Below are 57,671 nucleotides of genomic sequence, written 5' to 3'. Positions count from 1 at the left end.
AAAAGGTTTTGCGCATCGTTAAGCACCACGCCAATACCACCAGCGCCCACCAAACCCAATACCGCAGATTCACGAACGTTGATGTCCCAACGGAATAACACGATTGAGTAGAACGCTGGCATCACTTGTGGCCAATACCCTTTCAACAAGATACTCATCCACGAAGCACCCGTTGCGCGTAAGGCTTCAATAGGCCCCATGTTCACTTCGGCAATGGCTTCCGCTAACAGCTTCCCTACAAAGCCGATACTACGAATTGCAATTGCCATGATGCCGGCGAGAACACCGGGGCCAAACAGTGCGATAAACAGTAATGCCCATACCAGTGAGTTCACCGAACGTGAAGACACAAGGAAAAATTGAGCAAACCAGTTCAACGCCTTATTGGGAGTAATGTTTGGTGCATTCAACAACGCTAAAGGAATCGCGAACACCAAAGTAAACAGCGTACCCAAGGTCGCGATGTGCAACGTTTCAATCATCGCGGCATGGATCGTTTGTGGGTAAAAAGCGTAATCCATTGGCACCATACGCTGAAACATATCAGCGAACTGAGCAGGCGCGTCATAAAGAAATTCAGGAATCACTTCCACCGTCTGCCAAGACCAAACAATGGCACACACTAGGCTAAGGTAAACGGCGAATCGAGCCACACGTTCATTAGGTGTAAAACGCTGCCACTCTCTATCGATAGATGCAGTTGTCATTAGAAGATTCTCCTAACAATGTTGGAAAGGAATTCACCGACAAGAATCAGTGCGATAATGGTGAGCAAGATAGCGGCAACGAAGTCATAATCGAAACGTTGGAATGCAGAGAAAAGTGTTCCGCCAAGGCCGCCTGCCCCCACAATGCCCACCATAGTCGAATTACGCAGATTAGAATCCAACTGATAGCTTGCAAAGCCAATAAATCGCGTGAAAACCTGCGGCATCACGGCATACAGAATGACACTTACAAAGCTAGCGCCAGTCGCTTTAATTGCTTCAACCGGTTTAAAAGAGATCTCTTCAATCGCTTCAGCGAAAAGCTTAGCGATGAAGCCTATCGACGCAAACACTAAGGTCAAGATGCCAGCTAGCGCCCCAAAGCCCACCGCTTTTACAAATAAGATGGCGATGATCACTGGATGAAAAGAGCGACATAAGGCGATAAAAGCACGGACCGGCGTTGAGACGATCGCTGGCATCATATTTCTTGCAGCAAGTAGACCAAGGAATAATGAAATCACAATGCCAAAGAAGCTCGAAATAATCGCAATCTGCAAGCTCTCTGCGAGACCACTCAATAGCAAACTGGTACGTGAAAAGTCAGGCGGGAACATTCGAGATAGTAATCGTTCACTTTCACCAAAGCCGATGATCAAACGCTCAAACGTCAGCCCCAAAGTCGAAAAGCTATAGAACAAATAAGCGATAACACCGGCGATGATCGCACGGTTCGTCCACGACGCTTTAAACGGGTTTTCACGGTTAGCTTGCGAAAGACTTGGCGACGAACTTGGGTTTAATCCAACCATGACTCACCTCCGTAGATGATTTTCAGATCTTCCTCTGAGATGCCTTCTGGGCTGCCATCGTAATGCACCTTGCCATTACACATACCAATGATACGTTTGGCATAACGCTTGGCTAAGTTCACATCGTGGATATTCACCAACACCGGGATGTTTTTCTGTTCGGCAAAGGTTTCCATCAACTCCATGATCTCAACCGCGGTTTTCGGGTCAAGTGATGAGGTTGGTTCATCAGCAAGAAGGATATAAGGGTCTTGCATTACTGCACGAGCAATACCAACACGCTGCCTTTGACCGCCAGATAAGCTGTCGGCACGTTGGTTTGCAAAATCTTGCAGACCAACAAATTCCAGTAACTCAAACGCTTTTGCTAAGTCTTGTGCTGAGTAGTTACGGCGCCACGCATTCCAAGCGGTCATGTAACCTAAACGCCCACTCAACACGTTTTCGATAACCGTTAAACGCTCTACCAAGTTGTACTCTTGAAAGACCATGCCGATATGACGGCGCTGTTTACGAAGTGCTTGGCCTTTTAGTTGAGTCAGGTCGGCACCATCAAAAATGATCTCCCCTTGGCTAGGGTCATTAAGACGGTTAATACAACGTAGAAGCGTGCTTTTACCGGTACCTGACGGTCCGATAATCGCGATGATACCAGGCTCGTCGATATCAATATTAATGCCTTTAAGGATTGGCTTGCCTGCCACATATTCATGAAATAGGTTGTTGATCTTTATTCCGTCATAGCTTGCTACGGCCATACTGCATTTCCTTGTGCGAATTTTAGAATGATCTATGCCCTACCCGCGAGGGCATAGATACTGGTACCAATCGTAGTAAGTAACTGGTATTGGTTGAGGTAAGTGTTCTGAAAACTAAGGGTTAGCCGTTGTTTGCTTGTTTCGCTAACTCAGCGGCTTTTTTCTTTGCGCGTTTAGCAGCGTCTTTTTCAGCCAGCTTTTTCAAACCTGCTTTGGTGTAAGCCGTGCCTGTCGCATGAGCGATATCACGAATTACGCCCCACTCTTCCTTATAGCTGATTGGCGAGAAACGGTCTGCACCTTTGAATGATGCACTCATCTCCGGTGTGAAGCGGTAGCTGAAGAAGGCTTCGTTGATCTTCTCAACTAGCTCTGGTTTTAGGTTGTAAGCGTAACCGAAAGCAGACGTTGGGAATCGTGGGCTGCGGTAGATGATCTTAAGCTCAGAATCATCAACACGACCTGCTGCTACCATACGATCGTACACGTCAGATGCCACAGGTGCTGCATCATAGTCTCCATTGAAGACACCTAGGATAGATTGGTCGTGTTTACCTGAGTACAGCACTTTGTAGTCTTCATCTGGCACTAACCCTTTAGCTGGGAATAACGCACGAGGAGCTAGGTTGCCAGAGTTTGATGATGCAGAAGTGTGTGCAACCTTTTTACCTTTAAGATCAGCCATGGTGTTGATGCCACTGTCTTTGCGCACAATGGTGATCAGATTGTAACCTTGGAAACCAGACTCATCGCCTTTCACTGCAATTGGAACGTAACCCGCTAGGTTAACCGCGTAACCAGTTGGCCCCGTAGAGAAACCAGCAACGTGCAAACGACCAGAACGCATCGCTTCTACTTGTGCAGAGTTCGAGTGCACCGTATAGTAGATCACTCGCTTACCTGTGATTTTACTTAGGTGAGCTTGGAAGTCGGCAAACGCATCTTTGTATAGCGCTGGGTCTTCTACTGGTGTGTAGGTAAACACAAGCGTACTTGGGTCATTCCACTCGTCTGGATTCTTTGGTGAATCTGCCACCAAATCTTGGTTTTCATCACAGTATCGATCGTCTAACACACCACGGCTAGAGCAGTCGCTTGCCATAGCCATTGAAGGAAGTAGTAATGAGCTAGCGATTAACAGTCCTTTAACACTGATTTTCATATTCAAACCTTACTTTTACTTATTGTTGAAAGTCGCCTTCACTATTGCAGCCTTTATGCCATGTTTTTATTTATTTAAATTCAACAACTTACTAAAAAACTCAAATTCAACAATCTATTTTGAGTCATTCATGTCCACCCCAAAAGCTTACATTTGGGTCATTTATGTCCCATCAATTTTAACGGTAAAAAAAGAGCCCGAAGGCTCTTTGGTTCACTGCTTTTTCTTTTATTATTCTTCAATAATCCAGATAACTTAGGCGTCGCTGTCCATGCAGTTTGCGTAGTAAGTTACCGTTGCAGGCCAGTCACTGAACACGCCCATCACACCTACATCTTGTGCCAACACATCGAGCATTTTCATCATGTCGCCATCATTGTTGATGCCATCTTTCACGCTCTTGTAGTACCAACCGCCGCCTTGCGCTAGTGGGCCTGAACGCTCCAGAGTCCATGCGATAATCTCGAGGTCTGCATCTTTAGCGAGTTTGGCGTAGTTAGACGCAACCAGTTCATTGTTCTCATCTAAATCAACCAGAGCAAACAGGGGTGGCGCGATGATGTTTACACCCGCATCGTGCAGCTCTTTCATGTTCTCAACAGAAGCGACAAAGTCCGCTTGCTCGTAAACACGGTCATCAAGATAAACGGCTTGTTTACCGAATTTTGGTGCTGCTTTGATCCAGTACTTCACATCATCTAGGTTGAACGATTGCAAGTAAGTCTCTGAAGGTGCAAAGCCCGCATCTTTTAGTTCATCCACCAGCTTTTGCGCGTACATCTCTTGGCTGAAGCCATTGAAAGGCATCTCAACCGCTGCCGATTTCAATTCAGGTGTCACCTTCACACCGTGTTCTTTAAACAGCGCCGCACTTTCTGCGTGTGTCATCAACGTCCCGCTCTGGCTGTATAGATCCGTTCGCCAACCCGGAGTGCCGTTCATGTACTCTTCGACTGTGGTTGCTTTCGGGTTCGCCCCATTCATTTTTCCTTTTAACGTCTTAAACTCCGCCAGCGTGAAATCGGAAGTACGACACTCAACCTGAGCATCTTCGCCTGTCGCAGGGTTCGCCGGTTTAAATGGAACTGAACACTTCTTAGCAAGCTCTGGGTGAGCCAATACATCGGTTGTGGTGTGCAGGTCACTTTGAGAATGTCGACACACCAATTCCTTATCTTTAGTGAAAGTAACATCACACTCTACGACACCGGCTCCCATCTGAATCGCCGCTAAGTAAGATTCTTTAGTGTGCTCGGGAAACTGCATTGCAGCTCCACGATGCCCAATAGAAAAATCACTACGATGAAAAGGCCCTTCGCTACAGCTGAGCAGCTTGGTTTTCAAAGGGCTCTCGTCCATATTGTTGACTAAAAAGAGGGGACGAGGTCCTAGGTTTGCTGACTCTGTCGCCGCCCATGCTGTCATTGAGCTAACGCCGAGTATCAGAGCAATCGAACCTTTCAGTATTTGCTTCATGTTTGTATCTCCTTGCAACAAGCAATTATTTTTCTAATTTCCTTAATCCGGCCATTTCTACTTTCTGTGAGATGACCTCATTTGGGCTGATGCCACAATGTTGGGGTTGCACGCTTTGTGCCAAATGTTAAAACTCTTTTATTACAATCACTTGAAAAGGTTAGTCATTCGACTAAATGATAAATGGGTCATTGTTGTCTTGTGCTTTTTCTTCCGCTTTGTCTTTTGGTTTATGTTTGCTCTTTGCTCCTCAAGAACCAAGTTAATGAGTTAGGCTTTAAAGCTCTCTTTATCCAACTGGTGTTTCTTCATTTTTCGATAAAGCGTTTTTCGGGGCAGATTCAGCTTGCTTGATACCTCATTGATATTGCCTGCGCTCTCTATCAAGGCTTCGGTTAATACATTTCTCTCGTACTGCTCCATCTGCTTTTCAAAGGCGAAATCTTCCCCAGTCGATTCACAAATTGGCGATTGCAGATCAAAGCCATCGCCGACAATACCGAGTACAAATCGGTCGGCAACATTACGTAACTCACGCACGTTTCCGGGCCATTCATGTCGGCACAACTGTTGTATCTGTTCTGGATAAATCGTCGAAGGACGCGTCTTGTATTTGTGGCTTGCTTGAATCACAAAGTGACGGAACAACACCTGAATGTCCTCTTTGCGTTGGCGCAGTGCCGGAAGATTTAAGCTGGCAATATTTAAGCGATAGAAGAGATCGGCTCTAAATTCACCGGATTCACTGAGGCTTGCGAGGTCAGCTTTACTGGCAGCGACGACTACAATATCGACAGGTATCAATTCATTGCCACCAACACGCTCGATCACTCGTTCTTGAATCACACGTAGCAACTTAATCTGCACTGCAATCGGCATGCTTTCAATTTCATCAAGGAAAAGAGTGCCACCATTGGCTTGTTCTATTTTGCCGATGCGTTTCTTATTGGCGCTGGTAAACGAGCCCGCTTCATGACCAAACAGCTCACTCTCAATAATGCTCTCTGTCATGCCACCACAGTTTATTGCGACAAACGGCTTTGCCTTACGACGACTAAATTGATGCAAGGCGCGAGCAATTACCTCTTTGCCTGTGCCTGTCTCACCATTAATGATGGTGTCGACGCCAGTATGAGATAGAGCAAGCACTTGCTTACGTATGGTGTCCATCGCTTTGGATTGCCCGATAACCACAGATTCAATCGGTAGTTCTGTATCCTGTTCGTCGTCTAACGTTGCAGGGCTGTTGTGCTGACACTGTGCCAACGCCAAGTCGAGCTTTTCTACCAACTCACTGGCATTGAGGGGCTTTTCCAGAAAATCGAACGCACCCAACTTCATCGCCTCTATCGCCATCGGAATATCACCATGCCCGCTCATCAGTAATACCGGAACATTGGCTGCGCGATGTTGGATTGAGCTCAACAACGTAAGCCCGTCGACTTGTGGCATTCGCACATCACACAACACCACCGACTGACTATTTGCTTTGAGGGATTTTAGGCCAAGGTTTGGGTCGGTAAAGCTCGTGACACGGAAACCCTCGAGTTCCAACATTTCACTCACGGCTTCAACAACGTCGGTTTCATCGTCGATAAGAACTATATGTTTTTCTGAAGTCATGAGTTTGTGCCTTTTGGTAGAGTGACGATAAAGGTGGTGCCTTGGTGTTCAATCGATTCGACGTGAATCGAGCCGCCAAAGTCTTTAATTATGTTGTATGCGATAGACAAACCGAGCCCGAGCCCCTTACCGGTTGTCTTACGGGTATAAAATGGGTCGAACAGATAAGGAATGTCCTCTTCGGGTATTCCTAATCCATTGTCCTTAACTGCAATTTGAATAGTGTTCGGATACTCTTGAGTGGAGATGCTGAGCTGGGGCCGCTCCCTGTGTTCAACGGCATCCAACGCATTGCTGATTAAATTCACCAGCACCTGCTCTAAGCGAATGCTGTTGGCTCGCACCATTTGATCGCTTTGTAGGAAATACTGAATTGACACCCTACTCTGCCGAGTTTCAAAGAGGTCGATCGCATCGCCAATCACCTTATCCACCTCGACGTTATCAATTTTGCCGTCACTCTTGCGTGAGAAGGCTTTCAAGTGACGTGTAATCGCAGCCACTTTGTCTAATAAGATCTCGATCTTTTTCAGGTTCTCTTCTGCTCTGTCTGGCCTTTGCTTACCTAACCATAATTGAGCACTTCGAACGTGACTGTTTACTGCGGTCAGAGGTTGATTGATCTCGTGAGTAATGCCGACACTTAACTGCCCCAACGCGGCCAGTTTTCCAGCTTGAATGAGCTCATCCTGAGTAACACGCAGCTTGGCCTCGGCTAAGGTACGTTCTTCCACCTCTGCCTCCAATTTACGGTTGGTTTGCTTGACGACTTTGGCGGTGGTTTGAAATACCTTTAAGTACTTAGCCATTTGCGTCACTTCGTCTTTGCCACGAATCGCGACTTCGGTATCTAAATGGCCCGTAGAAATCGCGAACATGTTGTCTTTAAGCTGTAATAGCCTTTCCAAAATACTCTTGCGCACATAGAACCATGAGATAGCCGCGGCAGCTAACACACTAAAAAGGGAGAGAAAAAGTGACAAACGTTGGTTCGATTGCAAAGAGTGTTGCGCCTGCTGAATCGACTGATCAATATTGCGGTTCACTTGGCTAGTGTTACGTTCGATTTGTACCGTTAACTGATTCAAATGCTCACGGCTGTTTTGTAAGAAATATTGCTCTTGATAGAGATGGTCGAGCGCTTTGTTTTTCAGCCCATACAAGCTGCTATCACTTGAGGCTAGGTTGTAAATCACGGTAAGTTGATTGTCCAATGTTGGAAAATCACTTCTTAGATCGCCACTTACCCATAGCTGCCACCATTCTTCTCCAACCTGCTCAAGTCGTAAACTGGTGTAATCCAGCTCATTAAAACTGGCGTCGTTATACAGTTTTTCTACCAAGCCTAATTGGTAGTACAGCAGGGACTTTAATTGCGTGAATTGAACCTGCTCTTTGGCTGAATCAGGCAAGCTATCGAGTGAATCACTGGCTTGCTGCAATAGCGGGTAAAAGCCTTCGAGTAGATTTCGAAGTTCTTGGTTGAGCTGTTCAGATTCAATCTCACTTTGGTACAACAGACTGAGGCTATTGTTAACTTGAGCAATAAGATCTTTAAAATAGGAGTGATAATCCGGAAATTGCACCATAACGCTATTCATAACTGAAATAGCATCTTCAATTTTAAGCATCGCTTGTTTACGCTCTAAATTGGATTCCGCATCACTGAGTTGAGATGAGGTTGTGATAATGACACGCACCATGTCATTTAAGCGAGCTGCGTTATCTAAAGCGGGGATTTCACTCTCTTTTAGCTCAACAAGGCGTTGATTTAGGTTATCAAAGGTGAAACTGGAGACTACCGAGAGGAAGATGGTAGTCATCGATAACATGGCTAACGCCAGCACCAAACGTAGCTCTATGCCTTTCCAGCCAAACCACTTACGACGCGGAATCTTTATCGGAAATGGACGTTCAAAACGGTCCTTGTTGTCTATCACCTCTGAGACACGACTACTCACTCGCCCCACCTTCTTCTCATCAAAAACCAACAGTAAAGGTCAATGATTCAATCAGTTAGGTGGTTAGCCCGACTTAAAGCCACTTCAAATAGTTTTAGTGAAACTATGAAAACAAGAGTAATCATTAACATTTCACATAAAACACCATAACAATTATTTTATAAACCCCAGACTGTCTGTTTTGAGAGAGAAGAAGGTGACTTCACCGACAGAAACGTGATTACTCTATCAATATAAAAAAAATCGCATAAGCTTTCACCTATGCGATTTCATCAATATCACGTCAATTTAATAGCCGAGACTCAACGAGTTAAAGAATGATCATCCCATCTCGATAAGTCAGTGCTGGCGACACGTCTTGACCAAGTAATACAGGGCCGTCGAGGTCGACAATTTCAGATTGCACAGCGATTGGCAGCGCTGCACGCATTGCCAATGAAGTGCCAAGCATACAGCCCGACATAAGAGTGAAGCCAAGCCTTTGCGCTTCTTCGGCAAGGGCTAACGCTTCTGTCAGACCACCGGTTTTATCAAGCTTGATGTTGACCATTTCATACTTGCCCAATAGCGACGAAAGCTGCGACGTGGTGTGGCAGCTTTCATCAGCACACAGTGGGATAGGATGCTTGATGTGTGCCAACGAGGCATCATGCTGCTGTGGTAGCGGCTGTTCTATCATCGCGATATCAAACTCAGCCAACTGATTGAACAGCTCTTCGAGATTCAATCCAGTCCAAGCTTCATTAGCATCCAGTACAATTTTAACCCCAGGAGCCGCTTCTCGGACAGCGCGCACACGCTCTACTACTTGCTCACCATCAAGCTTCACTTTTAGAAGTTTCGCACCGTTCGCCACATAATCTCGAGCTTGTGTTGCCATCGCTTCTGGTGTGCCAATCGAAACTGTCATTGCGGTAACAATCTGCTTAGGTAACTCGAACAAGCTATTCGGAAAGATCTGGTCGTTCTGCTGCGATTGATAATCCCAAAGCGCACAATCGATAGCATTACGTGCAGCCCCTCCAGTCAATAAAGATTGGAGATGATCTCGTAATTCTTCAGGATCGGTCATACCACGCTCAAAAGCCGTTTCAAGAGAGCTAGCAGCTTGTTGAATTTGCGCCAACACTGACTCGGATGACTCACCATAACGTGGATAAGGCGTGCACTCGCCTTGCGCTTGTTTACCATTATGTTCGATGTAGACGCGAACAACATGACACTCTGTTCGGCTGCCTCGAGAGATGCGAAAAGGCGTTTGCATCGCGATAGTAATTGGTTCTGCTGTAATCTTCATAATTTCACTCGGTTGATGTTCGCTTTAACAAATGGAAACGTAGAAATGATGAAATCGTTAAAGTGAATGTCGCAAATGATCAGTAATGTGTTGTACACCAAATCGCACCGGATCCGTCACTGGTACTCGATAAAGTGTGGTCCATTCTTGGCACAATGTCTCAGCCTCTTCAATGCTAATCGCAGATGTGTTCAGGCAGATACCCACTAGCTTCACGTCTGGATTTGTTAATTTCGCGGCTTGTAAATTTGCATCAATAGTTTGTTCTATTGTCGGCAATTTGGCATGCGGAAGGTTACGAATATGTGGGCGCCCTACTTCATGACATAGCACTAAAGCATCAGCTTGCGCACCATGCAATAAACCCAAACTCACGCCTGCAAAAGAAGGGTTAAATAAAGAGCCCTGCCCTTCAATGATGTCCCATTGATGGTCGGTAAATTCAGGGCTGATCGCTTCAACCGCGCCAGAAATGAAATCCGCAACCACTGCATCAATCGAAATACCGCTGCCTTCAATCAAGATGCCAGTCTGCCCTGTCGCTTTGAATTGAGCAGATATTCCCGCTTCTTTAAGCGATTTTTCTATCGCCAATGCAGAAAACATCTTGCCTACCGAGCAATCGGTTCCGACAGTGAGCAGACGCTTGCCTTGGCGAAGCTTGCCATTACCCACGTTGAGGACACCATCAAAATGGCGCACATCATGAAGCTTAGTCAATCCTCGCTGCTGCATGTCAGCAAGCGGTGAAAATTCACTCAAGCGCTGGTGCATGCCCGATGCAATCTCAAATCCCATTTCTGCAGCAGCTAGTATCGTAGGTTGCCATGAGTCAGGGATCACGCCGCCTGGATTGGCTGTACCAATAACTAGCGTTTTCGCTCCCTGCGCTTGTGCCTCTTGCAAGGTCATATCCGTCAAACCAAGAGAAACTGTCTCTTCTGTTAAACGTAATTGGCCGAGGCAGATTTCAGGGCGCCATTGGTGAATACCACGAGCGGTTTTTGCGGCCAATGGGTCAGTAACATCCCCAAGAAAAAGAAGGTAAGGTTGAGCGATAGACATGAGCGTTCCTAATTATTAAGTCCTTGTATGGACTTACTTTAATTAAGAAGCTGAGCCCTGCCGAATACCAATTCATGGCGTGCCTATAACGTGATGTTATAGGTTGTAAACTGAGCGAAAAATATGGTGATAGGTAAAGTTAATCGTTCCCTAACAAGAACCCTTCAGCGCTGTAATGAACTGCTTGGCAACAATCGACTGCGGCGTGTGCTCGGCATACAAAGTCGATACTGAGAATGGAATCTCAGGCTGCAGTGACAACACACAAACAGCATCCTCATTTTGGTACTGTTCCGCCGTCCACGGATCGACAATCGCAAAACCTGCTTGGTGCTTAACCAGCTCCGCCGCAGCGCTGTATCCACGTACGGATATGGGGTGGTGATAATGCTCATCGCGTGTAATCAAGCTTTGATGGAGCAGCAAGCCCAGTGGATCACGACTATCAAGCCCGATGATTGGTAACGGATAATTGATTAAGTCATCAAGGGTTAACTCTGTCGGTAGATGCTCTACAGTGTTAGATGGGACTAGAACTTGGAGAGATTTGGTTAATAACGTTTCTGACAATATCGCAGGCGGTGCTTCGTCGCCAAATGCGATAGCAATATCAAGCTCATGCTTTAATAGCCCAGCACATAGTTCGTCACGGTTGGCAGTCAGCAATTCAAAAGAAAGCTCTTGTTTACTGGAATATTGCTCACGAGACATTTGGGCGACTACCGGAGTCAGCAATTTGGTCGCTAGAATCGGTGGCGCACCAATACGTAAATGCTGATGGCCTTGCTTCACTTTGTTAGTCAAAGAACGGAATTGCCCCAGTTGTTGGTAGACCTTCTCCGCTTCTGGTAACAAGGTTTTCGCTTCAACCGTTGGTACCAATCGACCTTTGACACGCTCGAACAAGCCAAACCCCAACTGCTGCTCGGTGTGCGCCAAAATACGTGTCACATTAGGCTGGGACACATGCAAGCTACGTGCAGCCCCAGATACGGTTCCGGTCTGCATAATGGCGTAAAAGACTTCCAGTTGTCTTAGGTTCAAATTGATGTCCTTATGATTCTCGAGCGCAATTAAGCCACTAGGCTAACATATACATTATTATTAAAGGCTGACATAAACGAAGGTTACATAGTCTCCGCGTTGGATGTGTTGGTCATGTAATTCATTGGTGTCATGCCTGTTTTCCGACGAAAGAAATGAATAAATGCACTGTCACTGGAGAACTCCAACCTATCGGCGACATCCGATATGCGCATGCCACTCGACAGTAATTCAATCGCCCCCAATAAGCGCCACTGCTGCCGCCAACTTTGATATGGCATTCCGGTTTCTCTATTAAAGATCCGAGTGATCGTCTTTTCGCTCGCTCCAACAACCTCACTCAACTGTGCCAACGACGGTGCCATAAAATCTTGGTTATCAATATCAGATAACCAAGATTTGAGGCGGTGGTCTTGAGGTAACGGCAACGACAAGTACACCTCTTGCGAGTCGTTTAACTCTTCGATAAACAAATTCAACGTATTAATTTGCTCATTATTCGGCTTGTCAAATGCCCAAAATGCCATTCGTTCTATCAAGACTCTCATTAACGCAGTGATATCGAAAATCATCACACCTCTAGGCAAGCGCTCTGACAAGGATTGATCAAAGTACAGTGAGCGATATTGGGTAATGTTAGTCATCTGAGCATCGTGTTGAACGCCTTTCGGGATCCATGCAGCCCTCATTGGGGGCAAGACATACTTCACATCTTCTAATGTGATTGTCATGCATCCGTGCTTCGAAAACAGTAACTGGTCTTTTTCATGAAAATGTATGCCGGAAGCGTGATTAGAAACCTCAGCAGCAACACCAACGACTAACCCGTTATGGTCGTCTGCACAAAAGTCATCTTGTTCTGAAATCAATGCCATTGAGCAGCTTGTCCTTATTTCGATGTTTTATGTCTAAATCTCACTATAAGACATTAGCACATCATGCCTAGAATAGTACCTGTTCTGTTATCCCTCTGATTAAGAGGTTCAGGAAATAACTAAATCATTACGATGTTAATTAGAGGTATTTGAAAACAAAAAATGAATAAGATTATTGGAAAAATTTCTATCCCATTAGCGGTTGTGTTGCTGATGTTTCCACAAATAGTAGAAACCATGTATAGCCCGGCTCTGACTTCTGTAAAAAACCATTTTGGGGTTAGTAGTAGTGAAGCGGCACAAGCGATGTCTATATTCTTCATTGCTTTTGCATTCGGAGTCGTATTCTGGGGGCGCATGTGTGATGTATTAGGAAGACGAGTCTCTACTTTACTGGGGTTAGTCGTCTTTATCATTGCAGCTCTATTTACCATGTTAGCGCCGACATTCACTTTAATGCTCACGGGCTTTGGCTGCTGTGCTTTTGGTGCCGCTGTTGGTTCTGTTTGCACACAGACTATTATCCGTGATGGTTATCAAGGTAAAGAACTCAGCCACGTCTTCTCAATTGTGGGTACCTCTATTGGGATCAGCCCTGTTGTTGGGATGTTGGCTGGTAGTTGGTTGACGTCTGTAGGTGACTATAAATGGGTATTCATGGCGATGGTGGTACTTGTGGCTATCTTACTGATTTGGTCATTAGGTAAACTGCCAGAAACAAAGCCAGCAAATACAAAAAGAGACAGCCTAATCTCTGTTGCTATAAAAATGCTTACCGATGCACACATCTGGTACGTAACGTTAATGGTTGGGCTATTTAATATAGCGCTATTCTCGTACTACAGTATTGCCCCCTTTATGTTTGAGCAATTAGGGGCAAGTGTGAACTTTTTTGGTAATACCGGTTTTATTCTTGCGATGGGGTCAGTATTAGGCTCTGTTATTAATATGAAGCTAATTCGCATGCATTTAAGCCATGACAAAATTGTAGCGTTTGCGTCTTGCCTATTACTGGTTGCGGGCATTGGTGTATTTATCATGCAGGAATCCGTTTGGTTCTTCATCCCAATGGTATTTGTATCGTTATCATTCGGGCTTGCGTTACCTAATTTGCTCAGTGGCGCTTTGACTAAATATCACGACCATTTAGGCAGTGCCGGAGCTCTATTAGGCCTGTTTTATTACTTGATTATTGGCTTTGGCTTACACAGAGCAGCCGATTTCGCCGACCTAGCATTGACGCTTTTGGCTTGCGCAATTGTCGCCATTGTATTGGTTATCATGCACACACTGCATCAGATGACGCGTCAATAGCCTTACCTCTTAAAACAAAAAAACCACCTTTTTAGGTGGTTTTTTATTACTGACATACATTAACTAATATAAAGGCAACTGAAATGACAACATTACTTTATATCGCGTTATCTATTGCGGCCATCTTCTTCATATTTGCCATCGCTAAATATATTTTAAACCTGTTTATCTTCGACTTTAGCGATATTGAGTTTTAAAAATATCTAACCACGAGAGTCAGGTTAGCACTTCTCTTTGATAACTAAATGGTTGCGATTATCACGGCTTTTCTTAATCAGCTCGTTGCTCTCGTCCATTTCATCTGACTTCGCAAGGCGATCATAAAGCAGCACATTCACGGTTGCAGCCAAGTTCATGCAACCCACCGTTGGAACGTACACCACGTGATCTGCTCTATCGGCAACGTCTTGAGTAATAGAACCATCTTCTGGGCCGAAAATGTAAATCGCATTTTCTGGGTGTTTAAAACGTGGTAGTGGTGTAGCACCTTCCGCAAGTTCCACACAAACAATCTTGGTTTCAGGATCAAGGTTATCTAAAAACGACTCGACACCGGTCAGTGGGATTGTGCGCGTTGCACTCTTGGTATCGGTGTGGAACTTAGCGGCTTTTTCGTAGCGTTGCCCTGTGTATTTAACTTCATCGACCTGGTAACAACCAGCCGCACGCATAACAGCACCGACGTTTGTCGGGCTCTTCGGGTTAGTTAAACCAATAGTCACATGGCTTTTGTTCATGAATCTTTCTCACTTAACGAATAGACATAGCAGGGTGCTACAAAGCGTCGCATTCTAGCAAAGCAACGTTGAATTCAAAAGCATCGAAACAAATGAGTCGCATCTCCCTTAAGCCCCTAGTTGCAAGGGATGTCACATCAAAAATTTAACCGCCATCATATTTATAAAACAAAAACACTCTAGGGTAACAATTAAACAACAAGCCCATTTACATTTTGAAACCACATTAATAATGTGTTGAAAATTGCATGAGACAATCACACAGGAAGCGTGACATGACCCTAACCATCAAAAACCGCCTTTATATTCTCTCTTTCATTCCATTGCTGCTGATGGCAATTGGGATGATGAGTGTGACGTATATGAAGAGCACCGAGCTAACCGCACAACAAGTAGAATCGACGCGTAGCAATATGATGGCGATGAAAGAAAAGGAACTCAAAGCGTATCTGCAAATGGCCCAATCTTCTATCAGCCCGTTCTTAGAAAGAGGTGCGACATTAGAAGAGGCCTTGCCAACCTTAAAAACACTCGAGTATGGCGAATCGGGTTATATCTTTGGTTACGACTCTAAAGGTGTGAGGGTAGTTGTCGGACAGAATACAGACGGCATCGGCAAAAACTACTACGACCTACAAGACAAAAAAGGCAATTACCTGATTCGTGACCTCATCAAGAACTCAAAGCTTGGCGAATTCACGACGTACTATTTTCCGAAACTTGGTCAATCTGAAGCACTACCAAAACTCAGCTACTCGATATTCATTCCACAATGGGACTTGATGCTCGGCACTGGTTTTTACACCGACGACATTGATGCGGTTATCGCAGAGATGAAAGAGAGTTCAAATGCAGCACTTCAAAGTTCACTGACTGCGATCGCCCTTTTCTGTGGCTTGATCGCCCTAGTGGTTGCCGTGTTCGCTGTTGCTGTGAACCGGACCATCATGAAGCCGCTAGAACAGTTTGATCATTCAATTAGCGCATTCGCAAGTGGTGAAGCCGACTTAACGGCACGAATGGAAACCTTCAAAGCACCGGAATTCGCAAAGCTCAGCGAGAACTTCAATGCTTTTGTTGCTAGCCTTCAAACCATCATTCGCAGCGTAAGCGATGTTGGCCAGCAAGTGGTGGCTGAGACAAGCAGCATGTCTTCCCGCGCGGCACAGGTCGACGAAATTGCCACAGGTCAGCGCGAAGAAACAGAGCAAGTCGCTACCGCTATGACTGAGATGACAACAACGGCGCAAGAAATCTCAAGCAACGCTAGCCAAGCCGCAGATTCAGCCAAGCTTGCAGAAAGCAATGCCAAAGAAGCTCAACAGATCGTAAACGCAGCTGCTGATTCAGTAGCCGGCCTAGCGAGTGAAGTATCTGAAGCCAACACCGTGGTATCTCGATTAGAAGGCGATGTACAAAACATTTCCTCTTCGTTGGCTGTCATTCAAGACATTGCCGAGCAAACTAACTTATTAGCACTGAATGCCGCAATTGAAGCAGCTCGTGCAGGTGAACAAGGTCGTGGTTTTGCAGTAGTCGCCGATGAGGTTCGTAAGCTGGCAAGCCGAACTCAAGAAAGTACGGGCGACATTCACAAAATGATTGAACAGCTAAAAGCCGCTTCAGACGCTGCAGTCAAAGCGATGGATTCAAGCCAAAACCGCAGTGCTCAAACGGTAGAAGAAGCTAATGCTGCAGCGGCTGCATTGGCTAAGATCCAAGAGTCGATCGATACCATCATGGACATGAACTCACTGATTGCTACAGCAACTGAAGAACAGAACATTGTTGGTCAAGAGATATCTCAACGTATTGTCGTAATATCAGACCAAAGCTCTCAATCGGCATCACTAGCCAATCAAAACCGTGCTGGTAGCCAAAACCTCAATAACCGCGCGAATGAGCTCTACCACCTAGTGGATCGTTTCACGGTCTAACCTTTATCCTCTAAAATAAATTCGGGCTTTAGGTTCCCCAATCTGAAGCCCGAATTTCTCAGTCTCAACTCAAACCCTCCCCCCGTTCTTTGTTCTTCCTTTTTCATCAGCTTTAAGTGCCAATTTACAAAAGTCAGTTAAACTTAGTGAGTTGTAAGGTCATTGACTCGTAGGTAGGCAGATAAGATGTTTAATTCAGATAAGAAGAAGGTTCGTGATTTATTGATCGCCACGCGCTTTGGCGTATCCGCTTCAGAGATGAAAACCATAATTGGTGTTGAACAGAGCAAAGCAATGAAGTGCATTCTTCAACTCAAAGAGGAAGGTGAAGACATTCACACACTTGGAGAAGGCAACAACCCCGAAGAGTTAGTTTTGTATTCCATCGGAGATATTGAGCCTTAAGCGAGTTAAATTTTAGTCTGAGTTCTAGCTTCGATACACATGCTGTTTAGCGGGCAATGTTGACACTTTGGCTTGGGGTTACAAAACTGCTGCCCATGCTCAACCAACAACCCATGGTAGTAGCCGTACCTTTTTGTATCCAGGGGGATCACGCTCTCCATCAAGGCTCGAAACTTCTCATACGATTTAGGCACATCGAGTCCGTTGCGAGTTAAGATTCTTCGCGCGTACGCATCAATGACGAAAGACGGCTTACCTATCGCATAGACCAAAATCGCATCAGCCGTTTCGCCACCAATCCCTTTCACTTCCAGTAACTCTTTACGAAGCTGATCTTTGTCTTGTTCACGAACCACAGACATGTCGTAGTGGTACTTCGAAAACCACTCCGTCACAGCCTTTAACTTGATGGCTTTCTGATTGTAGTAGCCACTGGAACGAATCTTTTGGGCAAGTTCATCAAGTTCGATGTCAGCAACCGACCTTGGATTGCATTTCTCACCTAAGTTAATGAGTGCTTTCTCTGCGTTCTTCCAGTTGGTGTTTTGAACCAAAATAGCGCCTAAAACAATCTCGTAAGGATCGTTCCTTTGCCACCAATCAAAATAGCCATAATGCTGTTCGAGTGTATCGAACACACTGAGTATCAACTCACTTTGACTTGCTGAATGACGCTCAATGTCGGTCATAGGATCAATCCAATTGCTCAGAAAGGAAGTCTACGAGCAAACGAACCTTTGAAGACAGATTACGGTTCTGCGGGTAGAGCGCCCAGATCCCCTCTTTATCGTCTCGGTAATCGGAAAGTACTTCGACCAACTCACCAGAATCAAGATCTTCACTCACGTAGTATTCAGGTAACTGCACCAAGCCTATACTCTGCTTCGCTGCATCTAACAAGGCTAAACCACTATTGCACTTGATACGTCCATTAACACGGACGGAGCGAGGGCGACCGTTTTCTTTAAAGCGCCAGTGCTCAAAGCCACCGACTAAACATTGATGGTTGGTCAATTCGGAGAGCGTATGAGGCTCACCATAATTCTCAATATATTCAGGGCTTGCGCATACGTAGAGCTGGCGTTGAGAAAGCTTTTTTGCGACGAGACTTGAATCTTCTAATCGACCAAGACGGATTGCGACATCAACACCCGAGTCGATCAAATCGAGCTTTTGGTTGGTCAGCATTAACTCTAGCTCGACTTGCGGGTGAAGCTTTAAAAATTGGTGCAGTATTGGGGCTAGTTGGCGCTCACCGTAGGTGACAGGAGCCGTTACTTTCAGAAGCCCCTTAGGTGTCGATTGCATTTGTGTTACCGCCAATTCCGCAATCTCTAAGCCCTCGACCAACAATTTACACTGTTGATAATAGAGTTGCCCTGCTTCTGTTAGCGAAACCTTTCGAGTCGTTCGATTGAGCAGTTTCACCGCGAGACGTTCCTCGAGGTTTGCTACTCTGCGACTGATTTGAGCGACCGATGTAGCAAGCTTCTGCGCAGCACCTGTAAAACTCTCACGCTCTGCGACTGCAACAAACTCACTTACCCCTTCCCAATTGGCCATGCCTTTACCTTGTGCTGAACTGTGGATACCCATGCAGTGTATTGAAGTTACCGAATTCTGTCACCTTGCTTGATATGCTTTGCGTATAACTCTCAACTAACAATCACTGTGGGACTAACTTCTTACATAAGTTCGTTTTTGTCCTAACATTATTCTTATCTACTGTTGGTAGGTTGAAAACTCGAATCATTGGTTACACAACAAAGTCAGGTACTCTTATGAAAAAATTAATCATACTTGCATCAACTCTTGTACTCAGCACCACAGCGTTCGCAGCCACTAAAACGACGATCCAAGAAACAACGCTAAAGTCTGATACCTTTGTTACTGAAGCGGAAGCATACGATGCAGGCACGAACCTTATGGATGAGCTAAGCACAAAGACACCGTTTGAGCTTTCAAGAGAACTGCCACAGTTCCAGCAAACAACAAAATACGATTCGTTCAAAATTGATGACGCGAATATGGAGGTGAAGAAAATCACCAACATGAACGGCGATGTTCACTACCAAGCAAACGTAAAAGTTGATTATCGTTACACATACCAAGACGGTCGTAGCAGCTAATCACTAGCAGCTCACGGTCAACAACGGATCATGTATCTAAAAAGAAAGCCCGAACTCAGGGAGTTCGGGCTTTCTGCTATTTCTTTGCGGCTAACGAGAACAAACCACGTTCATCTCAGCTCTAAGTGTTACACCTCGAACTGAGAAACTAGGCTATCAAGCGCCTCACATTGCTCGGCCAAAGCCATACACGCATTTTCAGCGCTGCTCGCCATCTCAACCATTTGCATCGTACTTTCTGCGATACGTTGAACATTTTTGTTCACTTCTTCAGACACTTGAGACTGCTGAGAAGCTGCCGTCGCAATCTGCGTGTTCATGTCATTCATCTTACCTATTGAATTACGAATCTCACTCAAAGAAGACGCTGCAGTCCCTGCTTGAATAATGGTTTTCTCGCCGCTGATTTTGCTCTCGCTCATCACGCCAACAGCATGCTTAGCCCCGATCTCTAAACGCTCAATCATCGCCTCGATTTCACCAGTGCTGTCTTGAGTTTTACTTGCCAATGCACGTACTTCGTCCGCGACTACAGCAAAACCACGACCTTGTTCGCCAGCACGTGCCGCTTCGATCGCTGCATTTAAGGCCAACAAATTAGTTTGTTCAGCAATACCTTTGATCACGCCAAGAATAGAGGCGATGTTTTTCACATCAGTATCCAACGCCTGAACCACACCACCCGCGTTCTCAATATCTTGAGCTAGACGTTCAATTGATGTCACAGTTAGACCAAGCGTAGTGTCTGCCGACTCCACTTCGTGATTCGCAACGTTACTTGCGGTAGCCGCATCTAGGGCATTACCACTCACCACTTCGCTAGTCGCCTGCATTTCATGAACAGCAGCCGCAACAACTTCACTCTCTCGCTGTTGGTTTGAAGAGAATTCAGCAACGCTTTGAGTGAGCGACTTAATATTTTCCATCTCAGCTCGAACAGCGTTTGACGTGAAAATTACTTGCTCAACCGTAACGTGGATTTTGCCAACAAACTTATTGAAAGCAGAGCTTAAACGAGCAATCTCGTCGTTCCCTTCCACCTTCATGCGCTGAGATAAGTCACCATCACCTGATGCGATCTCATTCATTGCTTTCTCAACGTTCTGAATTGGTTGAACAATGAAACGGTTCGATAACCACATCGCAAACAATGCGGCAAAAACAGCGACTGCCATTCCAACCTCAATGATCAACTTGCTTGATTCAATTGAGTCGCCCGCTTGCTGACGCAGCTCTTTCTGCTTCAACTCAATCAGGGTACGGATATCACGCAGTTGTTTACGGATAATCGCAAACTCAGCATCTAACGCTGGCGAGTAATCAATGTTGTATTGATGTGCATTCGCTGGGTCAGCAAACATAGGTTCGTGTAGCGCGACCCACTTACTCATCGCATTAACCAGTTTAGACAGTTCACCACGTGAAGAAGGATCTAACACACCAGCTCGATACAAAGTCTCAACACTTTCAAAGCGTGGAACCGCTTTATAAGCGTTGTCTTTGAATTCGAACTTTTGATAGTCAATCGCCGCCTGATCTTTCGCAAGTAACAAGCCTTGCGCTGAAGCGATGATTTGGTAGATATCGCGGTAGCCATCTTCTAGGTTATCTAGAACAGGTTGAACGACATTGTTGAGCTCGTTATTAATCGCAGCTTGAGCATTTGATCTGATAACGTTGAGCACGGTAACGGTAGAAAAAACAATCACAATCACCAACAGCGGGATCGCGATTTTACTCTTAATCGAAAGATTATTGATATTCATTGGGATTAATAACCACACTTCAAATAGGGATGCGCGCGCAATATACAGCACACATATGAAATCCCGCTAAGCTTTTGTGAGCCTCATCCCATAGCAAACGTTACCGCCTATCTACATGATGACAAATTAGCCAAAGGTTAACTTTTCGCCGCTAAGATATTCTCTGATTTAGACTTATTTTCGACGGATACACGCAAATACTGGAGAAGTGTTAGAAATAACACCATAATATAGGGCTCTAAAATAAGTAGGTAAGAACATGAAAATTTGTGGTGTTGAAATCAAAGGTAACGATGCAGTCATCTGTCTTCTTTCTCTGTCAGATGGTGTATTTAACATTCCTGATTGCCGAGTTTCTAAGGTTTCTATCAGCGACGCTAACGACACACAGAATATGAAAGACTTTCAATTCTCTTTTGCAAAGTTAATGGAAGATTACCAAGTAGAAAAAGTAGTGATTCGCCAACGCCAAACTAAAGGCAAATTTGCTGGCGGTGGCTTCGGCTTCAAACTAGAAGCAGCGATCCAATTGATCGACGGACTAAACGTTGAAGTAGTTTCTCCAGCAGACATCAAAGAAAGCCTGAAGCGTAACCCTCTAATGATGAAGTTCAAAGAGACTGGCCTAAAACAATACCAAGAAGCACCGTTTACAACGGCTTACGCATGCTTGATGAAGCGCTAATCGATAGTCGCTAGAAAGTTATTGATAGAGAAAGAGCCTGAATATTCAGGCTCTTTTTATTTTTAACGGTTTAAAGCTGCTTGTCTTCGGAACCTAATCAATTCGGGCTTCTTCACCACCAGATAAACCGCAGTGGCTGACAACGCAAAACCCATTGCGCCATAGATGTCGAACGACTCGCCGAAGATAAGCCACGCTTGAATTGCGGTTGTCGGCGGTACGAGATAAAACACCGATGCGACACTTGAAGACGCCCCATTCTCCACCATGTAAAGTAACAACAATATTGCGACACAAGATAGAACGACCACCAGCCAAATCAGCGTTAACGTAAATTCTACCGTCCAGTTCACTTGCATGGTTTCGTAGCGCATCGCAAAAGGCAGGAACAACGCTGCAGAAGCCAAGTATTGCACCATTGCACCGCCCACCATGTCTGTGCCCTTACAGAAACGCTTTTGATATAAAGTGCCGCAAGTAATACCTACCAATGACACTAAGCATAACAGTGTCGCCAAGCCTTTTTGGTCATCCGATTGCCATTCAATATTACCCATTAACACCAAGCTAATACCCGCAAAGCCAAGCGCTAAACCAAGCCATTGCGCAAAGTTAAAACGCTGTGAGGTGCAGCTGACCATGATCAGCGCGGTAAGAATAGGTTGCAGACCCACCAATAAAGAGCTCAAACCTGCAGGCATCCCCATATCAATCGCCAGATAGGTACCACCGAGGTAAAAACCATGAATCAATATCCCAACAACACACGCATGGAAGAATGCTCGACCACGAGGGATACGACGTTTAAGGATTGCAATCAAGACCAAGAACAGCGCTACGTTGGCTACCATCCTAAGTGAAAGTAACGTCGCGGGTTCAGCGTATTCAACACCAAGACGAGCGCCAACAAAGCCTGACGACCACAATATTACAAACACAAACGGAATCATTTTAATCAGCATTACAAACCTCTGGTCAACCCTTCATCAATGCTGTTACCTTAGTTGGGTACAGATAACTAATAAAGATACAGATATAACACTTTAAATGGTTACAGATTGAGAATCAGTAGAAGGGAGTGCAGTGTGGAAGTAGAAGTCAGCGGTAATAAATATCTCGCCACCGAGCAACATATTAAGGCTCAAATCGATAAGGGGCTCTTTCACCCTGACGATCGCTTACCCTCAATCCGACAACTAAGCGAGCAACTGGGTGTAAGCAAAAACACCGTGATTCGTGCCTATCAAGAGTTGGAAGCGACGGGCTGGGTATATTCCGTTCCCAAGTCGGGTTATCGCGTTAAAGCCCCCAACACCACAAGTTGGGATGCACCGAGCCAGCCGCAAAAAGTTGACCTTTTATCTGTCACTAAATCTGTACTCTCCCGCCCCAGTGGGCGTTTAAAGTTACAAGCAGGCTCTGCTCACCCAAACATTAACAACCCCGCCATTCGTAGTCTGTACGCTGAAATTGGTCGCCACAGCCGCTTGCAGACTCAACTTCCTGGCTATTACCAACTGCCGCCCGGCGACGAACAATTAGTAAAACAATTGTTAAAGATCACCCACGATCTGGGCGTACCTGCAGGATCGAAAGAGATTGCGATCACTCACGGCGCGCAGCAAGCGATCAGTTTAGCACTTCGCGCGTTAACCAAACCGGGCGATATCGTTGTAGTTGAGTCTCCATGCTACTTTGGTAACTTACTCCTATTGGAATCACTAGGCTTACAAGCACTTGAAATACCAAGCAGTGTGAGCCATGGAATCGATATTCAAGCACTACAAAATGCCTTAGATAAATGGGAAGTGAAAACGCTGCTGCTGACACCAAACTTTACCAACCCGACAGGATCTAGAATGCCACTTGCCAACCGAAAAGCATTATTAGAGATAACCGGATCTTTGCCGATTATTGAAGATGATGTGTTCGGGAGTTTGGCGTTTGATGCTCCGATTGCGAGCTTGAAAGAACTGGATGACCAAGAACGAGTGATCTACGTGAACTCTCTATCCAAGACTTTGGACTCTCGCTTGCGTGTTGGCTGGCTGCTTTCCGGTCGCTATCAACCTTTAATCGAAAAGTACCTACTGTGTGACAACATGGGTAGCTCCAACCTGATGCAATCAGCGGTCGGCCAGTTTCTCACCACTGGCAAATATCGCAGTCATTTATCTAAGATGAAGCGACTCTATCAAACCAACCAAAAGCAATTTCAAAGCCTTTTGATTCAAGCCTTAGATAGCTACCCTCATCTTGTAGGACGCTACCATCTTTCCAAACCTGAGGGAGCATTTATAAACTGGATAACGCTCCCCGAATCACTCGACAGCTATGCCGTCTACCAAGATTGTTTGAAGCATAAGTTAGGTATCTTACCCGGCACTGTGTTTGGCACCCACGACCAATACAAACATTGCCTGCGCTTTACTGTCGCGAACATTGAAGAGAACAAGGACTGGAAAGAAGGAGTTGTGACGCTGGCGAAGTTGATCGCCAAACATACACGTTAACTGCTCCACCAAAACAGGCTAAACCCTGAACATAACAAAGCCCCGCTCAACTAAGCGGGGCTTTCATCATTATCATTCCTGGCTTAATTAAAAGCGATTAACCTTGCCAAGCGAACTGCTCAAATACTTTGTCTACTGGCGTTTCAGCAACGTGGTTTACGTAGTTACTGATCACTTTCTGTGACAGGCCAAGAATCACTTCTAAAACTTGCTGTTGGCCGTAACCCGCAGCGAAGAATGCTTCCATTTCGTTTGCTGGCACATTGCCACGGTTACGAACCATACTTAGCGTGAAGTCGTGTAGAGCTTGCAGCTTTTCTGTTGGAAGTGCCGTGCGATTACGCAGTGCTTCAGTAATTGCCGGGTCAACCTTCATTGAGTGTGCAATGCCAGTATGAGCAGGGACGCAGTAGTGACATTCGTGCTCAACGTTAATGGTTTGCCAAACCACTGTCAGTTCTTCTGCATCGAAAGATGAGTCACTAAATGCCTGATGAAGCTGAGTATAAGCCTTGAGTGTATTCGGTGATTCCGCTAACACACCAAATAAACCTGGAACTCGCCCCATCTGTTTTTTAGCGCCTTCAAGAATAGGTTTGCTCTGCGCGGGTGCTGATTCTATTGAGTGAATTTTGAAATTGCTCATCGTTCTATTCCTATAAATTCTGATTCTAAATTTGGTCATTTACGGAGATTTAGTGACTGCTCTCCGTTGGTGTGGAAACAATATAAATCAAATTAGAACGATCGTTCAAGTTATATTTTGAACAATCGTTCAAAGTCAATATCGAGTAAGAAATTAAAAGGAAGAATAGACTATTAAAAATCGAGTCATTGTTAACTTATCCTTTTGATTAAAAATAAAAAAGCCCATCAAGTGAACCTGATGGGCTTTCATTCATTTAAGATTTTATTTTTGAATTACTACCAGTACTCAGCGTGAGCCAAAGCTTCAACACAGCTAGACTGTTCGCTCGCCACTTTGATTTCACCGCCAGTCAGCGATTGAGCGATCCAACCGTGAGAGTAGCTCAACTCAAATGGCGCAGGGATTTGTTCAACAGTGATTTGCTCAAAGCCCACTCTTGAATAATAACTAGGATCACCGTATGTCACTGCAAGCTCGACACCCTGCTCTTTTAGAGTCTCTAAGCCGAAGTTAATCAGTTGTTGGCCGATACCACGCTTTTGAACCTGTGTGCTCACCGCTACTGGTGAAAGTAAATACGCCTTGGTTTCATCGTCAAATGAAAGCGGAGTAAAGATAATCGCACCAACGATCGTACTATCCGTATCCGACTCACTAGAACCGTCTTCCGCAACAAAGCAAAGTAACTCTGCTGGAGCCGTGGTCGTTAAAAGATCATTGGCAAGCTTACCTACAGTTTTACCTTCATTTTCACCTTCTGAATCAGTAAAGGTTTGAGTAAAAAGCTGAGTGATCGTTTCGATCTCGCTTGAATCGTATTGTCTAAATTTCATAGTGTTCTTCACTTACTGTACTTTCTTCAACACAAAAAAGTGATAGTCAAAATCACGCTTCACAGAGCCTTGAGAGCCTTCCACAAGTTTGCTGTTATTGAAGAATTGCTTAATTTCATTGTCGCAATCTACGAGCGCTTTTGAGTTTGGCATCGTCGCTTTCAGAGCTTCAACTTGCTTTTGCAAAGGCTGATAATAGGCAAGCCAACCGGCATCACTCATCGCAAAGTCATTCAGGACTTGATAGCCCGCTGCTTTTGCCTGTTTAATGCGCTCAGAAACCGTCGTCATATCTGGGTACTCTTTCTGCCAGAACACTTCGGCTGATTCGCTAGGGTTCTCGGTGTTCCAGACCAAGTCATTCACGACTAATATGCCATCATCGGCGAGTAACTTTCGCCACTGCTTAAGTGCCTTCTGGACACCCATGATGTAAGCACTACCCTCTGACCAGATTAAGTCGAATGACTTAGCTTCAAACGGTAAATCCATCATGCTTGCACATACCGTTTTGATGTTACTTTCCAGACCAAGTTCTAGTGCTTGCTGATTTAGAATATCCAAACACGGTTGATCATTATCTACCGCAGTGACCTGCACTTCAGCCTGATGTTTTTTCATCGCATTCGTTAATACGGCGGTTGCAATGCCTTTACCACAACCAATTTCAAGGACGCGCTTCGGTGCTTCCGAAACGTAGGAAAGCGCGGTAAGCGTGTCCTCATTCGTTCCGGGACCTAAACGTTCTAGTCCCTCAAAAATGACGCCGAAATCCGCCATATATTGTTCATGTTCATTCATGTCTTTCGATAACCACTTCAATCGCAGAGCCTGTTTCTCATCAAAGCCCTGCTTAATTAACCAATCGAGGTGTGCATCTGGCGCAAGCTTATCCATCGACTCATGCCACTCTTCTAATCCGCTTTCGCCTAACATTGCTGCTAATAGATCTCGTGAACGCTGTTTTTGCAGTAGCTCTTCGTCCAACTGCTTGAGTCTATTTTCCAACAAACTACGTTCGATCTTTGCATCTAAGCAGGCTTGGCACTCTTTGAGCGTCAACCCACCCGCTTGCAATTGCTGTAACAAGCGAACACGTTGTAGATCCTTTTCAGAATAAAGACGATAGCCATTGCTCTGACGCTGAGCTTCAATCAAACCTAGCTTGCCGTAATACAACAATGTAGAACGACTCAGCCCAACTAATTCGGCCAGTTCAGAGATACGATACATGCACTCCCCCTCTCATTTCGGTAGCAAAGATAAACTATGAAGTTGTAGTCAGGTCAACAGAATTTTAGACACTTTTCACGTCTTTTACCTGTTTTCCTTCAAACTGGTAAAGCGATCTGAGTGTGTCTTTTAGCCATAAAACGAGCGGATTATAGGCATTGCGTTTATGCCAAATCATAGTGAAAGGAATTAGCAATTTATTGGCATGTTCTTCGTCTAACGGAATAGGTAAGCAGGTTAGGTTGGGGTGAAGTTGCTCTGCGTAACGTCGGCAGTAGTTGGGCGCAACCGTCGTCATAGAGTGATTTGATTGAGCCGCCATAAACAGAGACTGCTCAAAGCCTGCAAGAGTTAGAGCAATGTTTCGGTCTAGTTGTAGATCGGTTAACACTTCATCCAGCGCCCACGTTTCGCTTTTTTCCCACACGATATTGATATGAGGGTATTTGAGAAAAGCCTCAAGGTTCCACTCTTCCTGTAAGGCAGGATGATCTTTTCTGAGATACACCACTGGCATGTCGTGAAACAAAACCTCGAAATCGATGAAGTACGGCAGCGCGTCTAGAGACTCTTTCGAGCGCGGATGGCTTTCTCGCCCTGAAAAACCAATATCAGATTCGCCACGAACAATAGAGTCTATCGAGTCATAATCCCAGTTACGCATTTTGATCTTCGCATTCGGATAGCGTTGATACACGCTTTGCGTCAGCTCATTGAGCATAATCAGTGACAGCGGGGATTCCGCCTCTAGATTCAATCGCACATCTTTGGGCGCATCATCACCACGAGTCGTGAGAATTTGGCTACCAATCTGCAGCCACTCTTGAAGATCTTTCACCATGCTGAGCGCAAGTGGTGTCGGCGTTAAACCTCTTGGCGTTTTTACAAACAGAGGATCATCAAACCAGTCTCTAAGCTTAGTCAGTGATTTACTCACCGTTGAGGGCGTAACGTTAAGCTTTTTGGCAGCTTTTGAGACACTCTGCTCTTGCAGCAGCAATTGCAGAGTGAACAACAGGTTGAGATCAAGACGGGCTAGTGGCTTCTTCATAATCACTTTTCACTTGGGAAGGACCTACCCATAGTATTAGAGCAATACTGATAACTCCACCAGCAGCCAGTATAAATACCAACATATTCAATGCACTTAGCCCAATCACGCCCATCAACCAGATAAACAGTGCCGACGTGCACACCTGAGAAACGCCCAATATTGAGCTCGCAACGCCTGCTCGTTGTGAATAACAGCTCAATGCTTGGCTCATCGCGACACCAAAACCTAACGAGAAACCACCACACACAAAAGCAAAGCCTAGCAGGGTTACATAATGCCCTAGCCCACCATCAATCGATGCGAGCAACAAGATAGCTGCAATCACAAAGCACGTTTGAGATGTCAGCATGAGGCTTTTTTGTTTAAACACATTCAAGGCAAACGGCGCGGAGAAAGACACCAGCATACTGACTAATGCAGTGAGAGCCATGGTATATGAGTATTGACCACGGTCGAAGCCAAGCTCTGTCATGATCAGCATCGGAGAAACATTCACGTAAGTCAGAATCGCCGTTACGCCCAAGCTGGTCATGACCACTCGGCTGATAAACAAGGGTTCCTTAAAAGTTTCGGTTGAAGATGATTGAGACACAGAAGCTTTTGCGACTTTCGAGCCTTTGCTATTCGGCTTAGTTTCTCTTAGTACTAACACCGACAGCAAACACACCACTACGCCCATACTTGCCATGGTCGTGAACAGGCTTGGCCAAGGGTACACCGTCATGATTAAGTGACCGATAACCGGTGCAAGCACTGGCACGATACAGGTAATGCCATTCATCATTGACAACACCTTAGCGCGCTTTTGATCGTCTAACACATCTCGCAAAATAGCGAATGCCACTACATAACATGAACCCGCACCAACACCTTGGAAAAAGCGTACCGCTAGAAACGGTTCCGCGCTAGTCACAATGCCACCGAACATTGAAGAGATAGCAAAGACAATCGCACCGAAAATAGCGACAGGCTTTCTTCCTACCTTGTCGGCAAATTTACCTGCGAACAGCATAGTAGTTGCCATGCCCGCAAGATAGATAGAAAACACCACATGGAGCTGTGCCTCCGAGGCATTTAAATCAGCAGCGATTTGAGGCAAGCCAACCAAATACAAATCAATCGCCGTTGGATACAAGAGAACAAGCGCGAAACTACAAAACAGAAAACGATACATAACACCCCCACATAATTGGTGTGAGGATAATAAGAGCGAAACGCCAAACTACCGAGTGGCATCTACGACAACGGATCTTTCCATTTACGACAAACCGTCAGTATGTGGAAAAGGCGAAAGACAAGGATTCACTCAATAAGCAAGGTTTTGACTTAAATCAGCTGAAATTAAGACACCGATTTATCAGCTATAAAGCGCTACCTATTAATCGGTGAACAATTTACAAAAGTTATCAGAACGATAAATAAAATCATCGAATGAATACTTAAATCAACCACTCATACCCACCATAAATTCCTGCTTAAATTTTTTAGAAAAATTCAAAAATAATTAGAATTTAACCCCTAACTTTACTGAGTAATTTGTTAGGCTTGGCAACAAATATTTACAATCCAACTAAAAACTAATTGGATACTTAGAGGTTGCTTTTTTGAATATGAAATTATTCGGCAGTTCTTTGATTCTTTCAGGAACTGCATTAGGGGCTGGCATGCTCGCTATTCCCATGGTGTTGGCTCAATTTGGCTTCATGATCAGCTCAGTGCTGATGCTACTTATCTTTATCGGCACCACATACTCAGCTCTCCTATTGGCAGAAGCGTGTACTAAAACTAAAGACAACAGTGGCATGAGCAGTGTTGCTTACCTCACTCTGGGCAGCAAAGGAAAACACTTTATCAATGCACTCTTTTACCTACTGCTAGTATGCATGCTGATCGCTTATATCTTGGGCGTGGGTGACATCATCCATAAGCTACTGCTCGATGTTGGCGTAAACATCTCTGCATCTGCTGCTTATACCGTTTTCAGCCTATTTATGGGTGTGATTGTGGTAGCGGGTAAGTCTTATATCGATAAGTTGAACCGTGGCCTATTCATCATGATGGTGGTGATGCTATTTATTGTTATCGCTTCTCTGTTTAGCAATATCCGTCTTGATTACCTCACTCAAACTAGCCAATACACGGCCAATGATGTGGTGCAATACAGCGCGGTTATCTTTACCAGCTTTGCCTCTATGGTGGTGATCCCGTCACTGGTTATCTACAACCGTGAAGCGACTCAAAGGCAGATCCGCAATATGATTCTGTTAGGTTCAGTGATTCCGCTCGTGTGCTACCTCACTTGGTTGTTCGCGATTATCGGTAACCTTGGCACAGACGCGATCAGCCAGTTCCACAACATTTCAGAACTGATCTCTGCGTTTAGCGGACAATCTGCTTGGTTAAAAGTAGTGATTGCTCTGTTCTCTGCACTGGCATTGGTGACTTCTTTCCTCGGCGTGTCCATGGCGCTGTATGACCAAAACAAAGACGCGGTAACCAACAACCAGCTAATGGCTTACGCTCTGACCTTTGTGTTGCCTTTGGTATTGGCTGAGTTGTTTGCTAGCCAATTCGTCAGCATGCTCGACTATGCAGGCATGGTGCTGGTGTTCCTAGCTATTTGGGGACCACTCGCAATGGTAGTTAAAGTTCGTAGACCTGACTTCCCTCACCTACAAACCGAGGGCAGCTACACAGCTGCGGGTGGCGACACCGCACTAATGGCGACATTCGGTTTTGGCGCGTTGATTTTCGTGTCTTGGTTTATGGGTTAAATAGAAGCACAGTATCAACCGCTGCCGTGGTGATATGTATGTGTTTATGGGTGAAGACTAAACAAGTACCTCACACTCACATCAAAACACAAAAAGCCAGGAGTATCTGCTATTGACAGTAGATACTCACTGGCTTTTTCAGTATTTGAACGTTATTACTGAGAATTAAAGAGACGTTCTTATTGAGTTAAGTTGTCAAGCAACTGCTCACATTGCGCTTTGAGCGATTTAAGTTCGTTTTCATTCATCTTAGACAAACAAAATATCTCTTCTGGGACAGTTTGCGCGCGCTCTTTAAGTTCAGTCCCTACAGGAGTTAGCGTAATTACTCGCACTCGTTCATCTTCAGCACTACGTTTACGAAGCACATAACCTTTTGCTTCTAAACGCTTAAGTAATGGAGTCAAGGTTCCTGAATCTAAATGTGTTTTAGCGCCTAACGCTTTGACATTTATCTCTTGTTGCTCCCAAAGCACCATCATCACAATGTACTGTAAATAAGTAAGATCAAGCGCTTTCAGCAGAGGTTGATAAGCTCGACTCATTGCATTTGAAGCACTGTAAAGTGCAAAGCACACCTGATTATCTAACTTTAGATATTCATCTTGGTCGCTCACGATCACCTCATCAATAAATTAAATTGCACACAATATACTTGCGCACATAAGTTTTATCAATTAAGCTCACCTAAAAATAAAGTTGCGCACAATTTAATTTTACACAACTATTTTAAGGATTAAGAAAATGACAACACTCTACACTACTTCTGCTACTGCAATTGCTGGTCGTAACGGCCAAGTTTCTACTGACGATAATTTGCTTTCTGTTGCATTAAGCTACCCGAAGGAAATGGGCGGTTCAGGTGAAGCAACGAACCCTGAGCAACTGTTTGCTGCGGGCTACTCTGCGTGTTTCTCAAATGCTCTACTTCACGTAGCGAAAGAAATGAAAATCAAGATTGCATCGGCGCCAACAACTGCAACGGTTGGTATCGGTCCAAATGAAAATGGTGGTTTTGCTTTAACCGTTTCATTAGCGATTGAGCTCGACTTGGCTCAAGAAGAGGCTGTTACGCTGGTAAAAACCGCTCACCAAATTTGCCCATATTCAAATGCGGTTCGTGGCAACATTGATGTGAAACTGTCGGTTAACGGACAAGCGCTTTAGTCGCTTTACCCAAAAATATCCCACTAAAAAAAATGTCCCGCATTAGGCGGGACATTTTTATATAAGATGGAAAACTTTTAACTCTGAAAGATTAACTCTTAAACGTACTAGCGATCTCTTTCAATGAAGCCGCCAGTTCAGCTTGCTCTTTGGCGGTTGCTGCAATTTGAGTTGCGCCTGTGGTCGACTCTGTCGATTTCTGCTCAACCGCCATCACGTTTTGCGCGATATCTTGAGTTACGACGGCTTGCTCTTCTGTCGCTGTAGCGATCTGTTCGGTCATGCTAAATATCTCGCTTACCGATGCTGAGATACCTTGTAAGGTGTTCTCAACCTCTTTTGAATCCTCAACCGCTTTAGACGACATCTTCTGGCTGTTATCAATAACATTGAACGCCGTCTGCACATCAGACTGTAGCGAGCTGATAAAGCCTTCAATTTCAGCTGTCGATTGCTGGGTGCGCTGCGCCAGTGTACGAACTTCATCGGCTACGACCGCAAAACCACGACCTTGCTCACCCGCTCTTGCCGCTTCAATTGCCGCGTTCAATGCTAACAAGTTAGTCTGTTCAGCGACGGACTTAATCACATCAATCACACTGTTGATGTTATTACTGCTCTCATGTAAGTGCGTGATCTTTTCCGCTAGATCATTAATTTCAGATGCCAGTTTTTCAATCGAGTGATAAGAATCCTGAACTGTACTCAAACCTTCTTGTGACTGCTCATCGACCATTTTAGCAGAGCTGGCTGTCTGCTGAGTTTTTGCCGCGACTTCATTTACCGTAGCCGATAACTCTTCTGTCGCCGTCGCAACTAAACCGATTTGATCTTGTTGTTGAACTAGCGTATTCGAGTTGTAATGGCAAGTTTGTGAGGTTTCTTCAGCGGCTGAAGCCAAAGTAAGGCTCGATTGAGACAGGTTGTCGATAACGTTTGAAAACTTCTCTAGCGTTTCGTTCAGTGCCGAAGAGATCTGTCCAAGTTCGCTGTTACCAACGTACTTAGCACGAACCGTTAGATCGTTGTCATTACGAACTCTAGACAACATCACTGTCAAGTCTTTCACTCTCATCGTCAGGTCGCTGATCGCTTTAAAGCTCACGAAAGTCGCAAACAACGTAATCAAAGCAAATAGACCGATACTCATCATCATCGCAGACTGCGCCTGTGACATCTTTTTCTCAGTCAACGCAATCAGTGACTCAGCAAGGTGGTTTTCTGTTTTCTTTAGCTGAACAATACGAGCGGTAGATTGAGAGAACCAGTACACAGGGTCGACATCAAAGCCACTCATCTTAGATTCAGCCAAACTACGAAGTTTTTCTACTTCTGCTATAGAGCGATCGTTTAACTGTTGCTCAAAGAAACGAACGTTCGCTGGGTTGCTCAACACTTCAAAATTCGAAAAGTAGGTATTCTGCTCTGTCACCAAAGAGATGAATTTCACCAGCATACCCGGACCAAATTCATTTTTAGAAAAGGTGTTATTTAGAACTGCACGCTCAATACCCGCTCGCTCTTTACCTTGCAAGAAGTTGTAGTAAGCGATGGTTTCTGTAGTGATGGTGGCATCAGAACTTAACTCAGCAATCAATGCAGATACGCTTAGTAGCTTGGCATTCAGTTGGGTGTAGTAACCCAAGGCCTCAGAAAGTGAGATAGATTTAGAATCTACTCGATTACGAATCGTCGTGATCTGATTAAGGCTTTGGCTTATCTCTGTGTTCAGGCGATTTATCTGTGGCAGGTTGATATTGGCAGACTGCCAGTAATCGTTTCTTTCATTACGTCGGTTGTCGGCATTGGTTCTCTGCGCAGCTAATTCACTGACAAACTTGGCTCCTTGAGATCCAATAAAGCCAGCGGTCATGCCTCGCTCTTTTTGTAATTCATGCACTAACTCACTGTACACAACCGAAAGGCGTGTCAGTTGATTTAATGAGGACATTTCACTCTTAGTTTCTACACCCTTGGATATCGCAGAAACACTGAGCCAGAGAAACCCTAAGATCGGTAAAATAAGCAAAGCGATGATTTTTTGCTTAAAAGACATATCGGTTAATTTCATTTTTATTTCCTAGCAGCTGACGAATCTTTATCTGTCATGTTATTCGACACACTTCAAAAATGGTGTGCCTGTACTGATTAGTTTTATCAATTACCGTGCCATATCGGACGACAATCGATAACGCTAGCATTTAACCTTACAAAATTCATTGGTTTATTTATAAATTTGTTAGCTATGCAGCTTTAGAAAACACAAAAAACGTGCAACAACGTTTTTCCGACGCAAGTGACTGAAAAACGACAGTTTTTTCATAACCCTAAAGAGGTACAAGCACACCCTTTATCACCTCAGTTGTCGCTACATGTTCAGCGCCAACTATGTATAATGCCGGACTCAAAAAGTTACGAATTCAACTAACGTAGAAGCATAATTAGAGGTTTTATGGATTGTCCCGCTTGCGAAGAACATATTGGATGGGAATGGGTAGAAGAAGCAGCAATCGAACCCAATGAAGAATTCGATTGCCCAGAGTGTGAAGAAACACTGATGTACACTATCGATGAAGGCACCTATTACGGCGCACAGCATAAAACCGTCGAAGTGGTCGACGACTAGCGTTTAGCAAACATTGAGCAATATTCCATAGTAAAAGCAGCGAAAGCTTGTCATAAATTGCATTCAATAGAGCGCCTTATGCACCAGTAAGGTGCAAGAACGACAATTAAGTCGAGCAAAACACACCTTTACTAGAACGAACGTTCAGCATAAAATATTGAACATATGTTCAGATTAATGAAGTAGATGTTATGGCCAAGACAGCGAAGTTCGATAGACAAGACGTAGTAGATAAAGCAACGAACCTATATTGGGAAAAGGGCTTTCACGCGACTTCTATGCGTAACCTGCAAGACGTGATTGATATGCGTCCGGGTAGCATCTACGCGACATTTGGCAGCAAAGAAGGTTTGTTTAAAGAGACTCTTGCTCGCTATACCGAACTTGGCATTCTCAACCTGAACCGCTTTCGCAGCGAAACAGACTCACCAATCAAGGCGCTTGAAAGCTTCGTAAAACGTGCTGTGGTCGAATCAAAACAAAGTTCGCCAAATGGCATGTGTATGCTGGCAAAAACGGTAGCAGAACTGACTGATGAACACGCCGAATTATTAGAAGAAGCGAAGAAATCACTGAAGATCATGGAAGGTGAGTTCGCTAAGCTGATTGCCGAGGCTCAAGAGCTCGGTGAGATAAACAAGGAACGTGAACCGACTCAACTTGCTCGACATGTTCAAGTTCAGATCGCAGGCCTGCGTACCTACGCGAAAACCTGTGACGACATCGATCTACTTAACTCAATGGTTGAAGACGTATTTAAGTATCATCCTTTTTAAAAACTGAACTTGTTTTAGAAGCCATACAAAAAGACTCCACTGTTAGCCTAGAGCGCTAGAGCGGAGTCTTTTTAGTTTTGATCTAGTTAACTTAATAGATGATTAACTTTCGTGTTTAAGGGTTACACCTTTCTCATGATCAACGCCTGCGCATTAAGCATCGCCTCTTTGGTGCTGACATCTAACGTTTTGACGTTCGCAAAGCGCTCGACTTCTTTAATCGCCACATCGTGAGCGAAGATCACCAACCTCGCCCTTTCGATGTCTTTTGGTGTGATGCGATTACCAATCCCGTTAGCACCTTGTGTTTCGACTTTAATCCGAACCCCGAGATGATGCGCCGCTTTTTCTAAAGACTTAGCCGCCAAGAAAGTATGAGCAACACCTGATGGGCATGAAGTAATTGCCAACACATCCGCTTGCCCTTCTTCTGTTACCGAACCACCTGCAGACTGATAAGAAAGTTCGTCACCTTCTACCACATTCTTTTTAAGCAGTATCACGATGAATGCCGTGGTTAGCGCCCCCGCAAGTGTGCCAATAATGTAGCCAAGTTTGCCATCAACCACAGGCAGAACAATCCAACCGCCCCATGGTGCATGGTTTACCACATGGAACATAAAACCAACCACATTACCGACAATGCCACCAGCAACCACAGCAGGCAGCACTCGCGCAGGGTCGGCGGCAGCAAAAGGAATCGCACCTTCACTGATACCAATCATACCCATGATACCTGCGGCTTTGCCTGCTTCACGTTCGTCTCGCTTGAACTTCTTCGGTGAAAGGAAAGTCGCCAAAGCCATACCCAGTGGCGGCGTACAAATCGCAATGCCAACGCCACCCATCAACCAAGGCTGAGTATTCACCTGCGTTTGAGCAAACAGTGTAGCGACCTTGTTGATTGGGCCGCCCATATCAAAGGCCGTCATCGCGCCTAAAATACTACCGAGTACCATTTTTCCTGAGCCAGCCATACCCGTCAGCATTTGATTCATCTCAAGCATCACTTGGGCTATCGGGGAACCAATCACCCACATCACAGCACCACAGGTTACAAAGGTGCCAACTAACGGATAAATGAAAATAGAGCTCAGCGAGATCATGCTGTCTGGCAGCTTGATCCTTTTAAGTAGATTCACCACAAAGCCAGCAAAGAAACCGACCACTATCGCCCCAAGAAAACCAGTGTTGTATTGGTTCACCGCAACCCAAGAACCAATCATACCGGGCGCTAAACCCGGTTTGTCGGCCATTGAGTACGCAATGTAGCCGCCTAGAACCGCAGTAAACAAGGTTAAGCCAGCGATACCCATCTGCGCGATATCTGCCAACACACCACTTTCAGGAACCGCACCATGACCAGATATCATAACCGACAAAGACAAAAGCACACCGCCCGCGACTACGAACGGAATCATGTGCGAAGTGCCATATAGCAAATGCTCTTTCAAGCGATTAAGAGACTGCGCCCAAGGACTGAGCGGCTCAACGTACACTTCATGATGGCTAGAGGCATAGCTATCGAAAGAGTCGGAATTGGCTTCAAGAAACAGCTCTTGAGCCTCTTCGACCGACTCGACAGCCTTTAATTTTGTAACAAAGTCATCTTCAATCAGTTTGGTCGAGATCTGAGCCAGCACCTCGATATGGTGATCGTCATTGTTGTCTGGCGAAGCGAGCATAAAAAACACATCAGACAGCTCACCGCCATCGGCACCATAATCAATCCCCGTTCGACTGATACCTACAGCAACAGCAGGTTTAGCAACGGCAGTACTTTTCGCATGTGGAATCGCAATACCATCATCAAATCCCGTATTGCCAATAGCCTCACGCTTCCAGATATCATCAAGGAATTCACTTTTATTCGAGAGCTTACCAGCACGATCGAGTAGTTCGACAAGCTCTTCAAATACCGCCTGTTTAGAGTCTGCTTGTAGTTCCAAGCAGATAATCTCGGGCTCTATAATGTTAGTGATATCCATGGTTTACTCTGCCTCGCCTGATTTCAGACTGAAGTAATTAGGTTCTTCCGACCTAAATTAAAATTCGATGTTAATAGGATGAAAAGATTAGCGGTGTGTCGTTGATCATCATATAGGACGAAAGGTGCATTAACTGGATTATTGTAACCAAGAGCTCAGAGTGTGACGTCCACCTTAGAATAAAAAACGGCAATCCATAAAATCCACAGAACCCATAAACGTATCGCCCCTACGGTATGCTCCCAGTCTATACTGGTTTTTCCCATACCAGGTAGTAAAATGACGACATTAAGCCGAGAATAATAATGAGAATTGTAGCGGTAACTGCGTGCCCTACAGGCATTGCACACACCTATATGGCAGCTGATGCATTAAATAAAACAGCCCCTAAATTCAATGTTTCAATCAAGGTTGAAACACAAGGTGCTATGGGTATTGAAAACTTACTCTCTGCACAGGACATTACTCTCGCAGACAAAGTGTTGATCGTTTCAGATATCGACATCGAACAACCAAGCCGATTCGACCCAGTTAAAACCGTATTCATTCCTATGGAAGAAGTATTATTGAGTGTCGATAAGGTTTTCATCAAGCATTGTCGGGCTTAAGCCTTTCATGAACGAATATCAGATCACCTTCTTTGTTGCCGACCCAACGGCGAACTCACATGTCGCCCAGCCGCTTGCTCGCTTAGCGAAAAAGTTCAAAAGCAACATCCGCATTATCAACATCACTCAAAACCGAACCGCTGATCTATCCAAATCCGTCGCGATGCTGCAAGTAGGTTTACTTCGTGGTGATTTGTGTCAGATAACCGCGGTCGGTATTGATGCTGAGCTGGCCTGTTTCGTTCTCAAAGACGTAATTGCCGAGCATTACGATATGGTTGGCTCGCAAGTTAACCATGAGTTCTCTAACGCTCTAATTCAGCGAATGCCACAGATATGCCCACCTTGTGACATCAAATGGCACCACGCCAAGGCGCAAACTCAACTGACAAAATTTGAGTGCTTGAAAGGGCTCGCTCACCTTGTTTATCCAGAAAACCCAGATGAACTAATTCTGGCATTCATTAAGCGAGAAGAACGCTCGTCTACATGTGTGTCACCAGGTATCGCACTGCCGCATGTGATGTTTGAATCTACCCAAGACCTCTCGATTGCGGTTATCGTCAGTGACGACCCAATTGACTGGGCATCACGTATCGGCGAAGTGCATGTAGCCATTGCTTTGGTACTGCCTACCAAGCCACAGCGAGAGCATATTGTGGCGGCTACCAACCTAACCAGAAACCTGCTTCACGATCAGGTCAATGAGCGTCTGCAAAAGACCCGAAGCAGTGTCGACCTGCAAGCCTTGTTGATGTATATCTCTTCACGTCTTATTTAGTTACCAGCTCGTTAGAGCTAGATTGATCCTCGATACTCGGTCGGTGTTCTTCCGGTGCGGTTTTTGAAAACTCGGCAGAAGTAGTTCACGTCTTTAAAGCCACAACGTACCGACACTTCATTGAGCTTGAAATTGTATTTCTTAAGCATGAACTTGGCACGGTCGACTCGTACGCGTGTAATGTACTCAGCCAGCGTCATGTGACCTTGCTGACGGAACATGCGCGACAAATGGTTGGAGGAAATACTAAAGCGTGATGCAATGCTGTCTCGGGTGATTTGGCGGTGGAAGTTCTCTTGAATGTAAATGCAGATCCCTTGATACACATCTTGCACGCGACTGTGAGATTTCTCGACGGGCGCATCTAACATGGTTTTACTGTATTGCAGCAGCGCTTGCAGTAGCAGTTCATCCATCGGCTGCTTGTTACTCTCACGCGCTAATGAGCTGAGCGCCTCCAAAATGTTATCAATCGCAAAACCCGAGCGAGTCTGAATACTGTGCTTTTGGATATCGTAAAAGCTCTCTTCCCCTTTGCGCTTGCTCACCAAGCTTAAACCAAGCTGACGACGTCCAAACAACATACTCAGTACCGAACAATCAGTATCCCAGTTCGGCTTGTTCCAGCAGTTAGGCGGGATGAAAATCGCATCCCCTGCTTTCGCAACAACATTGGTGATCTTACGATCATGACTCTCCATTTCATTAATATACTCACCGTCAAGCACCAGTTCTAAACGCGGAAAGTTCACCTGATAACTGAATGCTGAAGGCGTGTGAAAATCTCCCGCAAACCAGATGTTATGAAATGGTTCTCGCTCATTTAATACCGACGAGATTAGGTCATGAAATATCATTTATTCGAACTCTTATGGGCAGCAATAAGGCTACGGAAATAGATATACCCGTTACTGAAACATAGCGCTATTGAGCAAAATCACAATTTGAGATCTAGGTTACAAAAATCCAGTCGTAGAAATAAATCTCCAGTGCACAAATCAATGAGGCACGTAATTTTCCAGATAACAAAACACGCTGAAGCCCTTATAAATAAAAGCTTCAATGCACGACAAACCTTGTCAACACAGGGCTAAAAACGCCCGTTCGACCGATCAAAATCACACTCCATTTATAACGCAACAATCATCCAGTAAATGCATTTTTTCTTCACTACAGAAGGTAAGCCGTAGATTCCAGAATACCCCTAACAAAATAAGAACAGAGTAGGGGTTCATTATGATCACGACATTGATCAATCAAGATTTGATTAAGCTTTCGCTTAGCGCTAATTCAAAAGAAGACGTATTTAAAGAGCTGATAGACGTGCTTTACGCACAAGGCAGAATCTCAGACAAAGCACAGTTTCTTGCCGACATTAAGGCTCGTGAAGAACAAGGCAATACCGGATTTGAAGAAGGTATTGCACTGCCACACGCGAAAAGCGCTGCGGTGATTAAACCCGCGGTTGTTATCGGTGTCCATCAACAGGGTATCGAGTACGGCGCCGATGACGGCCAGCCATCAAAACTATTCTTCATGATTGCCTCTCCTGATGGCGGCGATAATCACCACATCGAAGTACTGGCAGAACTTTCTTCAAAACTGATTGAAGAAGGCTTTATCGAAAGCTTCATGAATGCTCAATCTGAACAACAAGCATTAGAACTACTGCTTAGCAAACCTGAGCCTTCAGAAACTGAAACCAACGTTGAGAAACAAGGCTTCATCATTGGCGTGACAGGCTGCCCAGCTGGCGTTGCACACACTTATTTGGCAGCTGAAGCACTAGAGAAAGGTGCGGCGGCTCTTGGCTACGATGTTAAGGTCGAAACCAACGGTTCTATCGGCGTTAAAAACAGCCCGACTCAAGAAGAGATCGAACGTGCCGACGCAATTGTGGTGGCTTGTGACAAACAGGTCGACATGGCTCGTTTTGCTGGCAAACGCGTTATCAAAACCAACGTAAAAGCGCCAATCAAAGACGCACAAGGTTTGATCAAACAAGCACTCAATGCGCCGAGCTACCAAGCAGAACAAGCACCAACCAACCAATCTGTTGCCGAAAAAGCCTCACAAGCGCGCTCAGATCTTTACCGTTACTTGATGAATGGTGTATCTCACATGATCCCATTCGTGGTCACAGGCGGCCTTTTGATTGCCCTAGCGCTAGCGATTGGTGGCGAACCAAGTGAGTCTGGTATGGCGATTCCTGCTGGCAGCATGTGGAACCAAATCCTAGAAGTGGGCGTGGTTGCCTTCACCCTGATGATCCCAATCTTGGCCGGCTACATTGCTTACGCGATTGCTGACCGCCCTGCTCTAACCCCTGGCTTGATTGGCGGCTGGATCGCAAACAACGGCTCTTTCTATGGCGCTGACGCAGGCACTGGCTTCATTGGCGCAATCATCGCAGGTCTGTTAGTGGGCTACTTCGTTAAATGGATTACTTCGTTTAGCTACCACAAGTTCGTTCAACCGCTTGTGCCTATCATGATCGCTCCGATCACTGGCTCTCTATTCATCGCAGGTTTGTTCATCTTCGTCATTGGTGCACCTATCGCGGGGCTAATGGATGCGCTTACTGCCCTACTAACTAGCATGAGCACAGGCAACGTGGTTCTACTTGGCATCGTACTGGGCGGCATGGCGGGCTTTGATATGGGTGGCCCGTTCAACAAGGTGGCGTTCCTATTCTCAGTCGGCATGATTGCCAGCGGTCAAACTCAGTTCATGGGCGCAATGGCATGTGCAATTCCTGTCGCTCCACTGGGTATGGCTATCGCAACCAGAATCGGCCGTAAGTTCGACTTATTTGAATCTTCTGAAATTGAAGCAGGCAAAGCAGCAGGCGCGATGGGCTTAGTGGGTATCTCTGAAGGTGCAATTCCTTTCGCGGCTCAAGATCCAATGTCAGTTATCCCTGCCAACGTGCTTGGCTCAATGACTGCTGCGGTAATGGCGTTCTCATTTGGCATCACCAACAGCGTTGCTCACGGTGGTCCAGTGGTCGCTCTACTTGGCGCAATCAACTACCCACTGCTAGCACTGGTATGCATGGCGTCTGGTGCGGGCGTAACTGCGGTTACTTGTATCGCACTTAAAAACCTACGCAAAGCCAAGCTAGCAACAGCAGCGGCTTAAGCCATTTCAACTCCAATGGCTTGAGCCCACTCTACTCTCGCATTTCATTAAGCCGAGTAGAGCTCAAGCCATGTTTCCCTTCATGGTGATTTCGATGTCTGATTTTTCTTTAGCGAACGATTCGTTCGTACAACGTTTTTTCTACCCTATGACTAATGTGATTCAAAACTACGCATGGGGTAGCCCTTCTTCGTTTAGCCAACTGTTTGGCATAGATAACCAGTCTGGTGAGCCGCAAGCGGAGATCTGGATGGGCGCTCACCCTAATGGTTGCTCAATGGTGAGCGACAACGGGCAGCAGACCACATTATCGAGCTTGATCTCTAAGAACCTAAACCTGTTTTTAAGCGAGAAAGTTGCAAGTCGTTTTGGCGAGCTGCCTTACCTATTCAAGGTGTTAGCTGCGGAGAAGGCACTGTCTGTTCAAGTCCACCCAAACAAGCAGCAAGCGGAATCTGGCTATGCTCTTGAAGAGCAGCAAGGTATTCCGATGACCGCAGGCAATCGTAACTACAAGGATCCTAATCACAAGCCAGAACTGGTGTATGCCCTAACCGACTACACAGCAATGAATGGCTTTAGGTCGATCAGTGAGATCCTTGAGCATTTTCATTACCTCGACATTCCTGAGTTACATTCGATGGTAAACGATCTCGCGGGCGATCAAACACCCAATGGCTTAGCCTGTTTTTTTGCAAGCTTATTGTCTTTGGAAGGTGAACAAAAAGGCATGGCGCTGACCATGTTGATCATGAAGGCCAAGCTTTCTGATAAACGTGTATTCCAATTGATTTCAGAACTGGAAAACCAATACCCAGGTGATGTCGGCCTGTTTGCTCCGCTACTATTGAACGTGATTACGCTAAAGCCGGGGCAAGCCATGTATCTGGACGCTGAAACCCCTCACGCTTACATCAAAGGCACAGGCTTAGAAATCATGGCGAACTCCGATAATGTGCTGCGTGCCGGGTTAACGCCTAAGTACATGGACGTGAACGAACTGGTTTCTTGTACTCGATTTAATGAAAAGCCTGCGGATAGATTATTGCTCAGCCCGATTGAGCAAGGTGATGTGATGGAATATCAAATTCCAGTTGAGGATTTTAAGTTCTCTATCGTGCAAAACTCACATCAACGCCAGATCACGACCGAAGGTGCAGAGATCCTACTGCCACTCGACGAGTCCATGGTGCTCACTCACCAATGTGGCGAAACCTGCGTGATAGAGAAAGGCCAGTCGGTGTTTATTCCTGCTTATGCCGAGAGTTACAAACTCGACTGCGTTGGACGTGTAGCGCGCGCTTACAGCTAGCTCCATCACCACTAATCACACACTATCTATGCCCTGCTTTTGCAGGGCATTTTTGTTCCTACAGAAAGTTATTTCAACACCGAAATACACCATCAAATATGACCCATCTCACACTGGATGAATGATGCAAATCACACTTAATTTTGCTGGATACAAATGTACAGTGAAGGGCTTTTATTTGCTATTTCGCGAATCAGGTTAATCCATTAATTTTAATTCAAGAACTTCAATAGTGAATGAGTTAATAAATGATCACACAGCTAACTAACGTCAACTTAATTAATAACAACCTTCAAGCAAATAATAAAAAAGAACTGTTTGAAGAATTGGCAGGCATGTTATTTGAGAATAACCGAATCAGCAGTAAAGAAGCCTTTTTGGCAGACATTGAAATTCGTGAATCTCAAAGCATCACCTCAATGGACGGCATCGCTTACCCACACTCGAAAAGCAAGGCAGTAACAGAGCCAGCAATTGCTGTTGGTGTAAAGCGAGAAGGCATTGAGTATGGCGATGAAGACGGTATTAACCCAACCGTATTTTTTATGATTGCCTCACCAGACAACGGTGCTGACCATCATATTTATGTACTACAAGAACTATTTGGAAAATTCAGTGATGAATTTATTCAAGATATCCATAACGCAAAAGATGAACATCAAATCCTTAATATTTTAATTAATTCATAAGGCGTAGACAATTATGAGTACCCTAGCAAATCAAGCTACGAATACCAGTAGCAATTCTAATAATAAAAATAGTAGTAGCGACTTTAAAAAACTCCTTAGTACCATGAAAGGTCACCTGCTTTTCGGTACATCACACATGCTGCCTTTCATCGTAGCCGGTGGTGTTCTGTTGGCTTTAGCGGTCATGGCATCGGGTAAAGGTGCGGTTCCAGCAGACGGCTTGCTGGCAGACATCTCTAACATCGGTATCAAGGGCCTTGTTCTTTTCCCAATCATTCTTGGCGGCTTTATTGGTTACTCAATTGCAGACAAACCAGCACTAGCACCTGCAATGATCTCTTCTGGCATTATGGCAGACATGGGCGGCGGCTTCCTTGGCTGTATCGTGGCTGGCTTCATCGCAGGTGGCGTGGTACTTCAACTTAAGAAGATCCCACTTTCTACTAACATGACAGCACTAGGTGCGTACTTCATCTACCCGCTTGTTGGTACGCTAATCTCGGCAGGTATCGTACTGTGGGGCATCGGTGAGCCAATCAAACTGTTCATGGCTTCAATGAACGAGTTCCTAGCGTCAATGGCGGGTGCATCTAAGATGGTTCTGGGCACAATCCTTGGTGGTATGACGGCGTTCGATATGGGCGGCCCTATCAACAAAGTGGCGACCCTATTTGCTCAAACTCAAGTAGACACACAACCATGGTTAATGGGCGGCGTAGGCATCGCGATTTGTACACCACCTCTAGGTATGGCACTGGCAACTTTCCTATTCAAAAACAAGTTCTCTAAACAAGAACAAGAAGCAGGTAAAGCAGCAGCAATCATGGGCTCTATCGGTATCTCTGAAGGTGCTATCCCATTCGCAGCGAATGACCCAATGCGCGTTCTTCCTTCAATCGTAGCCGGTGGTATCGTTGGTTGTGTGTTTGGCTTCATGACTGACATCCTACTTCACGCACCGTGGGGTGGCCTAATCACTGCACCTGTATCAAGCAACATCCCTATGTACGTGGTCGGTATCGCACTAGGCTCTCTAACCACAGCGGTTATCGTTGGCTTCTGGAAACCAGTCGCTGTTGAAACCGAAGAAGACACAGTTGAAGCTGCGCCAGCACAAGCTCAAGCAGCACCTGTAGCAGGCGAAGGCGAGTACGACATCGTAGCAGTAACTTGTTGCCCTTCTGGTGTTGCACACACCTTCATGGCAGCCAAAGCACTAGAGAAAGCAGGTGCGGCAGCAGGTCTGAAAATCAAAGTAGAAACACAAGGTCAAAACGGTATTCAGAACCGCATCACCGACCTAGATGTCGCCAACGCGAAGCTGGTTATCTTGGCTCACGATATTCAAGTGAAAGACGCTCACCGCTTTGCCAACGCGAATGTGATTGAGTGTTCTACTAAGGAAGCTATGAAGAAAGCTGCAACACTGGTCGTCGCATAACCCAACGTCAAGTTAGCTCCTAACTCTAGAGCCCTACCCCCTAAGGGCTCTATTTTTCTCTTCTCTATCAGCTCGTTACATGCTCTTCAATCCCCACTTCTCAGCGGTTTGCTTAAAGAAACCTTGCGTCTTTTTCAATTCAACCCAGTGGTTAATGTAGTTAATCCAAACCTGATCATCTTGTGGTAGTAGCATCGCAATTGGAGTTGGTTTACGTGGCTCTTTCACCGGAACAATCGCGAGCTGCTTAAACTTCTCTACTAAGGTTGCAGCCTCTACGTTTGAAGTCACGGAGACATCAGCGCGGCGAGCTAAAAGCTCTTGGAAATCACGCGCCGGCGCTTCAATCACGATGTGTTGTGCCGATGGGAAGAAGTCCTTCACCATCTTTTCTTGTACTGTGCCGAGCGTGGCGGCAACTTTGATTTCTGCTTTGTCAAAATCACTCCAATCTGAGAACTTCTCTATGTCTTTCTTTTGCACAACAGGGACAAAAGCCAGATAGAAGTAGGGTTGGCTGTACCCAGCGACTTTTGCTCGAGACATGTTGAGCGATGCGCTGCCAGTCACGTCGTACTTGTTGGCCGTGATGCCATTCACCAAGGTTTTCCAGTCTGTTGCGACGTATTCCACTTTTACGCCTAGGTCTTTAGCCAACTCAGTCGTGACATCGATATCAAAGCCGCGGTAGCTGTTGGTTGCAGGATCCTTCATTGTCATTGGGTTCCAATCCCCCGTTGTACCAACGCGAAGAACTCCGGCATCCAGTATCTCCTGCAAGCGACTTTGTGCATGTGCTATTTGTGTAAAAGCAAGCAGGCACATTCCTAATGCAATTAAGCTTTTCTTCATTTTCTATTCCCTTAAACGAATGCTGATTTCTAAGTGATGAATGTAAATATTCTCTTTAATTATTAACCATTAAACAGATTTGGTTGTTAACATAGCAATAACAAATGGAGTTTTTGGGAGTAAATGTGAACTATCGTCACTTATCGCTAGTTTCTCTGCTGTTTCTGACAGGATGTACAGATTACCAATGGGGATGGTATGTACTCGACCCGTCGACGGAGCAGGGGCGAACTAATATTCAGTTTTTGATGGCTGGTTTTAGCGAGACTATTCAGGTTTCGTTGCTAAGCATGTTTTTTGCTATGGCTCTGGGTCTATTGGTCACCTTTCCTGCGCTTTCTAGTTCTCCAATACTCAGAGGGATTAATCGACTTTACGTAGAGGTGATGCGTTCTATCCCTGTATTGGTATTGCTATTGTGGGTGTATTACGGAATGCCGACATTACTCGATGTCTCTTTGAACCACTTCTGGGCAGGGGTAATCGCATTGACCGTTGCCGAGAGCGCCTTTATGGCAGAAGTGTTCCGTGGGGGGATTCAAGCGATTAATCGTGGCCAACATGAAGCGGCCGAATCCTTGGGATTAACCTATTGGCAAAAAATGCGATTCGTTATCCTACCGCAGGCATTCCGTCAGATACTGCCGCCCTTGGGCAATCAGTTTGTTTATATCCTCAAGATGAGTTCGCTAGTGAGTGTGATTGGTTTGAGTGATTTAACAAGACGAGCAAATGAGCTGGTGGTGAACGAATATTTACCTTTAGAGATCTATACGTTTCTGGTTTTGGAGTACCTTGTTCTTATTTTGGTGGTATCGCAAGCGGTTCGTTGGCTAGAAAAAAGGATTGCGATTCCGAGCCATTAAATGGTTCTAACCCTCAAGAACGTTTAGCTATCTCCAACAAAAAAAGCCTCGAGCACAGGCCCAAACTCCTGTTGATACCCCCGTAATAAAAATCCCCACTCATCTGAGCGGGGATTTCTTTATTTTGACTCTTCGACTTATTCAGTCAGTGCTTCTTCTGTCTCTAGGTCAAACAAGTGGCACTGTGAGGTATTAAAATGAAGCATTGTCTCTTGTCCACTTTCCGCTGTTCGGTCAGCATCAAAAGGCACGCGTGCCACCAGCTTATCTGCACCGAGTTTAAAATAGAGATACAGCTCATTACCCATCGACTCAACCACATCAAGCCTGTGCGTTTGAGTATTCACTTCCGCCAGCGGCGCATCGTGATTAGCCAGTTGAATATGTTCTGGACGAACACCAAACCACACCCACTCGCCCACCTTTTCACGAGCGATAATCTGCTTGTCTTGTGGCAGCGTCCAACGAGTACCACTTTCAGAGACCACGTTCATCACACCATCAATCTCATCCAATCTCACCTTGAGAAGATTCATCGCTGGCGAACCAATAAAGCCCGCGACAAATTTGTTTGCTGGGTACTGATAAAGATTCATTGGCGTATCGACTTGCATAATCTCACCTTGATTCAACACACAAATACGGTCACCAAGAGTCATGGCTTCCACCTGATCGTGTGTCACGTAGATCATGGTGGCGTTCTGCCCTTCTTGCTTAAGGTTATTGTGCAGCTGTGCAATGCTGACACGAGTCGAAACACGCAACTTTGCATCCAAGTTAGACAAGGGCTCGTCAAACAAAAACACATCTGGCTTACGCACCATCGCACGGCCAAGCGCCACACGCTGCCTTTGACCACCCGACATTTCACCCGGCTTATTATTTAGCAGATGTTCAATATCCAGAGTCTTGGCTGCATCTTCAATTCGCTCATTGATTTCATGCTTTGGCAGCTTCTGTTGCTTCAGGCCAAAAGCCATGTTGTCGTACACCGACATGTGCGGATAAAGCGCGTAGTTCTGAAACACCATCGAGATACCACGATCTTTAGGTGGCAATTCGTTTACACGCTTATCGCCAATGTAGACATCGCCTTCTGAGATATCTTCAAGGCCTGCGATCATACGAAGTGTGGTGGATTTTGCGCAGCCAGACGGCCCAACAAACACCATAAACTCACCTTCGCGAATATTCAGATCGACACCGTGCACAGCCTTAAAACCATTTGGGTAGGTTTTTTCTACCCCTCTCAGTGTGACTTCAGCCATAACCTGTCCTTAAATCAATTGGTTAAATACTATCTTTGCAATCTGTCGTGACACGCTTTAGCCACGTTCTTGCAGTTGATTGAGCTCAAAATGGGCGACTGATGCGATAACCAGATCCGCCACTGGCTCTAACTCGCTGTGTTGTGCAGTCCCCGTCAGAACACCGACATTGCTTGCGCCTGCATTGCGGCCAAATTCCATATCCGAAACCGTGTCACCAAACATGATCACTTCATGTGGCTCAATGCCACATTGCTCACAGAAGGCATTGAGCAGTGCTGGCGCTGGTTTAGGTTCGATATCACCATCTGAGTAACCGACATAATCAAACATCTCGCTCAAACCCGATTGCTCTAGTGTGTAGATGGTTGAGTCTTTGGTGTCTGCGGTCGCAATACCTAAAATCATGCCTTGCTGCTTAAACAGACCCAGCTTTTCAGCCACTCCCGGCAGGGCTTCAATCCAGCTTGGGTTCTCTTCCACTTCGTCATTGAAAGCGGCTTTGGTCACCTTAGTGAACTCAGCGAGCGAGACATTAGGTTGCAGCATGTTGAACCACGCTGTTGCGGTATCTTCCACTGGGTTTGAGGCTAATAGTCCATAGTTATCAACCACATCACCTTCCACTCCGATAGCCAAGAGTAACTCAGCAGGTGTGACAGTTTGATTACCCTGATGCTGGTCACTGTAAGATTTCACACGCTCACAAGCACCACGAGAAACGTTGAGCCACATCTTGTGGAACTCTAACAATGTGCCGTCTTTATCAAATAACATCGCCTTAAACTTCATCACGGCTCATTCGCTCCATTAGTTCTCCCCAAGTACGCACTAGGGGTTGGTTAAATTCTGGTTGTTTACCGTCGAATACGGCGTTGATGCAGCCTTCAAACTCAAGATCGTCAGATGCAGTTTGAGTGCTGTTGATTAATGCTGAAGAAAGATCCCCACGACGAATATCGACACGGCACCAACGGTACCCTTCATCAATATGAATGCTTTGCAGCTCATCACTCAAAGCGATTCGATCGACAATCTCGCCATCGACCACGCACTCCGCGTAGTAAGGATTTTCTGAGTCAGAGACGGCAATTCGGTATGTTAGTGGCTGGCCTTGAGAGTCATTACCCGGCAGTACGTCACCTAAATTGATATCAAACTTCAAGCCGCAGCGGCGCTCTAGGTAAACTTGCCCATTACGCAAACCGGCCAAGATGCCTTCACCGCTCAAGCCATGGCTGTAAACGAAGGTGGATGGGTCACCGTAGATAGAAGGCTCATCGGCTTTAGGATTACGTTCATGCGGTTCAAGGTGCGAATCACTGCCGCCAATCGCGGTAATGCGCTGGCCACAGTTCCACATTTCATTGAGAACCAATAACGCTTCCTCGGTCGCTTTTGGTGAAGTTGACCAAGTAGGGTCACAACACACTTCAAACGTAGACACTTGGCCTAGATCCACTTGATCGTAATGCCAATGCCACGGCTTCATCATCGGATGATTAATGCCAAGGGAGCTATGTCCACTTTTTGCCAAATTCAATCCTGCTTCCATGGTCGCTTGGCTGCTGTGTTCGACGTATCTAAGGTCCAAAGACTTTACTGGGCCATGCACATTGAAGTGCCCGAGATCGGTCGTAACTTCTAACGCAGGCAAGAACAAACACTGGTTAGAGACAGGCAACGTAGGTTGGCAGATGTTGTGCTCTGTGAAGAAAAAGAAATCGAGCCCTTGTGATTCCACAATGTCTTTAGCCGCGGCCAAGGTATTGTGACCATCAGAAAGCTGAGTGTGAGCGTGTAAGTCACCACGATACCAGCGAGAATCAGAACTCAGCATGTAGCTGTAATCAAACTCGATATCGTGATCACTTGTCACCGTTGGGGTCAGTTCTAACTCAGCATCGCTATTAACTAACTCTTCAGAGCAAAGTACATCGACTTGATACTGCATCGCACGCTCGGTGCGGAACTCACCCTCAAGGTTGTAAAGCTCTAAGAACCATTCACCCGGTGGAATCACACCATCAATCGCGCCTAGGCCTGAGTTTTCCGGTTGGATAGTGAGTGACTTGTGCGCTTTTTCAAACAGCACTTTGCCACGAAATGCTTGGTTGGCATCATACGCCGCTGCGTATAAGAATCCTTTTTTCACCGTCGTGCCGGTAATCACTACGCTCATAGAGCCTGCTGGCACATCAAAGGGGATACTTACCCTGCCAAACGGCAGCTCACCTTGAAATTGGGTCATTGTCATCACCAAATTCGTCCTAATTGAAGGACTGGGTCAAAAAGAGGCCCACCCGAGTAGATGGGCCTTTATGCATGCAAAGATAGTGTTAATCCACTTTGCAGATTAAGAACGATTCGCTCGGTCTAGTGCACGTTGCGCTTTCTTAGCCGCTTGTTTTAGCGCTTTGTCAGCAGGCACGTTTTGGATTTGAATCTGGTCCGCAGCTACCTTCAGCGCATCCATGATCTTACCGTTGGTAGGGTCTAGGAAGTCTTTGGTCGCCGTGTTCGCTTGCTTCAATGGAATCAGAGCTTGTGGGTTGTCTTTGGTGAACGCTTGGTACTCTGGTACTTCAGAAACACTGTTGCGCACTGGGATGTAGCCAGTGAACATTGACCAAGCTGCCGTGTTCTTGGCATTGGTGTAGAACTCAACAAACTCAAATGCACCTTTAGCCGCTTCGTCATCCGTGCCTTTTGGCATTACGTAAACCAGCGCACCCGCTTGTGGTGCAGAAGGGTTTGAGCCCCAACCTGGTTGCGTGGTTGCCGAAAGCTTAGTGAAGTCCAAGTCACCTTGGTCACCCGATGAACCGGTGTAGCCTAGTGCGTTGTCTTTCATCACGTCATCAATGGTTTTGTACCAGTATTCCCAGCCTTGACCGCCGTAGTGAATACGCATGATTTGATCATCGTGGATCCACTTACGGAAGCTGTCCCAAACCTCAACCCACTCAGGAGAGTCAATCAGCACTTTCTTACCGTCATCACTGATGATCTTAGCGCCGTTAGAAAATGCCGCGTCAATCATGTTGTCTTGACCCCACATCGGCTCCCAGCCGTAGAAGGTCACATTACCTTTCTCATCACGTTGTGTGACTTTCTCCGCGACCTTAGCCACACCTTGCCATGTCTTTAGATCTTGCTCAGTAAAGCCGTTATCTGCCAACACCTGCTTGTTGTAGTAAAACACCTGAGTTGTACCGTAAGCAGGTAGACCGATGATGGTGCCATCGTCTGCCGTCACTTGATCTTTGAACGCACCGATGAAATCAGAAAAATTGAACTCTTCATCCATGAACGGCGTTAGGTCACGACTCAAACCACGTCCGTTCATCGCTTCCGCACGACCTGAATCTAACAGCACAAGTTCAGGAGCCGTTCGAGACGCCAAACCGGCTTGCAGCTTCTGGTAGGTTTCTGTGTAGTTACCTTGCAACGCGGGCTTCACCACATACTCATCTTGGCTCGCGTTGAACTCTTCGATGAGCTTAGTCATCATTTGCTGTGGCTTAGTACCACCGGAATACCAAAAGTTAACTTCGGTTTCGGCAAGAACACTGCTAGAGAACATAGACGCGCTTGCTGCGCCGGCACACACTAGTGCGAGAGTTTTTAATTTCATTTCCGTTTACTCTTTTACGCCGTTATCGGCGATACCCGAAAGAATCGTCTTTTGACAAATGACGAATAGAATTAACAAAGGCAATACTGCAATGGTGCTCGCCGCCATAATTTGCGACCAGTTCAACCCATAGTTACCTTCGGCAATAAAGTAGTGACGAATACCAGTAGCGATCAGATTTAAATCCTGAGTCGTAATCACCAGACTTGGCCACATGTAGCTGTTGTAATTGGTAATAAAAGTGATGAGGAACAGTGTTGCGACTGCTGCTCGGCATTGCGGTAAGATGATTGCCCATAAGATTTTGAGCTCACCTGCACCATCAATTCGTGCCGCTTCAATCAGCGACGGATGCACCTTGATAAACACTTGGCGTAAATAGAACACACCGAACACCGACGCCGCATTCGACGCCACCAAGCCCATGTGCGAATCCAACAAACCCAGTTTTGCCAAGGTGATGTAAGACGGAATGTAAGTCACTGCGCCCGGCAGCATGTAACAGCCCATCACGATGAAATAGAGCACGGTCTTTGAACGGAACTTCAGCTGAGTCAGCGCGTATGCAAACATCGCCGAATTCACGATCACTAGCAGGGTCGTGAACAAAGCCACGCTAAAGCTGTTGAAGATATACAAGCCAAACGGCGCGCTGTGGAAGGTTTCAACAAAGGTTTCCCAACGAAACTGCTCTGGAATCAAGTCCAGCGGGTTAGCAAAGATCTCATCGTTACTTTTCAGCGAACCAGACAGCATCCATAAGAACGGAAACACCATGATGGTTCCACAGGTTGCCAAAAACAGGTGCTTAGCCAGTGCAAGGAGCGAACGGCGATCCGCTGAGGCTTTCTTTGACGCAACTTCTGACTTCGTCGCTTTGACTTGAGCTCTAACTTTGGTTTTCGCTGCGCTCTGATTTAATACTTGATTGGCATCCAATACTTGCGTGGTCATAATTCTGTCCTTTCAAAAATCGACTAGTAGTACACCCAGCGCTTGCCGATGTAGGTATTAATAAGTGCCAGCAATCCAGTAATCAGGAATATCACTAACGATGTCGCGGCCGCAGGTCCCATTTCGTAACGTTCGAACGCCTGTTGGTAGAACAAGTACAGCAAGGTACGTGTCTCACCACCCGGCCCGCCTTGCGTCAGAATCTGGAACTGATCGAACGCCTGCATTGCCGTAATAATGTTGACCACCACCAAGAAGAATGTGGTTGGGGAAATCAGTGGCAGCGTTATCTTCAAAAATCGCGTTAAGCTGCTACAACCATCAATCAAAGACGCCTCATACAGGGACTCTGGAATTTTGTTAAGCGCACTGATGTAAAACAGCATCGTCCAACCAATCGCCTGCCAAACTGTCACGATAATCACCGCAACCAAGGCTGTGTTTCCGTTCTCTAACCATGGAATCGCGCTAAACCCAGCCGACTCCAATAAGTGGTTTGCCAGGCCTGATTTGGTCTCGAATACCCAGGACCACACAATCGACACCGCGACAGTGGGTGTAATCCAAGGCGAGAAGATCACCGCACGATAAAATTGGCTGCCTTTGAAGTTTCTGTGCAGCAGCATGGCAAACACAAGGCCAAGAATGATGGTGGGAATCACCACACCAACTGAGAACCAAAACGTATTGAGCATCGCTTGGATGAACTCGTAGTCCTCAACCATGTACTCGTAATTTTCTAAACCGATGAACGAATAATCTGGCGAGATGTAATCCCAATCGGTGAAGCTGATATAAATTGAATAACCAAATGGTACGAGCCAAAAAGTAAACAGTGGCACCAACAACGGTGCAGTAAATAGCAGTACCTTTAAGCGGTTTTTCATTGGTTCTGAGAAAGCACTCATGGTGACCTCGTCCTTATTTGTATGCGGTTAAATTAAGAGGTTTGTGTGACAGGTTAGTAAGAGCGCCCTTCATTTTTTTTATGGCTACCCATTAGAAAATCTTTCTTCCAGTTCACCGTCTTCCATCTGGTGATAAAGCCAATCACAAAAGAAATTCACCTTGGCACTGCGGCGGTGTTTGGTAATCAAATAGTGGGCAGACTCGGCAGGCATTGAGGACTCTGTCGCCAGAACAAGATCGTTTTTCTCTAACAGCTCAGACACCGCAAGCGAACGCACTAACAACACCCCAATACCATGCTTAACTGCCTCTAGAGCGTGCAGAGAGTTACTCACTTCAAGTAGCACCTTCGGTAAAGTCATCTCGAATTGGTTGTGACTCAGCCATTGCAGCCAGTTCTCTCGGTAGCCTTTTACTTGCACGGTCGGCAGAGCAGAGAAATCATGCTCAGCCAAGGAATCTTGATATTGGTTCTTAAATTCTGTGCTGCACACTAACTGCCAATGTTCTTGAAACAGTCGCTCGCAATGGGTGTCTTCGCTTTCAACCTTGCCGTTGGTCAGTTCGATATCGACATTCTGACAAGGGTTAGTTGATGGCCAGTCCACCAGCTGAATATCGAGCCTGATAAAAGGGTATTTTTGATAAAAAGATGGTAGGCGAGGTAGCAGCCAGTTATGGCAAAAGGTGTGATTAACGCGCAGGCTCAACACGTCGGTTTCTTTTTCCCCGAACAGAATTTGAGTCTGTAGTTTCAGATGTGCCAATGAGCCCGCAACAATCGGTTGATAATGCTGGGCAGCCGACGTTAGCTGTACGCCTTTGGAGCTGCGTTCAAACAGTGTGGTATCAAGAAAGGTTTCTAAACTTTTAAGCTGCTGACTCACCGCAGCTTGGGTAACACAAAGCTCTCGCGCAGCAGCGCCAATAGAACCGAGGCGGGCAACAGCTTCGAACGCAACAAGGGCACGTAGAGGGGGTAACATGGCTTCACCTGATTGAAATAAAAGTGAAAAATACTTCAATCAGGTTTCAGTTTTTTGCGCTTACCGTTACAGATTAATGACGAAGGGACGTTGATCAGATATTTATGATCAACGTCCCTTTTCTCTATTTCAGACTTTTATTGATATGTAAGAAGCCCAATTACTCTTTGATGTAGAGATCCTTAGAGTAGATACGCCCTTCAACGTTGTTCTTTGCAAAACCACCAACACTTGGACGCACTAGGCGAGCCTGCATATAGTAGTAAATTGGCGCGATCGGCATGTCTTCTGCCAGCAACTGTTCTGCTTGGTCATAGAAACCTTGGCGATCTTGTTCACTGGTTGCGGCTAAGGCGCTGTCCATTGCTGCGTCGTACTTTTCATTGCTGTAGCGAGCAAAGTTACCTGAAGAGCCAGAACGCAACAGGCTCAAGAAGGTTGATGCTTCGTTGTAGTCACCACACCAAGAGGCGCGCATCACATCGAAATCACCTTGGCGACGTGATACCAAGTAAGACTTCCACTCTTGGTTTTCCAACTCAACTTGCGCGCCTAGGTTACCTTTCAGCATTGACGCAATCGCCACTGCAATCGACTTGTTCGATTCACTGGTGTTGTAGAGCAGTTTGAAATCCAATGGGTTAGCTGCATCGTACCCCGCTTCTTTCAATAGCTCCTTTGCTTTTTGGTCACGTTCCTTCTGAGTCCATGTGCTGTATTCAGGTTGTGTCGCATCAAAACCAGCCGTGTACTCATGTGCAAAGGTATAAGCTGGTAAGTTGCCCACCTGAGTCACACCATTGGTGATAACGTCACGCATCATAGAATAAGAGACGGCTTTACGTACTCGCGCATCATCAAAAGGTGGTCGCGTAGTATTGAATGCGTAGTAGTAAGTACACAGCAGAGGCACGGTGGTAAACGCATCTTGATATTTGCTTTTAAGCTGCTGCGCCATGTGTGTCGGCACATCAGAAGTGATATCAACCTCACCCACGGCATAACGGTTAATCGAGGCATTCTGATTCTCAAACGGAATATAAGTCACTTCAGTTAAGTGGGTATCTGAGCTATCCCAGTATTTTGGGTTCTTCTTAAGTTCAATGCGCTCGTTCACCACCCACTCGTCTAGTACGAATGCACCATTACCGACAAATTGCTTGGGATCGCTCCACGGCTTGTCGCTACTTTCTAGGGCTGTTTGATGCACTGGCATCATGGATGTGTGGCCTGTCATCGCCACAAAGTAAGGTACTTGGCTGTCGAGTTCAAAACGAACTGTGTGTTTATCAACAGCCGACACGCCTAGATCTTCAATCGGCTTCTTACCTTCTGCCACATCAGCAATATTGTTGATTTTGGTGAGCTTTAGATACCACACATTTGGCGATGCCGTTTTTGGGTCTACCGCGCGTCGTATCGCATACACGAAATCATCGGCCGTCACCGGATCGCCATTCGACCATTTCGCGTCTTTACGCAGGTGGAATACAAACGTCTGGTTGTCTTCGGTTTCCCAAGACTGTGCAACACCTGGAGTGATGTTGCCATCGCGATCTTGAATCACTAAACCTTCAAACAAGTCACGTAGAATGTGCATTTCAGGAAGGCCTTCAGCCTTTGCCGGGTCAAGGGTCGCCGCTTCTGCATCATTCGCGCGCACCAAGTGTTGTTGCTTTGCCAGAGTGGTTCCCGCAGGCAACGTGTCAGCAACGGCAGTCACTGAGATAAAAGGGGTCAATAGAGATGAAATGAGTAACGCCGTTGAGTGTTTCTTAAAATCCATATGTTTTTGCTCTCCTAGCCTATCTTTGAAGCAAGTAATAAAATTAACAATGCGACTGTTGACGAGTTTTAATGCTTTCGTTTATCTAAGTAGTTTTTGTAATCGTTAATACTTGATAGTACTTGATCAATCAGGAGATAAAGGTGAGTTTAATTCCAAGAACGGAAAGAGCTGCATTTTCAATAAAGCCGCTACCATATGGAAAATCGGTATTGGGCGCACCCTTACTCTATTTCCCCGCGCAAGTAGAAAGCGAATCTCAAGGTCTAATCATAGCAGGCACACACGGTGATGAAACCGCGTCTATCGCTGGTTTGTCTTGTGCACTAAGAAGCCTGCCAGCCGCTAACTTGAGACACGATGTGATTCTGTCGATGAACCCAGATGGTAATCAGTTAGGTACACGTGCCAACGCTAACCAAGTCGATCTAAACCGCGCTTTCCCAACTCAAAACTGGACAGAAAACGGTACCGTCTATCGCTGGAATTCCCACACACCAGTTAGAGATGTAAAAGTGAAAACTGGCCAAGCCGACCAACTTGAACCGGAAGTGCAGTCGTTAATCAACCTTATCGAAGCCCGTGAGCCTAAGTTCGTCATCTCTTTCCACGAGCCACTCGCCATGGTCGATGACCCAGCCCAATCTGAGCTTGCCACTTGGCTAGGTAAGCAGTTCAATCTACCGCTCGTCGAAGACGTGGATTACGAAACCCCAGGTTCATTCGGCACATGGTGCCAAGCGAGAAACTTGCCATGTATTACCGTAGAGCTACCACCGGTTTCTTCGGATCTAACTATCGAGAAATATTTGGATGCGTTTGTGGGTGTGTTGGGGTGTGAGAAGGTTGGTTAGACAAACTCGTTTTTGGACAAAGCCTTCTTAGAGTAATCACGTAAAGTAGAAAAACTCGGATAATTTTTGCTAACGGAAAGTCGCTCAGTGAAGTGTCCAGTTCTGCTGGTTCAGATCAGTACGTAGTAAGATGAATAACAGGACAAATCCTACACGTTGAAAACCTTATGCTCACACTGTCTTATAAAGTCGATAAGGTGATTAGGACTTCGTGTTCGACT

At 45.7% G+C, this 57,671-nt stretch carries 52 protein-coding genes (1 of these 52 running past the window's edge); 18 read left to right on the top strand and 34 right to left on the bottom strand.

Features of this window, described 5'->3' with window-relative positions; genetic code table 11:
• The 11 genes from phnE (F0251_RS16465) to F0251_RS16415 form a co-directional block, all read right to left on the bottom strand.
• Positions 1-707, bottom strand: the 5' portion of a protein-coding gene (phnE, locus tag F0251_RS16465) for a phosphonate ABC transporter, permease protein PhnE (protein WP_008216584.1). It extends 97 nt beyond the left edge of the window; the window shows 707 of its 804 coding nt (coding positions 1-707); its start codon is at positions 705-707; its stop codon lies beyond the left edge, outside the window.
• Complete coding sequence (gene phnE / locus F0251_RS16460) at positions 707-1,519, bottom strand: phosphonate ABC transporter, permease protein PhnE (RefSeq protein WP_171731393.1); 813 nt, start codon at positions 1,517-1,519, stop codon at positions 707-709. The genes phnE (F0251_RS16465) and phnE (F0251_RS16460) overlap by 1 nt, the downstream gene beginning before the upstream one ends.
• Positions 1,507-2,277: a phosphonate ABC transporter ATP-binding protein gene (phnC, locus tag F0251_RS16455; RefSeq protein WP_017631561.1), complete on the bottom strand. Its 771-nt coding sequence runs from the start codon at positions 2,275-2,277 to the stop codon at positions 1,507-1,509. The genes phnE (F0251_RS16460) and phnC overlap by 13 nt, the downstream gene beginning before the upstream one ends.
• A gap of 121 nt (positions 2,278-2,398) precedes the next feature.
• On the bottom strand, positions 2,399-3,439 hold the full coding sequence (gene phnD, locus F0251_RS16450; protein WP_102425933.1) for a phosphate/phosphite/phosphonate ABC transporter substrate-binding protein: 1,041 nt from the start codon (positions 3,437-3,439) through the stop codon (positions 2,399-2,401).
• A 255-nt stretch (positions 3,440-3,694) separates the two neighbouring features.
• Positions 3,695-4,915: a glycerophosphodiester phosphodiesterase family protein gene (locus tag F0251_RS16445; protein WP_171731392.1), complete on the bottom strand. Its 1,221-nt coding sequence runs from the start codon at positions 4,913-4,915 to the stop codon at positions 3,695-3,697.
• Between the two features lie 270 nt (positions 4,916-5,185).
• Positions 5,186-6,538: a sigma-54 dependent transcriptional regulator gene (locus tag F0251_RS16440; RefSeq protein ID WP_171731391.1), complete on the bottom strand. Its 1,353-nt coding sequence runs from the start codon at positions 6,536-6,538 to the stop codon at positions 5,186-5,188.
• Positions 6,535-8,508 (bottom strand): ATP-binding protein, encoded by a 1,974-nt coding sequence (locus F0251_RS16435; protein WP_171731390.1) that lies wholly within the window; start codon positions 8,506-8,508, stop codon positions 6,535-6,537. Before F0251_RS16435 ends, F0251_RS16440 begins: the two co-directional genes overlap by 4 nt.
• A gap of 301 nt (positions 8,509-8,809) precedes the next feature.
• A complete protein-coding gene (dgcA, locus tag F0251_RS16430) occupies positions 8,810-9,796 on the bottom strand; it encodes an N-acetyl-D-Glu racemase DgcA (protein WP_171731389.1) in 987 nt (328 codons plus the stop codon).
• 57 nt (positions 9,797-9,853) lie between these two features.
• A complete protein-coding gene (dgcN, locus tag F0251_RS16425; protein WP_171731388.1) occupies positions 9,854-10,861 on the bottom strand; it encodes an N-acetyltransferase DgcN in 1,008 nt (335 codons plus the stop codon).
• 150 nt (positions 10,862-11,011) lie between these two features.
• Positions 11,012-11,905: a LysR family transcriptional regulator gene (locus F0251_RS16420; RefSeq protein WP_171731387.1), complete on the bottom strand. Its 894-nt coding sequence runs from the start codon at positions 11,903-11,905 to the stop codon at positions 11,012-11,014.
• An 83-nt stretch (positions 11,906-11,988) separates the two neighbouring features.
• Entirely contained in the window at positions 11,989-12,780 is a 792-nt protein-coding gene (locus F0251_RS16415; protein WP_171731386.1) for a helix-turn-helix domain-containing protein, read from the bottom strand.
• 162 nt (positions 12,781-12,942) lie between these two features.
• On the opposite strand from F0251_RS16415, the gene F0251_RS16410 reads away from it, so the two are divergent.
• Complete coding sequence (locus F0251_RS16410) at positions 12,943-14,094, top strand: MFS transporter (protein WP_171731385.1); 1,152 nt, start codon at positions 12,943-12,945, stop codon at positions 14,092-14,094.
• A gap of 221 nt (positions 14,095-14,315) precedes the next feature.
• Here the strand turns inward: F0251_RS16410 and F0251_RS16405 are convergent, their stop codons facing one another.
• The gene (locus tag F0251_RS16405) at positions 14,316-14,831 is read right to left on the bottom strand and encodes an RNA methyltransferase (RefSeq protein ID WP_008216600.1); all 516 of its coding nucleotides are present in this window, start codon (positions 14,829-14,831) and stop codon (positions 14,316-14,318) included.
• Between the two features lie 275 nt (positions 14,832-15,106).
• On the opposite strand from F0251_RS16405, the gene F0251_RS16400 reads away from it, so the two are divergent.
• Both F0251_RS16400 and F0251_RS16395 read left to right on the top strand, forming a co-directional pair.
• Positions 15,107-16,768, top strand: coding sequence for a methyl-accepting chemotaxis protein (locus F0251_RS16400; protein WP_171731384.1), 1,662 nt, complete (start codon positions 15,107-15,109; stop codon positions 16,766-16,768).
• A 186-nt stretch (positions 16,769-16,954) separates the two neighbouring features.
• The gene (locus F0251_RS16395; protein WP_008216605.1) at positions 16,955-17,173 is read left to right on the top strand and encodes a hypothetical protein; all 219 of its coding nucleotides are present in this window, start codon (positions 16,955-16,957) and stop codon (positions 17,171-17,173) included.
• Between the two features lie 5 nt (positions 17,174-17,178).
• On the opposite strand, the gene F0251_RS16390 is transcribed toward F0251_RS16395, so the two are convergent.
• Positions 17,179-17,862 (bottom strand): endonuclease III domain-containing protein, encoded by a 684-nt coding sequence (locus F0251_RS16390; protein WP_105058825.1) that lies wholly within the window; start codon positions 17,860-17,862, stop codon positions 17,179-17,181.
• A 4-nt stretch (positions 17,863-17,866) separates the two neighbouring features.
• Positions 17,867-18,736: a LysR family transcriptional regulator gene (locus tag F0251_RS16385; protein ID WP_008216609.1), complete on the bottom strand. Its 870-nt coding sequence runs from the start codon at positions 18,734-18,736 to the stop codon at positions 17,867-17,869.
• 218 nt (positions 18,737-18,954) lie between these two features.
• Between F0251_RS16385 and F0251_RS16380 the strand changes: the two genes are divergently transcribed.
• Complete coding sequence (locus tag F0251_RS16380) at positions 18,955-19,302, top strand: DUF3316 domain-containing protein (RefSeq protein WP_008216610.1); 348 nt, start codon at positions 18,955-18,957, stop codon at positions 19,300-19,302.
• A gap of 128 nt (positions 19,303-19,430) precedes the next feature.
• Here the strand turns inward: F0251_RS16380 and F0251_RS16375 are convergent, their stop codons facing one another.
• A complete protein-coding gene (locus tag F0251_RS16375) occupies positions 19,431-21,068 on the bottom strand; it encodes a methyl-accepting chemotaxis protein (protein ID WP_171731383.1) in 1,638 nt (545 codons plus the stop codon).
• A gap of 259 nt (positions 21,069-21,327) precedes the next feature.
• Here F0251_RS16375 and F0251_RS16370 point away from each other — a divergent pair, with 259 nt between their 5' ends.
• A complete protein-coding gene (locus F0251_RS16370) occupies positions 21,328-21,753 on the top strand; it encodes a DUF3010 family protein (protein ID WP_004741147.1) in 426 nt (141 codons plus the stop codon).
• Between the two features lie 62 nt (positions 21,754-21,815).
• On the opposite strand, the gene F0251_RS16365 is transcribed toward F0251_RS16370, so the two are convergent.
• Positions 21,816-22,715, bottom strand: a complete 900-nt coding sequence (locus F0251_RS16365) for a DMT family transporter (protein ID WP_102425236.1) — start codon at positions 22,713-22,715, stop codon at positions 21,816-21,818.
• Positions 22,716-22,838: 123 nt separating this feature from the next.
• Here F0251_RS16365 and F0251_RS16360 point away from each other — a divergent pair, with 123 nt between their 5' ends.
• Positions 22,839-24,266: an aminotransferase class I/II-fold pyridoxal phosphate-dependent enzyme gene (locus tag F0251_RS16360; protein ID WP_171731382.1), complete on the top strand. Its 1,428-nt coding sequence runs from the start codon at positions 22,839-22,841 to the stop codon at positions 24,264-24,266.
• A 97-nt stretch (positions 24,267-24,363) separates the two neighbouring features.
• Here the strand turns inward: F0251_RS16360 and F0251_RS16355 are convergent, their stop codons facing one another.
• The 5 genes from F0251_RS16355 to F0251_RS16335 all read right to left on the bottom strand — a co-directional run bounded on the left by F0251_RS16355 (position 24,364) and on the right by F0251_RS16335 (position 29,209).
• Positions 24,364-24,912, bottom strand: coding sequence for a carboxymuconolactone decarboxylase family protein (locus F0251_RS16355; protein ID WP_171731381.1), 549 nt, complete (start codon positions 24,910-24,912; stop codon positions 24,364-24,366).
• 278 nt (positions 24,913-25,190) lie between these two features.
• Positions 25,191-25,760 carry a GNAT family N-acetyltransferase gene (locus F0251_RS16350; protein ID WP_171731380.1) on the bottom strand — a complete coding sequence of 190 codons (570 nt, stop codon included), beginning with the start codon at positions 25,758-25,760 and terminating at the stop codon, positions 25,191-25,193.
• Positions 25,761-26,981: a MerR family transcriptional regulator gene (locus tag F0251_RS16345; RefSeq protein ID WP_171731379.1), complete on the bottom strand. Its 1,221-nt coding sequence runs from the start codon at positions 26,979-26,981 to the stop codon at positions 25,761-25,763.
• Between the two features lie 64 nt (positions 26,982-27,045).
• Positions 27,046-28,032: an HTH-type transcriptional regulator YidZ gene (yidZ, locus tag F0251_RS16340; protein WP_050651352.1), complete on the bottom strand. Its 987-nt coding sequence runs from the start codon at positions 28,030-28,032 to the stop codon at positions 27,046-27,048.
• Entirely contained in the window at positions 28,007-29,209 is a 1,203-nt protein-coding gene (locus F0251_RS16335; protein ID WP_171731378.1) for an MFS transporter, read from the bottom strand. The genes yidZ and F0251_RS16335 overlap by 26 nt, the downstream gene beginning before the upstream one ends.
• A 436-nt stretch (positions 29,210-29,645) precedes the next feature.
• Here F0251_RS16335 and F0251_RS16330 point away from each other — a divergent pair, with 436 nt between their 5' ends.
• The gene (locus F0251_RS16330) at positions 29,646-30,809 is read left to right on the top strand and encodes an amino acid permease (RefSeq protein ID WP_171731411.1); all 1,164 of its coding nucleotides are present in this window, start codon (positions 29,646-29,648) and stop codon (positions 30,807-30,809) included.
• 179 nt (positions 30,810-30,988) lie between these two features.
• Here F0251_RS16330 and F0251_RS16325 read toward each other — a convergent pair whose 3' ends face one another.
• Positions 30,989-31,426, bottom strand: a complete 438-nt coding sequence (locus F0251_RS16325) for a MarR family winged helix-turn-helix transcriptional regulator (protein ID WP_171731377.1) — start codon at positions 31,424-31,426, stop codon at positions 30,989-30,991.
• A 127-nt stretch (positions 31,427-31,553) separates the two neighbouring features.
• On the opposite strand from F0251_RS16325, the gene F0251_RS16320 reads away from it, so the two are divergent.
• Entirely contained in the window at positions 31,554-31,976 is a 423-nt protein-coding gene (locus F0251_RS16320; protein WP_105058818.1) for an organic hydroperoxide resistance protein, read from the top strand.
• Positions 31,977-32,067: 91 nt separating this feature from the next.
• Here F0251_RS16320 and F0251_RS16315 read toward each other — a convergent pair whose 3' ends face one another.
• Positions 32,068-34,047 carry a methyl-accepting chemotaxis protein gene (locus F0251_RS16315; protein ID WP_171731376.1) on the bottom strand — a complete coding sequence of 660 codons (1,980 nt, stop codon included), beginning with the start codon at positions 34,045-34,047 and terminating at the stop codon, positions 32,068-32,070.
• Positions 34,048-34,428: 381 nt separating this feature from the next.
• Here F0251_RS16315 and F0251_RS16310 point away from each other — a divergent pair, with 381 nt between their 5' ends.
• Both F0251_RS16310 and F0251_RS16305 read left to right on the top strand, forming a co-directional pair.
• On the top strand, positions 34,429-34,602 hold the full coding sequence (locus tag F0251_RS16310) for a hypothetical protein (RefSeq protein WP_008216632.1): 174 nt from the start codon (positions 34,429-34,431) through the stop codon (positions 34,600-34,602).
• Positions 34,603-34,793: 191 nt separating this feature from the next.
• Positions 34,794-35,378 (top strand): TetR/AcrR family transcriptional regulator, encoded by a 585-nt coding sequence (locus tag F0251_RS16305; RefSeq protein WP_171731375.1) that lies wholly within the window; start codon positions 34,794-34,796, stop codon positions 35,376-35,378.
• Between the two features lie 122 nt (positions 35,379-35,500).
• Here F0251_RS16305 and F0251_RS16300 read toward each other — a convergent pair whose 3' ends face one another.
• Positions 35,501-37,366 (bottom strand): fructose-specific PTS transporter subunit EIIC, encoded by a 1,866-nt coding sequence (locus tag F0251_RS16300; protein ID WP_171731374.1) that lies wholly within the window; start codon positions 37,364-37,366, stop codon positions 35,501-35,503.
• 305 nt (positions 37,367-37,671) lie between these two features.
• Here F0251_RS16300 and F0251_RS16295 point away from each other — a divergent pair, with 305 nt between their 5' ends.
• Entirely contained in the window at positions 37,672-37,974 is a 303-nt protein-coding gene (locus F0251_RS16295) for a PTS fructose transporter subunit IIB (protein WP_086714366.1), read from the top strand.
• Positions 37,975-37,981: 7 nt separating this feature from the next.
• The gene (locus F0251_RS16290) at positions 37,982-38,755 is read left to right on the top strand and encodes a PTS sugar transporter subunit IIA (protein ID WP_116870977.1); all 774 of its coding nucleotides are present in this window, start codon (positions 37,982-37,984) and stop codon (positions 38,753-38,755) included.
• Positions 38,756-38,772: 17 nt separating this feature from the next.
• On the opposite strand, the gene F0251_RS16285 is transcribed toward F0251_RS16290, so the two are convergent.
• Complete coding sequence (locus F0251_RS16285; protein WP_008216642.1) at positions 38,773-39,612, bottom strand: helix-turn-helix transcriptional regulator; 840 nt, start codon at positions 39,610-39,612, stop codon at positions 38,773-38,775.
• A 379-nt stretch (positions 39,613-39,991) separates the two neighbouring features.
• Between F0251_RS16285 and F0251_RS16280 the strand changes: the two genes are divergently transcribed.
• The 4 genes from F0251_RS16280 to F0251_RS16265 all read left to right on the top strand — a co-directional run bounded on the left by F0251_RS16280 (position 39,992) and on the right by F0251_RS16265 (position 45,338).
• On the top strand, positions 39,992-41,896 hold the full coding sequence (locus F0251_RS16280; RefSeq protein ID WP_061033874.1) for a fructose-specific PTS transporter subunit EIIC: 1,905 nt from the start codon (positions 39,992-39,994) through the stop codon (positions 41,894-41,896).
• A 94-nt stretch (positions 41,897-41,990) separates the two neighbouring features.
• On the top strand, positions 41,991-43,208 hold the full coding sequence (gene manA, locus F0251_RS16275) for a mannose-6-phosphate isomerase, class I (RefSeq protein ID WP_171731373.1): 1,218 nt from the start codon (positions 41,991-41,993) through the stop codon (positions 43,206-43,208).
• A 248-nt stretch (positions 43,209-43,456) separates the two neighbouring features.
• On the top strand, positions 43,457-43,897 hold the full coding sequence (locus F0251_RS16270) for a PTS sugar transporter subunit IIA (RefSeq protein WP_116870979.1): 441 nt from the start codon (positions 43,457-43,459) through the stop codon (positions 43,895-43,897).
• Positions 43,898-43,910: 13 nt separating this feature from the next.
• Positions 43,911-45,338 carry a fructose-specific PTS transporter subunit EIIC gene (locus tag F0251_RS16265; RefSeq protein WP_171731372.1) on the top strand — a complete coding sequence of 476 codons (1,428 nt, stop codon included), beginning with the start codon at positions 43,911-43,913 and terminating at the stop codon, positions 45,336-45,338.
• A 75-nt stretch (positions 45,339-45,413) separates the two neighbouring features.
• On the opposite strand, the gene F0251_RS16260 is transcribed toward F0251_RS16265, so the two are convergent.
• The gene (locus F0251_RS16260; RefSeq protein WP_050651339.1) at positions 45,414-46,190 is read right to left on the bottom strand and encodes a transporter substrate-binding domain-containing protein; all 777 of its coding nucleotides are present in this window, start codon (positions 46,188-46,190) and stop codon (positions 45,414-45,416) included.
• A 125-nt stretch (positions 46,191-46,315) separates the two neighbouring features.
• Between F0251_RS16260 and F0251_RS16255 the strand changes: the two genes are divergently transcribed.
• The gene (locus F0251_RS16255; RefSeq protein WP_171731371.1) at positions 46,316-47,056 is read left to right on the top strand and encodes an amino acid ABC transporter permease; all 741 of its coding nucleotides are present in this window, start codon (positions 46,316-46,318) and stop codon (positions 47,054-47,056) included.
• Between the two features lie 137 nt (positions 47,057-47,193).
• Here F0251_RS16255 and F0251_RS16250 read toward each other — a convergent pair whose 3' ends face one another.
• The 8 genes from F0251_RS16250 to F0251_RS16215 all read right to left on the bottom strand — a co-directional run bounded on the left by F0251_RS16250 (position 47,194) and on the right by F0251_RS16215 (position 56,596).
• Positions 47,194-48,324, bottom strand: coding sequence for an ABC transporter ATP-binding protein (locus tag F0251_RS16250; protein WP_171731370.1), 1,131 nt, complete (start codon positions 48,322-48,324; stop codon positions 47,194-47,196).
• A gap of 57 nt (positions 48,325-48,381) precedes the next feature.
• Positions 48,382-49,116, bottom strand: coding sequence for an HAD family hydrolase (locus tag F0251_RS16245; protein WP_065605892.1), 735 nt, complete (start codon positions 49,114-49,116; stop codon positions 48,382-48,384).
• Positions 49,106-50,575: a CehA/McbA family metallohydrolase gene (locus tag F0251_RS16240; RefSeq protein WP_171731369.1), complete on the bottom strand. Its 1,470-nt coding sequence runs from the start codon at positions 50,573-50,575 to the stop codon at positions 49,106-49,108. Before F0251_RS16240 ends, F0251_RS16245 begins: the two co-directional genes overlap by 11 nt.
• 105 nt (positions 50,576-50,680) lie before the next feature.
• Positions 50,681-51,961, bottom strand: coding sequence for an extracellular solute-binding protein (locus tag F0251_RS16235; RefSeq protein ID WP_171731368.1), 1,281 nt, complete (start codon positions 51,959-51,961; stop codon positions 50,681-50,683).
• A 6-nt stretch (positions 51,962-51,967) separates the two neighbouring features.
• On the bottom strand, positions 51,968-52,915 hold the full coding sequence (locus F0251_RS16230) for a carbohydrate ABC transporter permease (RefSeq protein ID WP_171731367.1): 948 nt from the start codon (positions 52,913-52,915) through the stop codon (positions 51,968-51,970).
• Between the two features lie 23 nt (positions 52,916-52,938).
• Positions 52,939-53,823, bottom strand: a complete 885-nt coding sequence (locus F0251_RS16225; RefSeq protein ID WP_171731366.1) for a carbohydrate ABC transporter permease — start codon at positions 53,821-53,823, stop codon at positions 52,939-52,941.
• An 84-nt stretch (positions 53,824-53,907) separates the two neighbouring features.
• The gene (locus tag F0251_RS16220; protein ID WP_171731365.1) at positions 53,908-54,810 is read right to left on the bottom strand and encodes a LysR substrate-binding domain-containing protein; all 903 of its coding nucleotides are present in this window, start codon (positions 54,808-54,810) and stop codon (positions 53,908-53,910) included.
• A gap of 160 nt (positions 54,811-54,970) precedes the next feature.
• Positions 54,971-56,596 (bottom strand): ABC transporter substrate-binding protein, encoded by a 1,626-nt coding sequence (locus F0251_RS16215; protein WP_171731364.1) that lies wholly within the window; start codon positions 56,594-56,596, stop codon positions 54,971-54,973.
• A 143-nt stretch (positions 56,597-56,739) separates the two neighbouring features.
• On the opposite strand from F0251_RS16215, the gene mpaA reads away from it, so the two are divergent.
• Positions 56,740-57,450, top strand: coding sequence for a murein tripeptide amidase MpaA (gene mpaA / locus F0251_RS16210; RefSeq protein WP_171731363.1), 711 nt, complete (start codon positions 56,740-56,742; stop codon positions 57,448-57,450).
• Positions 57,451-57,671: the final 221 nt, after the last annotated feature.

This window comes from Vibrio sp. 070316B, from assembly GCF_013114115.1.
Classification (GTDB): Bacteria; Pseudomonadota; Gammaproteobacteria; order Enterobacterales; family Vibrionaceae; genus Vibrio; species Vibrio chagasii_B.
Note: the sequence above shows the minus strand (reverse complement) of the source record. Positions and strands in the feature narration are given on the sequence as shown.

Coding starts and splice junctions, on each gene's coding strand:
- phnE (WP_171731393.1), bottom strand. CDS start 1,519: ATGGTTGGATTAAACCCAAGTTCGTCGCCAAGTCTTTCGCAAGCTAAC.
- phnC (WP_017631561.1), bottom strand. CDS start 2,277: ATGGCCGTAGCAAGCTATGACGGAATAAAGATCAACAACCTATTTCAT.
- phnD (WP_102425933.1), bottom strand. CDS start 3,439: ATGAAAATCAGTGTTAAAGGACTGTTAATCGCTAGCTCATTACTACTT.
- F0251_RS16445 (WP_171731392.1), bottom strand. CDS start 4,915: ATGAAGCAAATACTGAAAGGTTCGATTGCTCTGATACTCGGCGTTAGC.
- F0251_RS16440 (WP_171731391.1), bottom strand. CDS start 6,538: ATGACTTCAGAAAAACATATAGTTCTTATCGACGATGAAACCGACGTT.
- dgcA (WP_171731389.1), bottom strand. CDS start 9,796: ATGAAGATTACAGCAGAACCAATTACTATCGCGATGCAAACGCCTTTT.
- dgcN (WP_171731388.1), bottom strand. CDS start 10,861: ATGTCTATCGCTCAACCTTACCTTCTTTTTCTTGGGGATGTTACTGAC.
- F0251_RS16415 (WP_171731386.1), bottom strand. CDS start 12,780: ATGGCATTGATTTCAGAACAAGATGACTTTTGTGCAGACGACCATAAC.
- F0251_RS16410 (WP_171731385.1), top strand. CDS start 12,943: ATGAATAAGATTATTGGAAAAATTTCTATCCCATTAGCGGTTGTGTTG.
- F0251_RS16405 (WP_008216600.1), bottom strand. CDS start 14,831: ATGAACAAAAGCCATGTGACTATTGGTTTAACTAACCCGAAGAGCCCG.
- F0251_RS16400 (WP_171731384.1), top strand. CDS start 15,107: ATGACCCTAACCATCAAAAACCGCCTTTATATTCTCTCTTTCATTCCA.
- F0251_RS16395 (WP_008216605.1), top strand. CDS start 16,955: ATGTTTAATTCAGATAAGAAGAAGGTTCGTGATTTATTGATCGCCACG.
- F0251_RS16390 (WP_105058825.1), bottom strand. CDS start 17,862: ATGACCGACATTGAGCGTCATTCAGCAAGTCAAAGTGAGTTGATACTC.
- F0251_RS16385 (WP_008216609.1), bottom strand. CDS start 18,736: ATGGCCAATTGGGAAGGGGTAAGTGAGTTTGTTGCAGTCGCAGAGCGT.
- F0251_RS16380 (WP_008216610.1), top strand. CDS start 18,955: ATGAAAAAATTAATCATACTTGCATCAACTCTTGTACTCAGCACCACA.
- F0251_RS16375 (WP_171731383.1), bottom strand. CDS start 21,068: ATGAATATCAATAATCTTTCGATTAAGAGTAAAATCGCGATCCCGCTG.
- F0251_RS16370 (WP_004741147.1), top strand. CDS start 21,328: ATGAAAATTTGTGGTGTTGAAATCAAAGGTAACGATGCAGTCATCTGT.
- F0251_RS16365 (WP_102425236.1), bottom strand. CDS start 22,715: ATGCTGATTAAAATGATTCCGTTTGTGTTTGTAATATTGTGGTCGTCA.
- F0251_RS16355 (WP_171731381.1), bottom strand. CDS start 24,912: ATGAGCAATTTCAAAATTCACTCAATAGAATCAGCACCCGCGCAGAGC.
- F0251_RS16345 (WP_171731379.1), bottom strand. CDS start 26,981: ATGTATCGTATCTCTGAACTGGCCGAATTAGTTGGGCTGAGTCGTTCT.
- yidZ (WP_050651352.1), bottom strand. CDS start 28,032: ATGAAGAAGCCACTAGCCCGTCTTGATCTCAACCTGTTGTTCACTCTG.
- F0251_RS16335 (WP_171731378.1), bottom strand. CDS start 29,209: ATGTATCGTTTTCTGTTTTGTAGTTTCGCGCTTGTTCTCTTGTATCCA.
- F0251_RS16330 (WP_171731411.1), top strand. CDS start 29,646: ATGAAATTATTCGGCAGTTCTTTGATTCTTTCAGGAACTGCATTAGGG.
- F0251_RS16320 (WP_105058818.1), top strand. CDS start 31,554: ATGACAACACTCTACACTACTTCTGCTACTGCAATTGCTGGTCGTAAC.
- F0251_RS16315 (WP_171731376.1), bottom strand. CDS start 34,047: ATGAAATTAACCGATATGTCTTTTAAGCAAAAAATCATCGCTTTGCTT.
- F0251_RS16310 (WP_008216632.1), top strand. CDS start 34,429: ATGGATTGTCCCGCTTGCGAAGAACATATTGGATGGGAATGGGTAGAA.
- F0251_RS16305 (WP_171731375.1), top strand. CDS start 34,794: ATGGCCAAGACAGCGAAGTTCGATAGACAAGACGTAGTAGATAAAGCA.
- F0251_RS16300 (WP_171731374.1), bottom strand. CDS start 37,366: ATGGATATCACTAACATTATAGAGCCCGAGATTATCTGCTTGGAACTA.
- F0251_RS16295 (WP_086714366.1), top strand. CDS start 37,672: ATGAGAATTGTAGCGGTAACTGCGTGCCCTACAGGCATTGCACACACC.
- F0251_RS16290 (WP_116870977.1), top strand. CDS start 37,982: ATGAACGAATATCAGATCACCTTCTTTGTTGCCGACCCAACGGCGAAC.
- F0251_RS16285 (WP_008216642.1), bottom strand. CDS start 39,612: ATGATATTTCATGACCTAATCTCGTCGGTATTAAATGAGCGAGAACCA.
- F0251_RS16280 (WP_061033874.1), top strand. CDS start 39,992: ATGATCACGACATTGATCAATCAAGATTTGATTAAGCTTTCGCTTAGC.
- manA (WP_171731373.1), top strand. CDS start 41,991: ATGTCTGATTTTTCTTTAGCGAACGATTCGTTCGTACAACGTTTTTTC.
- F0251_RS16270 (WP_116870979.1), top strand. CDS start 43,457: ATGATCACACAGCTAACTAACGTCAACTTAATTAATAACAACCTTCAA.
- F0251_RS16265 (WP_171731372.1), top strand. CDS start 43,911: ATGAGTACCCTAGCAAATCAAGCTACGAATACCAGTAGCAATTCTAAT.
- F0251_RS16260 (WP_050651339.1), bottom strand. CDS start 46,190: ATGAAGAAAAGCTTAATTGCATTAGGAATGTGCCTGCTTGCTTTTACA.
- F0251_RS16250 (WP_171731370.1), bottom strand. CDS start 48,324: ATGGCTGAAGTCACACTGAGAGGGGTAGAAAAAACCTACCCAAATGGT.
- F0251_RS16245 (WP_065605892.1), bottom strand. CDS start 49,116: ATGAAGTTTAAGGCGATGTTATTTGATAAAGACGGCACATTGTTAGAG.
- F0251_RS16240 (WP_171731369.1), bottom strand. CDS start 50,575: ATGACCCAATTTCAAGGTGAGCTGCCGTTTGGCAGGGTAAGTATCCCC.
- F0251_RS16235 (WP_171731368.1), bottom strand. CDS start 51,961: ATGAAATTAAAAACTCTCGCACTAGTGTGTGCCGGCGCAGCAAGCGCG.
- F0251_RS16230 (WP_171731367.1), bottom strand. CDS start 52,915: ATGACCACGCAAGTATTGGATGCCAATCAAGTATTAAATCAGAGCGCA.
- F0251_RS16225 (WP_171731366.1), bottom strand. CDS start 53,823: ATGAGTGCTTTCTCAGAACCAATGAAAAACCGCTTAAAGGTACTGCTA.
- F0251_RS16220 (WP_171731365.1), bottom strand. CDS start 54,810: ATGTTACCCCCTCTACGTGCCCTTGTTGCGTTCGAAGCTGTTGCCCGC.
- F0251_RS16215 (WP_171731364.1), bottom strand. CDS start 56,596: ATGGATTTTAAGAAACACTCAACGGCGTTACTCATTTCATCTCTATTG.